The organism is Alteromonas sp. 5E99-2 (assembly GCF_017368475.1).
GTDB lineage: Bacteria > Pseudomonadota > Gammaproteobacteria > Enterobacterales > Alteromonadaceae > Alteromonas_F.
The window spans coordinates 1-57,671 of sequence record NZ_JAFNJE010000012.1 but is presented as its reverse complement, the minus strand read 5'-3'; the positions used below and the strand labels follow the sequence as shown (position 1 = coordinate 57,671).

The 57,671-nt window shown below is 40.4% G+C and carries 58 protein-coding genes and 1 pseudogene (1 of these 59 running past the window's edge); 32 read left to right on the top strand and 27 right to left on the bottom strand.

Going from position 1 to position 57,671, the window contains the following annotated elements:
* The 7 genes from J3L16_RS12685 to J3L16_RS12655 all read right to left on the bottom strand — a co-directional run.
* Positions 1 to 182: the beginning of a glycosyltransferase gene (locus J3L16_RS12685; RefSeq protein ID WP_207613362.1), read on the bottom strand. The gene continues 931 nt to the left of window position 1, outside the view; only the first 182 of its 1,113 coding nucleotides appear in the window; it begins with the start codon at positions 180 to 182; its stop codon lies off the left edge, out of view.
* A 1-nt stretch (position 183) separates the two neighbouring features.
* Complete coding sequence (locus tag J3L16_RS12680; protein WP_207613361.1) at positions 184 to 1,143, bottom strand: glycosyltransferase; 960 nt, start codon at positions 1,141 to 1,143, stop codon at positions 184 to 186.
* Positions 1,143 to 3,455 carry a hypothetical protein gene (locus tag J3L16_RS12675; RefSeq protein WP_207613360.1) on the bottom strand — a complete coding sequence of 771 codons (2,313 nt, stop codon included), beginning with the start codon at positions 3,453 to 3,455 and terminating at the stop codon, positions 1,143 to 1,145. The genes J3L16_RS12680 and J3L16_RS12675 overlap by 1 nt, the downstream gene beginning before the upstream one ends.
* A gap of 326 nt (positions 3,456 to 3,781) precedes the next feature.
* Positions 3,782 to 4,867, bottom strand: coding sequence for a GNAT family N-acetyltransferase (locus J3L16_RS12670; protein WP_207613359.1), 1,086 nt, complete (start codon positions 4,865 to 4,867; stop codon positions 3,782 to 3,784).
* 2 nt (positions 4,868 to 4,869) lie between these two features.
* Positions 4,870 to 7,587 carry an XrtA/PEP-CTERM system TPR-repeat protein PrsT gene (gene prsT, locus J3L16_RS12665; protein WP_207613358.1) on the bottom strand — a complete coding sequence of 906 codons (2,718 nt, stop codon included), beginning with the start codon at positions 7,585 to 7,587 and terminating at the stop codon, positions 4,870 to 4,872.
* A gap of 64 nt (positions 7,588 to 7,651) precedes the next feature.
* The gene (locus tag J3L16_RS12660; protein WP_207613357.1) at positions 7,652 to 9,304 is read right to left on the bottom strand and encodes an FAD-binding protein; all 1,653 of its coding nucleotides are present in this window, start codon (positions 9,302 to 9,304) and stop codon (positions 7,652 to 7,654) included.
* A gap of 46 nt (positions 9,305 to 9,350) precedes the next feature.
* Complete coding sequence (locus J3L16_RS12655) at positions 9,351 to 10,130, bottom strand: PEP-CTERM/exosortase system-associated acyltransferase (protein WP_347564672.1); 780 nt, start codon at positions 10,128 to 10,130, stop codon at positions 9,351 to 9,353.
* Between the two features lie 370 nt (positions 10,131 to 10,500).
* Between J3L16_RS12655 and J3L16_RS12650 the strand changes: the two genes are divergently transcribed.
* Both J3L16_RS12650 and J3L16_RS12645 read left to right on the top strand, forming a co-directional pair.
* Positions 10,501 to 11,295, top strand: a complete 795-nt coding sequence (locus tag J3L16_RS12650; protein WP_347564669.1) for a serine protease — start codon at positions 10,501 to 10,503, stop codon at positions 11,293 to 11,295.
* Positions 11,296 to 11,346: 51 nt separating this feature from the next.
* Positions 11,347 to 12,363 carry an NAD-dependent epimerase gene (locus J3L16_RS12645; protein ID WP_207613355.1) on the top strand — a complete coding sequence of 339 codons (1,017 nt, stop codon included), beginning with the start codon at positions 11,347 to 11,349 and terminating at the stop codon, positions 12,361 to 12,363.
* On the opposite strand, the gene J3L16_RS12640 is transcribed toward J3L16_RS12645, so the two are convergent.
* Positions 12,364 to 13,203: a patatin-like phospholipase family protein gene (locus J3L16_RS12640; RefSeq protein WP_207613354.1), complete on the bottom strand. Its 840-nt coding sequence runs from the start codon at positions 13,201 to 13,203 to the stop codon at positions 12,364 to 12,366.
* 36 nt (positions 13,204 to 13,239) lie between these two features.
* Entirely contained in the window at positions 13,240 to 14,193 is a 954-nt protein-coding gene (locus J3L16_RS12635; RefSeq protein ID WP_207613353.1) for a LysR family transcriptional regulator, read from the bottom strand.
* Between the two features lie 140 nt (positions 14,194 to 14,333).
* Between J3L16_RS12635 and J3L16_RS12630 the strand changes: the two genes are divergently transcribed.
* Entirely contained in the window at positions 14,334 to 15,284 is a 951-nt protein-coding gene (locus J3L16_RS12630) for a chemotaxis protein CheV (protein WP_207613352.1), read from the top strand.
* A 51-nt stretch (positions 15,285 to 15,335) separates the two neighbouring features.
* The gene (locus J3L16_RS12625; RefSeq protein WP_207613351.1) at positions 15,336 to 16,733 is read left to right on the top strand and encodes an alkaline phosphatase; all 1,398 of its coding nucleotides are present in this window, start codon (positions 15,336 to 15,338) and stop codon (positions 16,731 to 16,733) included.
* A gap of 51 nt (positions 16,734 to 16,784) precedes the next feature.
* On the opposite strand, the gene J3L16_RS12620 is transcribed toward J3L16_RS12625, so the two are convergent.
* The 3 genes from J3L16_RS12620 to J3L16_RS12610 form a co-directional block, all read right to left on the bottom strand.
* A complete protein-coding gene (locus J3L16_RS12620) occupies positions 16,785 to 17,480 on the bottom strand; it encodes a VC0807 family protein (RefSeq protein WP_207613350.1) in 696 nt (231 codons plus the stop codon).
* 59 nt (positions 17,481 to 17,539) lie between these two features.
* Positions 17,540 to 18,076 (bottom strand): rhomboid family intramembrane serine protease, encoded by a 537-nt coding sequence (locus J3L16_RS12615; RefSeq protein ID WP_207613349.1) that lies wholly within the window; start codon positions 18,074 to 18,076, stop codon positions 17,540 to 17,542.
* A 73-nt stretch (positions 18,077 to 18,149) separates the two neighbouring features.
* Complete coding sequence (locus J3L16_RS12610; RefSeq protein ID WP_207613348.1) at positions 18,150 to 19,004, bottom strand: PEP-CTERM sorting domain-containing protein; 855 nt, start codon at positions 19,002 to 19,004, stop codon at positions 18,150 to 18,152.
* 318 nt (positions 19,005 to 19,322) lie between these two features.
* On the opposite strand from J3L16_RS12610, the gene J3L16_RS12605 reads away from it, so the two are divergent.
* On the top strand, positions 19,323 to 20,537 hold the full coding sequence (locus tag J3L16_RS12605; RefSeq protein ID WP_207613347.1) for a hypothetical protein: 1,215 nt from the start codon (positions 19,323 to 19,325) through the stop codon (positions 20,535 to 20,537).
* Here the strand turns inward: J3L16_RS12605 and J3L16_RS12600 are convergent.
* The 7 genes from J3L16_RS12600 to J3L16_RS12570 form a co-directional block, all read right to left on the bottom strand.
* Positions 20,527 to 21,693: a glutathionylspermidine synthase family protein gene (locus tag J3L16_RS12600; RefSeq protein ID WP_207613346.1), complete on the bottom strand. Its 1,167-nt coding sequence runs from the start codon at positions 21,691 to 21,693 to the stop codon at positions 20,527 to 20,529. The two genes, J3L16_RS12605 and J3L16_RS12600, sit on opposite strands and share 11 nt — an antisense overlap.
* Complete coding sequence (locus tag J3L16_RS12595) at positions 21,693 to 22,307, bottom strand: DUF1190 domain-containing protein (protein WP_207613345.1); 615 nt, start codon at positions 22,305 to 22,307, stop codon at positions 21,693 to 21,695. Before J3L16_RS12595 ends, J3L16_RS12600 begins: the two co-directional genes overlap by 1 nt.
* Before the next feature lie 12 nt (positions 22,308 to 22,319).
* Complete coding sequence (locus J3L16_RS12590) at positions 22,320 to 22,736, bottom strand: DUF350 domain-containing protein (protein ID WP_207613344.1); 417 nt, start codon at positions 22,734 to 22,736, stop codon at positions 22,320 to 22,322.
* 14 nt (positions 22,737 to 22,750) lie between these two features.
* Entirely contained in the window at positions 22,751 to 23,395 is a 645-nt protein-coding gene (locus J3L16_RS12585) for a YjfK family protein (protein WP_207613343.1), read from the bottom strand.
* Positions 23,396 to 23,612: 217 nt separating this feature from the next.
* Positions 23,613 to 24,638 carry a potassium channel family protein gene (locus J3L16_RS12580; RefSeq protein ID WP_207613342.1) on the bottom strand — a complete coding sequence of 342 codons (1,026 nt, stop codon included), beginning with the start codon at positions 24,636 to 24,638 and terminating at the stop codon, positions 23,613 to 23,615.
* A 114-nt stretch (positions 24,639 to 24,752) separates the two neighbouring features.
* Positions 24,753 to 25,433, bottom strand: a complete 681-nt coding sequence (locus J3L16_RS12575) for a PspA/IM30 family protein (protein WP_207613341.1) — start codon at positions 25,431 to 25,433, stop codon at positions 24,753 to 24,755.
* A 13-nt stretch (positions 25,434 to 25,446) separates the two neighbouring features.
* Entirely contained in the window at positions 25,447 to 25,848 is a 402-nt protein-coding gene (locus J3L16_RS12570; protein ID WP_207613340.1) for a DUF2170 family protein, read from the bottom strand.
* Positions 25,849 to 26,049: 201 nt separating this feature from the next.
* On the opposite strand from J3L16_RS12570, the gene J3L16_RS12565 reads away from it, so the two are divergent.
* From J3L16_RS12565 to secF, 6 genes are all read left to right on the top strand, one after another.
* A complete protein-coding gene (locus tag J3L16_RS12565; RefSeq protein ID WP_207613339.1) occupies positions 26,050 to 26,304 on the top strand; it encodes a DUF6471 domain-containing protein in 255 nt (84 codons plus the stop codon).
* 151 nt (positions 26,305 to 26,455) lie between these two features.
* The gene (gene queA, locus J3L16_RS12560; RefSeq protein ID WP_207613338.1) at positions 26,456 to 27,490 is read left to right on the top strand and encodes a tRNA preQ1(34) S-adenosylmethionine ribosyltransferase-isomerase QueA; all 1,035 of its coding nucleotides are present in this window, start codon (positions 26,456 to 26,458) and stop codon (positions 27,488 to 27,490) included.
* A gap of 50 nt (positions 27,491 to 27,540) precedes the next feature.
* Positions 27,541 to 28,653, top strand: a complete 1,113-nt coding sequence (gene tgt, locus J3L16_RS12555; RefSeq protein WP_207613337.1) for a tRNA guanosine(34) transglycosylase Tgt — start codon at positions 27,541 to 27,543, stop codon at positions 28,651 to 28,653.
* Between the two features lie 27 nt (positions 28,654 to 28,680).
* Positions 28,681 to 29,013 (top strand): preprotein translocase subunit YajC, encoded by a 333-nt coding sequence (yajC, locus tag J3L16_RS12550; protein WP_207613336.1) that lies wholly within the window; start codon positions 28,681 to 28,683, stop codon positions 29,011 to 29,013.
* A gap of 10 nt (positions 29,014 to 29,023) precedes the next feature.
* Positions 29,024 to 30,865, top strand: coding sequence for a protein translocase subunit SecD (secD, locus tag J3L16_RS12545; protein ID WP_207613335.1), 1,842 nt, complete (start codon positions 29,024 to 29,026; stop codon positions 30,863 to 30,865).
* A gap of 10 nt (positions 30,866 to 30,875) precedes the next feature.
* On the top strand, positions 30,876 to 31,817 hold the full coding sequence (gene secF / locus J3L16_RS12540; protein ID WP_207613334.1) for a protein translocase subunit SecF: 942 nt from the start codon (positions 30,876 to 30,878) through the stop codon (positions 31,815 to 31,817).
* Between the two features lie 63 nt (positions 31,818 to 31,880).
* On the opposite strand, the gene suhB is transcribed toward secF, so the two are convergent.
* Both suhB and J3L16_RS12530 read right to left on the bottom strand, forming a co-directional pair.
* Positions 31,881 to 32,657, bottom strand: a complete 777-nt coding sequence (gene suhB / locus J3L16_RS12535) for an inositol-1-monophosphatase (RefSeq protein ID WP_207613333.1) — start codon at positions 32,655 to 32,657, stop codon at positions 31,881 to 31,883.
* A 118-nt stretch (positions 32,658 to 32,775) separates the two neighbouring features.
* A complete protein-coding gene (locus J3L16_RS12530) occupies positions 32,776 to 33,603 on the bottom strand; it encodes a mechanosensitive ion channel domain-containing protein (protein ID WP_207613332.1) in 828 nt (275 codons plus the stop codon).
* A gap of 143 nt (positions 33,604 to 33,746) precedes the next feature.
* On the opposite strand from J3L16_RS12530, the gene trmJ reads away from it, so the two are divergent.
* Positions 33,747 to 34,484 (top strand): tRNA (cytosine(32)/uridine(32)-2'-O)-methyltransferase TrmJ, encoded by a 738-nt coding sequence (trmJ, locus tag J3L16_RS12525; RefSeq protein WP_207613331.1) that lies wholly within the window; start codon positions 33,747 to 33,749, stop codon positions 34,482 to 34,484.
* The gene (gene cysE / locus J3L16_RS12520; RefSeq protein ID WP_207613330.1) at positions 34,481 to 35,305 is read left to right on the top strand and encodes a serine O-acetyltransferase; all 825 of its coding nucleotides are present in this window, start codon (positions 34,481 to 34,483) and stop codon (positions 35,303 to 35,305) included. The genes trmJ and cysE overlap by 4 nt, the downstream gene beginning before the upstream one ends.
* Positions 35,306 to 35,375: 70 nt before the next feature.
* Here cysE and J3L16_RS12515 read toward each other — a convergent pair whose 3' ends face one another.
* Positions 35,376 to 35,558 carry a hypothetical protein gene (locus tag J3L16_RS12515; protein ID WP_207613329.1) on the bottom strand — a complete coding sequence of 61 codons (183 nt, stop codon included), beginning with the start codon at positions 35,556 to 35,558 and terminating at the stop codon, positions 35,376 to 35,378.
* Positions 35,559 to 35,659: 101 nt separating this feature from the next.
* Here J3L16_RS12515 and J3L16_RS12510 point away from each other — a divergent pair, with 101 nt between their 5' ends.
* From J3L16_RS12510 to J3L16_RS12440, 15 genes are all read left to right on the top strand, one after another.
* Positions 35,660 to 36,466 (top strand): hypothetical protein, encoded by an 807-nt coding sequence (locus J3L16_RS12510; protein WP_207613328.1) that lies wholly within the window; start codon positions 35,660 to 35,662, stop codon positions 36,464 to 36,466.
* 158 nt (positions 36,467 to 36,624) lie between these two features.
* Entirely contained in the window at positions 36,625 to 38,109 is a 1,485-nt protein-coding gene (locus J3L16_RS12505) for a methyl-accepting chemotaxis protein (RefSeq protein WP_207613327.1), read from the top strand.
* Between the two features lie 8 nt (positions 38,110 to 38,117).
* Entirely contained in the window at positions 38,118 to 38,645 is a 528-nt protein-coding gene (locus tag J3L16_RS12500; protein WP_207613326.1) for a DUF6436 domain-containing protein, read from the top strand.
* Positions 38,646 to 38,694: 49 nt separating this feature from the next.
* Positions 38,695 to 39,018 carry a hypothetical protein gene (locus tag J3L16_RS12495; protein ID WP_207613325.1) on the top strand — a complete coding sequence of 108 codons (324 nt, stop codon included), beginning with the start codon at positions 38,695 to 38,697 and terminating at the stop codon, positions 39,016 to 39,018.
* Positions 39,019 to 39,153: 135 nt separating this feature from the next.
* Positions 39,154 to 40,200 (top strand): UDP-N-acetylglucosamine 2-epimerase, encoded by a 1,047-nt coding sequence (locus J3L16_RS12490; protein ID WP_207613324.1) that lies wholly within the window; start codon positions 39,154 to 39,156, stop codon positions 40,198 to 40,200.
* Positions 40,201 to 40,289: 89 nt separating this feature from the next.
* Positions 40,290 to 40,763 (top strand): Fe-S cluster assembly transcriptional regulator IscR, encoded by a 474-nt coding sequence (gene iscR, locus J3L16_RS12485; protein WP_207613323.1) that lies wholly within the window; start codon positions 40,290 to 40,292, stop codon positions 40,761 to 40,763.
* A gap of 21 nt (positions 40,764 to 40,784) precedes the next feature.
* Positions 40,785 to 41,951: an aminotransferase class V-fold PLP-dependent enzyme gene (locus J3L16_RS12480; protein WP_207613322.1), complete on the top strand. Its 1,167-nt coding sequence runs from the start codon at positions 40,785 to 40,787 to the stop codon at positions 41,949 to 41,951.
* 99 nt (positions 41,952 to 42,050) lie between these two features.
* Positions 42,051 to 43,487 (top strand): Fe-S cluster assembly protein SufB, encoded by a 1,437-nt coding sequence (sufB, locus tag J3L16_RS12475; protein WP_207613321.1) that lies wholly within the window; start codon positions 42,051 to 42,053, stop codon positions 43,485 to 43,487.
* Between the two features lie 2 nt (positions 43,488 to 43,489).
* Positions 43,490 to 44,251, top strand: coding sequence for a Fe-S cluster assembly ATPase SufC (gene sufC / locus J3L16_RS12470; protein WP_207613320.1), 762 nt, complete (start codon positions 43,490 to 43,492; stop codon positions 44,249 to 44,251).
* Positions 44,248 to 45,507, top strand: a complete 1,260-nt coding sequence (gene sufD, locus J3L16_RS12465) for a Fe-S cluster assembly protein SufD (RefSeq protein ID WP_207613319.1) — start codon at positions 44,248 to 44,250, stop codon at positions 45,505 to 45,507. The genes sufC and sufD overlap by 4 nt, the downstream gene beginning before the upstream one ends.
* The gene (locus tag J3L16_RS12460; protein WP_207613318.1) at positions 45,504 to 46,721 is read left to right on the top strand and encodes a cysteine desulfurase; all 1,218 of its coding nucleotides are present in this window, start codon (positions 45,504 to 45,506) and stop codon (positions 46,719 to 46,721) included. The genes sufD and J3L16_RS12460 overlap by 4 nt, the downstream gene beginning before the upstream one ends.
* 17 nt (positions 46,722 to 46,738) lie before the next feature.
* On the top strand, positions 46,739 to 47,095 hold the full coding sequence (locus J3L16_RS12455; protein ID WP_207613317.1) for an iron-sulfur cluster assembly accessory protein: 357 nt from the start codon (positions 46,739 to 46,741) through the stop codon (positions 47,093 to 47,095).
* A gap of 7 nt (positions 47,096 to 47,102) precedes the next feature.
* Complete coding sequence (gene sufT / locus J3L16_RS12450) at positions 47,103 to 47,633, top strand: putative Fe-S cluster assembly protein SufT (protein ID WP_207613316.1); 531 nt, start codon at positions 47,103 to 47,105, stop codon at positions 47,631 to 47,633.
* A gap of 21 nt (positions 47,634 to 47,654) precedes the next feature.
* Positions 47,655 to 48,065 carry a SufE family protein gene (locus J3L16_RS12445; RefSeq protein ID WP_207613315.1) on the top strand — a complete coding sequence of 137 codons (411 nt, stop codon included), beginning with the start codon at positions 47,655 to 47,657 and terminating at the stop codon, positions 48,063 to 48,065.
* Positions 48,066 to 48,088: 23 nt separating this feature from the next.
* Entirely contained in the window at positions 48,089 to 48,946 is an 858-nt protein-coding gene (locus tag J3L16_RS12440) for a pepsin/retropepsin-like aspartic protease family protein (RefSeq protein WP_207613314.1), read from the top strand.
* On the opposite strand, the gene J3L16_RS12435 is transcribed toward J3L16_RS12440, so the two are convergent.
* Together J3L16_RS12435 and J3L16_RS12430 are read right to left on the bottom strand one after the other, a co-directional pair.
* Positions 48,928 to 50,094, bottom strand: a complete 1,167-nt coding sequence (locus tag J3L16_RS12435; protein ID WP_207613313.1) for an MFS transporter — start codon at positions 50,092 to 50,094, stop codon at positions 48,928 to 48,930. The genes J3L16_RS12440 and J3L16_RS12435 overlap by 19 nt on opposite strands.
* Positions 50,079 to 50,972: a dihydrodipicolinate synthase family protein gene (locus tag J3L16_RS12430; protein WP_207613312.1), complete on the bottom strand. Its 894-nt coding sequence runs from the start codon at positions 50,970 to 50,972 to the stop codon at positions 50,079 to 50,081. The genes J3L16_RS12435 and J3L16_RS12430 overlap by 16 nt, the downstream gene beginning before the upstream one ends.
* Before the next feature lie 80 nt (positions 50,973 to 51,052).
* On the opposite strand from J3L16_RS12430, the gene J3L16_RS12425 reads away from it, so the two are divergent.
* Positions 51,053 to 52,357, top strand: coding sequence for an aminotransferase class I/II-fold pyridoxal phosphate-dependent enzyme (locus tag J3L16_RS12425; protein ID WP_207613311.1), 1,305 nt, complete (start codon positions 51,053 to 51,055; stop codon positions 52,355 to 52,357).
* Here the strand turns inward: J3L16_RS12425 and J3L16_RS12420 are convergent.
* Positions 52,354 to 52,818, bottom strand: a complete 465-nt coding sequence (locus J3L16_RS12420; RefSeq protein WP_207613310.1) for an Lrp/AsnC family transcriptional regulator — start codon at positions 52,816 to 52,818, stop codon at positions 52,354 to 52,356. The two genes, J3L16_RS12425 and J3L16_RS12420, sit on opposite strands and share 4 nt — an antisense overlap.
* 116 nt (positions 52,819 to 52,934) lie before the next feature.
* On the opposite strand from J3L16_RS12420, the gene J3L16_RS12415 reads away from it, so the two are divergent.
* A complete protein-coding gene (locus J3L16_RS12415) occupies positions 52,935 to 54,005 on the top strand; it encodes a PLP-dependent cysteine synthase family protein (protein ID WP_278252864.1) in 1,071 nt (356 codons plus the stop codon).
* A 104-nt stretch (positions 54,006 to 54,109) separates the two neighbouring features.
* On the opposite strand, the gene J3L16_RS12410 is transcribed toward J3L16_RS12415, so the two are convergent.
* Positions 54,110 to 55,534: a hypothetical protein gene (locus J3L16_RS12410; protein WP_207613308.1), complete on the bottom strand. Its 1,425-nt coding sequence runs from the start codon at positions 55,532 to 55,534 to the stop codon at positions 54,110 to 54,112.
* 394 nt (positions 55,535 to 55,928) lie between these two features.
* Here J3L16_RS12410 and J3L16_RS12405 point away from each other — a divergent pair, with 394 nt between their 5' ends.
* Entirely contained in the window at positions 55,929 to 56,174 is a 246-nt protein-coding gene (locus tag J3L16_RS12405) for an RNA-binding protein (RefSeq protein ID WP_207613307.1), read from the top strand.
* A pseudogene (locus J3L16_RS12400) lies at positions 56,167 to 56,385 on the top strand (VF530 family protein); the annotation flags it as partial. The gene J3L16_RS12405 and the pseudogene J3L16_RS12400, both read left to right, overlap by 8 nt.
* 46 nt (positions 56,386 to 56,431) lie before the next feature.
* On the opposite strand, the gene J3L16_RS12395 reads toward J3L16_RS12400, so the two are convergent.
* Entirely contained in the window at positions 56,432 to 57,409 is a 978-nt protein-coding gene (locus J3L16_RS12395) for an integron integrase (protein ID WP_207613305.1), read from the bottom strand.
* Positions 57,410 to 57,671: the final 262 nt, after the last annotated feature.

The following is a 57,671-nucleotide window of genomic DNA, read 5'->3' as shown; positions in this document are numbered from 1 at the left end:
GGTACCGCATGGGTTTTACCTAGCGTGTTAAAATGTTTAACAAGCTCGAGATCTTCTGTTCCTGGTTCTAATGTTACCGCGAGTTCACTGATGATTGTATTAGGTAGATGTTTAGCTAGTGCCAAAACCCATCTTTCTGCGCCGTAAAAGCCGGTGGAACAAATAAACTGCAATACTTTCATATTATTTATGTGAACTCGTTGAAATGCCTGAAAATAATCCAATCACAGTGCCTATCGCTCGTGCAGGGAAATACGCTGCGTAAAATGCCAGGCAATGGATTAAACCAACTTTGTCTTTAACTAATAACTTTAGGCGTAGAGCATACACCACAACAGGTAGGAATGTCATAAGTACACTCGCACCTGCAAGTACAATCCAATTTAGGATAATGAAAGGAAGTATAGTCGCTAAACTCAAAATGGGTATCATTGGTACAACGAATGAGGGCCATTCTGCTAATGGGACTTGTCGGCCTTTAATCGACGCTAAGTTTGATTGGCCACGCCATATTTCTTTTTTGAACATGGGACGAAATGCTTTATCTTCACCAATGTGCACGTAATGGGTTTTACTGGTATAAAACAAACCACCTATCGCAGCTACGCGTTCGGTGAAGTAGTAATCTTCACACGTAATTAGGTGCTCAGGAAAACCACCAACTTGCTCAAACACTGAACGTGTTAAAAACAAATTCCTGCCGGGTAAAAAAGTCACTCTTTCGTCTAGTGTTGCGTTGCTGAGACCAGTGCGGAGACGCTCTAGCGGAGGAGCACCTATACTGTCAACTTGCATAGCACTGGCCAAAACAATGTCTGGTTTTGCCAGTGTACTTAGCATTTCCACTAACCAATTATGTGCTAAGTCGATATCGGCATCTAAAAACGCAAGATAGTCACCTTTAGCTGCTTTTACACCTAAGTTACGACTAGATGAAATTGTTGCACCTGCAACGTTATAGATAACGTTGAGCTGAAGATTTTGCTGATATGCTAGTACAGCATCAGATGCTTTTTCATTTTGGCTTACAAGTACAACGTCGATTTGATGTTCTGCTTTGTCTAGTTGAGCAATACTTTCCAGAGTTTGTAAAAGCATGCTGTCTCTTCCTTTGTGAGGAATGATAAAAGAGATGTTGGCCATTACTTTGGTTCTCCTAGCCATTTGCGTAGCTGAGGAAACCTCAATACCGCAGATTGACGTTCTTTTTCAAAAGAGAATGAACTCATAGTTTGTTTTACTTGGCTGACGACACCGTGTTTTACAATTTTGGTATGGACGGTCTCTTTCAAATCTTGGCCGCTTAACGCCTTGCAGACTGTTTTTCCAGCTTTTTTATAGTGCTTGAAATCACTATTTTGCATAAGTAAACACAACACTCGTGTGGTTTCGCTTTCGTCGTCACCTTCTAATCGTTTTAAGATAACCTGCGTGAATTCGGTTATTTGCTGTTCTATTTTGCTTGTATCTGCCAAAAACGGAAGTATGAACTGCAATATGCAGAGTTTTCTCAAATCTTGCGCTGTCCATGTTTGGTTGGGAAACTCCAATATATCGGGTTTATCAAGATACAAGTATTCGTTACCTATCATCCAGGCCCCATAATGTAATAGGCTTGAGAGTATATGTCGGTTTATTTCGTACAGATTTTTTTCGTTAGACGAAATATACAAATAGCGACAGACGGCTTGTAAAAATACGGTATAAAACCAGGTGTTTTCTACGTTACTAAAGTCTCTATCTGCAATATTATCTTCGTTGGAGATGGTTGAGCAGATAATGTGTTGAACTTTGAACAACAGGGATTGCTTACCTGTTAGTTCATAGCGATCTAGCATGGCTTGAATATAGTTACCGGTTCCTCTGTCTAAAGGATACTGACCGCTGGTTAGTTGTTTGAGATCCGCTCTGTGCCTGTTTTTTATACTCAATGCCAAAGCAACAAAAGTGTTGTCACCTTCATATAAGGTTTCAATCCACTTACTGAGTTTTAAGCTGGCTTGATATGATGGAGTGTACCCTGTTAGTAAATAATGAAGCGTTAGTCCTTGGGTATAACAGTGTTGTCCTCCAGGACCACCACCACCAGCGTGGTCTTCGTAAACATCAGAAGGTTGAAGTTTTGAGTAGGTTCTATGTGTCGCGGTATAAGCTTGAACATAGTGATCAGTGTGCCAAAATAAACCACCGTTATATTCAGGTTTGTCTAAATTTGTGTGGTAAATGTCTATATCGCATACGTGTTTAGCGAGTTGATCAGCTAAATCAAACCATCGTTTATCACTGGTTTTGAACCACTGAAGCAACATGCCGTAAATTGGGTCATATTGGTTGTTATAATGGCTTACGAAAAAACTATCATCTGGGGTTAATGCGGTTTCATGATCTGCATACAGCTCGCCAAAATGCCGCCAACCATAAGAATCACTTTTTACTCTTTTACTTAAAAAATTACTGTTTCCATCTAGACCTTGATGAATTAAGTCATCAAATACGTTGTGATACTTCGAGTCTAAATGAGAAAACACTGCGCCCGTATTCGCTATATAATCAGGATGTAATGACACCTCGATTTCAGCAGCTGTCACGTTTGATGAGTGTGTTATTGACCATTCTCTGGTTTTTTGTTCACCAGGTTGGAGTTCAGTCTCAGGGCTTTGTAATGCACCGAGTAAACTTACATAAATAGCATTGTTTTGCTTACTTAACGATGAAGGGAAGTTTTGCCAAAAATCTTTAATTACAAGGGTTTTTCCGTTTTCCTTGGAACCAAATGAAAGTGTAGGTTCAGCATGTTGTCCTGCTAAGATTAGATCGTCCTCAACAATGACTTGATAACCTTTAAATGGCAAGTCCACTTTGTTATTTTTATTTACGTGAATAGGCGCAGCCCAGTTTCTTTCACCACTAGAAGCTTGATGGACAGTACAGTTTTTCACTGCTGTAATTCGGTGGGCCTTATCAATAAGCGTTACATCTGCGACTGGTTCTGCATCAGTAAGTTCTGCATGCCAATGTAGTGCTTTTAGATATGTACTGGCAATATCACCGAGATCCCATTTCCCATTTTCATGTTGAGAGGCTTTAGGGTTTCGAATGGTACAAGATAAGGTCACGTCACCACTTTCTATACAAATAGATAAGTGTGCAAAGAGGTGTAAATGGTCACCATTAGGATTTTTTAGAATATAGGTTTGAGCGATATCAACAAATAGATGTGAATCTTTACTATAGGTATTTGTGTAATTGAATGAAAAATCCGAACCTATGAAAGGTTCACTTTGGTTACCTATTATTTCTATTCCATGAGACAGCAATGAAGGTACTGAAAATTGTAAAAATTGAGACTTACTAACTTCGACCTTACCTTTTTTAGTCTGAATAACTAAAGCATCAGCCGAATCTGTGATGGGATTAGCAATAATTGGTTCATGACAAGCATCTACTTTTTTCACTAAATAGGATTTAGTTTGTTCTCTTTCTAGAGTGTCGAGCAATCGAACCGAAAGCCACTTTATACTGCTGTCTAGCCAATAAGATTTGGCTTCAAATGAGGCATGCTGAATAACCTTGTCATTATTATCTACGAGTTGAAGTGTGTCTGAAACCCAGAACTTGCTTTTCTCTAACGGTACACCAATATGAATATTGATATCGCTAAAGGGAAGGTTGTCCTTGTTTTTTATTGTAAAAATAATGTTTCTCCATACATCTAACTCGTTAAAACGACGGCATACTTTACTTGAAACTAGTCACAGTGCCAAATAATGAAAGACTTAAATTAAGACACTGAAGCCTTTATTTTTCTCAACGCTTGATAGCAGGAGTTTCTTAAGCTGTCTGGACGTAAAGTGATACAGTGAAGGAAGTAACTGCGATTTGATAAGCTGCGCTTATATTGGCTATCACCTCCCATGAAATCGTAATTTTCATATCCTATTAAGGAATAGTGGGTAATAGCTAAAGCATGCATAACCAAACCAGGTTGGTAGCGATTATTGTCATCACAATAGTTTATAGCCGATAAGTAAAATTTTATATCTGTTACCCCCACCATGTAGTACAGGTATCCAAGCTTTATATTACCCGCGTTAAAAATCAGGGTTTCAATTCTGTAGTTTTCAGTTGGATTCTGCTGTAGGTATTGATGAAAATCGATAAATTGAGGATTAAAAAAGCCGCTTTTTTGACTTTCATCATTCCACCTTTCTTTGTGCCAAACACTAAGTTGCTTCCAATCATCAGAAGATAGGGTGTTTTTTACAGGCTCTATTGTAACGGTACCATATTGCTTTTCTATATAGCGCATTGCTCGCCTGAGTGTACTGCGGGTGTTTTTTGTCAAGCCTGCTAAATAAGTGTCAAATGTGCTCGTATTTTTTCCAAGCGATACGGAATAGGCAGGCACTGCCTCTATGTCAGTTTTAACGTTAGGCAGATTTTGCCAAATATCTTTTTTTAACGTCAATGACAAAACACATTCATCAATGTCTTGCTCTTTCAGCCATTCATTGAATAGTTGGCTGCAAGGCTGCCGATGTTGCTCATCGATCAATATGTCATTAAATTCTATCCAAGGCTGATCAAGCTCGAACAGCCCTGTTTTATTTATGTAACTTTGGCGAATCTGGATACCTGAAACACGTTTAGTGTGAGTACAAAAGAACGCTAAACCAACCACGATATTTTCACGTTTAAACTCGATTAGCTTTGGGCTCAAATGTTGACTTTGGCGTAACCAGTTTCCTATCCAGAACCAGCTTAAAAAAATATTTTCTATATCTATGTCTGACTCAAGTTTTACCCATTTTTTCTCAACAGAACTGAATTCAACATGGTCGATAACCGATATAGAATACTCAGTCATTATTACAGCCGTTGCGTTAGGCGTGTAAAGATCGCTTTTTCTGACTCCGATTTCGGTGTCAACTTGTCGAGTAATGATTTTGCTTCATGATTCTGTTGTTGTTCAATTAGTATTTCGGTTAATTGCAGTAGCATTTCTGTGTTATTGGGCGCTTTTAATAAGGCTCTTTCAATGTACCTTTTACTCTCTTCAAAGCGTTTTTGTTTCATTAGTACAAAGCTAAATGTGCTTAATGAATAAGGTGATTGAGGTTGTAATTGCAAGGTGCGCATAGCCAAATTTTCTGCGTTTTCTAAATCGCCTTTTTTAGCTAATAAATTGGACAAATTATTTAGTACAACAAAGTTGTCTGGATTCTTTTTGTCTAGAATTTCATATTGTTGTATGGCTTCTGCAATTAAGTTATTTTTTGATGCATATTCAGCAATAATAAAACGTTCGTAGTATGCATCGGGGGAATTTACGATTTGATTTTTTAGGAGGTCCAGGCCTTCTTTATTTCTGCCCAATTTAGCATGAGTGAAAGCAAGTATTCTCGCTGTAGAAAATGTTGGTTTAGCAATGTAAGCGCTATTTATAAGTTCGAATGCTTTAGCATATTCGCCTTTGTTATAGGCTATAGTGCCACTAATTTGCGCAAACTCTGGTATAGATTGACTCTTTTTCGGAATATTTCGGAGTACGGCTTCGGCTTTATTCTGTTCCCCTAAATTAACAAGAAAGTGGGCTTTCAGTACGTGTAAGTTATCGTCTAAAGGGAAGTAGGTTAAAGCATCATTTGTGGCCGCAAGAGCCTGACTGTAATCTTTTAAATACTGTAGAGTAATTATATACCTATGCCAAGATCTAGAGTGTGTTGGAAAAGCTTGAGTCCAATTGCGGTAGTTTTCTGAAGCTTCGTCAAAACGTTTCGTTTTGAGAAAGGCTTCACCCAAGGCCATAAATTTGCTGTAGTGAGCAGGTGTTTTACTGCTTTTTAGCAAAGTTACCGCTTCTTGATTTTTACCATCGCGCATTAAAAAATAGGCTTTTGCCGCAATAGGTGTGGGAAGTTCTGGGTGCTCATTAATATAAGAGTCTAAAAATGATAGAGGGTCTTTATTATTTGCGAGAAGTAAGTTTGAATAATCAATGATGACTTCAAAATTGTTAGGGGATGCATCTAAAATTTGTTTTGCAATGTCGAGTGCTTTATCGGTTTTGTCTGCACGCGCGTTAGCAATTAAAACATAGTAGCTAATATCCTCATTGTCAGGAGCCAGTTTGTGGGCCTTTTCAAATGCGGCTTGGGCTTTGTCTTCTTGTTTATCATCTAAATAAAGTAGACCTTCTAGCATTATCCCCGCGAGAGCTTCTTTTTCTTGAAGTCCTTTCGCCACTTGAATCGCACTTTCAATACCATTTTCTTTATATTCAGCTGAGGCTTTCAAAGTCCAGGCATCGACTATATTGGGGTTGATTGAGAGTAATTTACTTAAGGTTTTAATTGCTGCTTCGTTATCGTTATCAAACTCGACTATGCTCTTGCTTAACAACGCTTCGGTACTTTCTGGATTTATAGAAAGGGATTCTTCAATGTACTTTTGTGCTTTTTCAGTGTCATTTAACTGGTAACTTTGGACCGCAGCGAGCGCGTAGATTTGCGCGCTTTCTTCTTTTTCTAAATCAAGGGTTTCTAATGAACCTGCTATTTCTTCAATGTAACCCAATTTAAATCTTACTTTAGCTAACAACCGGTGGGCAATATGGCTATTAGGCAAACGCTGTGCAGCCGCCACCAAATGCCGGTAAGCTGCTTCTATTTTATTTGTATGGTAAGCACTAACCCCGGCAATAAAGTGGGCTTTGGGTCGATCTATCCCCCCTTGAATTGCTAGAGTCGAAGCTTCAAAAGCGCCTTCAAATTCTTCGTTATAAAGTAATACGATTGAGAGTAAGTAATTTGCATAGGCACTTGATGGGTTAAGGTCAATGAGTAATTGTATTTGTTCAGCTGCGGCATCTATTTGCTGAGCGTTTATCATTTGCTCAGCAAGTAAGAATCTCAAAGGATGGTAAGTTTGGTATACTTCAAGAGCTTTATTATAAGATAAAATAGCGTTTTGATGATCTCCCAACATCGAATAAGCGGTAGCGCGGTAAAGTTCGTTTTCGAAGGGTTCGACATTTTCGTTTATTTCATCGTCACTTAGTGTTAATGCCGCTTCTGGGTTGTTGTTTATTAGTGCATCAAATATTTTTGCTAAAGATAAGTAATTCTGATCAGTCAGTTCGGAAGGGATAGGGATACTTTCTTTTCTATCTAATTGAGACTTAATGCTACTTACGTAGTAAAAAAAGGTACTTTGATTACTAAGAGAATTTCCTTCAGCAGTATAGGCGTCTAAGCGATTAACAAGGCGATTGTAGTCACTTTGATAATAAATCGACTTAGCTATGGCGTCGATTAATGGCTCGGCTAATGCGCCGCGCTCAATGGCTTTTTCGAGTTCTTTTTCGGCCTCACTGAATTGGCCCATAAGTAAGTAGATAGAGCCTAATTCTGCCCTGATTTCTGAATTTCCGGGCTGCTGTAATAGAACGTTTTTGTAGCTAATGACTGCAGATTGATATGCTTCAATCTCAACACTCTGCCTTGCTTCAGCTATTTGAGATTCGACGGAAGGCTTAGCACATGCAGAAAGCATAATGACTAAAAATAGAAAAAGAACCTGTTTCATGATCGTCCCTTGTGAAAAAATTTCTTATAATTAACAAGATAATATTACTAATTTAACCTAACAGCTACTTTAATCTTTCATGATACCTGCCTGGGGATAAAATGCCGTTTGGATCTAAGGATTGCTTTATTTTATTTACACATTTCCAGTAAGGTGTGTTTTTACTTAGCTTATGTTGCTCTTCTGTGGGGAGTCTGTAAGGTACAAATCCTTTATCTCTACCTTGCTCAATAAGCGCCGATAAGCATTGCTTTGCTCGTTGAGTTTCTTTTTCATTGGCTAAATTGAAAACAATGGGAACTGTAGAGTCGATGCAGTCGTGGCGTAAGTTTGTAAATGTAATGAATGGGTCAAAATCAAATTTTCTCATGGTAAGACGTACAAAGAGAACAAATTCTGTAAGTACTTCGGGATTCATTCTAATAAGGGGGGCGTACCAAAGTAGTCCACATTTATCGTGTGCAGGATGGAGTTTGTTTTCGTTTGAAGGTTGCGAAGCGCGGTTTCGCCAATACGCTAAAGGCAAAGCAACTTGATTCGGTCGGCCTAACATTATATCGACGCCTTGGTCGAGCTTGTGTAGTTTTGCTCGCACGGCATTCATTAAGGGAAAATGAGTAAAGGGTAAGTTCAATACAAATTTTGCTGCCTTTAAGACAAAGCCGTCAGAGTAGAGGGTTTTACCAAGGTGCTTTGATGCTTTATTGATATGATTCTTTATAGCGCTAACAAAAGCTTTTTCTCCGTAAATTGAGCCTACAATTAACCATTCAGGCGTTTGATTTTCATTTGCTAAGCGCAATAGTTGTTCGTTACTTAAGAATACATTTTCGTCTTTATCTATATTGGGGTTATCTACTGTCATTGACAGTAAACGCGCTCTGTCCATTAAATTGATAGAACCAATAGAGCCTGCATAGGTTTGCAAAATTTTCCGTATAAAAAGAACACTGTCTTCAAATTTGGAAGGGTCGAATATTTGAATATAAAAAGCAGAAAAATGAGAGGGATTTTTTGCTAAACGGAATGTCATTTCGCTGACAATACCTAAATTACTTTGAGTGAATAAGCCGTCAATGAAAGGACCCATCCCCCATTTAAATGATTTATCAATGAAATCGATTCCAGAATTGTCTAGTTCGCTAACTGCAGATGACAACTCTTCGTTACACATATCAGGTGCAGGGACAAATACTTTCATTGCCGTACACGCTGAAAAATGGTCGGTATGAGGCGTGATGCCATAACCACGCTCAACAGCATTGCTCACCACACTCGCGGTTGGGCCAGCGCCCGTAACAGGAACCATACAATCCCATTGGTTGTCATCCAAATAGGTACGCAATTCTTCTTGAGTTACTCCTGGCTCTAGGGTAATCAAGCCTAATTCTTTATCTGTGGGATAAATACCCTTTAAATTACTTAAATCTAAAACAACCATTGGTAAGGTTGGTGCATTTTTAGCTAAGCAACCATAGCCCCAATTTTTATTGCTGCTAACGGGAAGTATGTGGAAATTATTTTGATTCGCGAAAGTTAATGCTTTCGCGATAAATTCTCGTTTTTTTGGCCGTATGATGCCTATGAAATTAGGCGCATTGGCAAACGTAGTTTGCGTATAGTTTGGGTCATCGGATTGGTTAATCCATTCGCACTGATTTTGAGATGTAAATGCTTTACATAATTTGTGTATTAGGTCTTGTTGTTGCTCGCCCATGTCTTACTAAACTCATAATATCGAATTTGCTATGGCTAATAGTAGCCTACTTTGGTTGGATCACACTTAATTGGTCATCAATGACATCTTGAAGGTTATTTAGCATAACTCGAAAACCTGGGGACAAATTTTTGAACAATAAAGGAGCATTGATGTAATAAGGCGCGCGTGTGCCATGGTAATCGATAGCAGGGCCAATTTGTACGAACTTAATGCCAATGAAACCTAAGCTTCTGGCTAAACGAGGCTCCATCATTACAAATGCATGCTTTAAGCCTAAGCCCATTCCAAGAGATGCGGCGCTCATATACAAGCCAATTGCGATAAATGGGAAACAGCGAAGTTCATTTTCTGAATAGCTATTTTCATCAATAACCCCTGTCGCAGCACCTGCGAATTTATCCATTGCTCTTCGTCTGAATTGCGCAGGAACAGCTAGTCTAGAAAATTCACATATTTCCTCCCGTTTCATATTTTTAGGCGAGAGTTTTTCATCTGTGATCGAATGGGAGCAATATTTTTCTATAGGTAAAAGTTCACCTTCTTTTTGAGGAGTCACGAGGCGAATCGTACCAGCATAGTTTTCTGAGTTTAAATGTTTAATTAAACAGTGCTTAGAGAAGGCATCAAATTCATCTGTTTCTATGCCTTGTTCGTGTAAAGGCTCTAGCTTAAGCTCTTTACAATAAACATCATGGCGTATTTTGTATACTTCATCTTTCAAAGATTCACTTAGCGCAATTTGAGGACTTAAATATGATGAGAAGTGCTTAGATATCGCTTTAGCTTCTCTAAGCTTTTGATAATTTCTCCACGCTTTTTTAATGGATTTGGTAGTACTTAATAGTCTATTGTTATTTGAAGCCAATGGTTCAGCCCTTTCTTAATTTAAGTCGTTATAACTAAGTTGCATTTACTAAAAATACACTGAGAACTGCATGACGAAGTATTTGAGCAGATACTTAAGTATAGAACGGTGAGAGGAATGAGCATTAAACGCGGAGCTTTTTTTAACATTATTAACATATACGCTTAATAAATAAGCTAATTTAAATGGCACGTCTAATGTATAAATATGTGATAGGGAATACATGCCCATACGTATAACAAAACAAATGAAAGTTCGATGTAATGGCGATATTATGTATCCTCGAGGATACGATTGCGGTTCTGAGTGCTAATGAGGAATATGAACAGTGACACACTTAATGGGTAAAATGGGTTCGACACTTCTATTTCTGCTAAGTATAACGATAGTTGCTTTATCCAATGCTGTGGCAGCTGACTCTAATGCTATTGGCGTTATTAAGAGAGTGACACCTGCTGTTGTTGCTGTGGGTAAAAAAACACCTATTGAATATCGGGGGAGTCGAATAATCGGCACCGGTTTTGTTATTGGTAATGGTAAATATGCAGTAACAAATTATCATGTTGTTTCTGAGCCATTGTCAGTAGACGTAGTGCAAAATTATGTTGTGTTATCAGGTGAAGGACGGGACGTATCTGAGTTTATAGCAAAGGTTGTTGCAATCGACCCGGTACATGATTTAGCGATATTAGAAATTAATTCTAACTTGCCAGGTTTAACTTTAGGTGAAGACAAAATGCTTGATATAGGGACTGATATCGCATTTACCGGATTTCCAATAGGGGCCATTTTAGGTTTATATCCGGCAACTCATAAGGGAAGTTTGGCAGCAATAACGCCAGATGCAATACCTGCTAATAATGCCGATGTACTCACTCTTAGTTTGCTGAAACGTTTAAAGAAACCTTCGTTGATTTATCAATTAGATGCAACTGCTTATCCCGGAAATTCAGGCAGTGCTGTTTATAAACAGTCTTCTGGGGAAGTTGTGGGAATTATAAATAAAGTCATTGTTAAAGATACGAAAGAAAGTGCGCTGTCGAGCCCTTCTGGTATTTCCTATGCCGTTCCAGTTCGTCATATTAGGGCTTTGACAGAGAAACATAAATTAATCTGGCAGTGATTTTTCGTAGTGTTTACGGGTGGTTCTGCGAGCTAAAAAAAGCGAAATAACATGAAAATATTAGTTACTGGTGCTGCTGGGTTTATTGGTGCAGCAACAGCAAAAAAACTTATCGCTCGAGGAAATGAGGTCGTCGGCATTGATAACCTTAATGATTATTATGACCCGTCGCTGAAACTAGCAAGGTTGGATGACATAAGGTCTCAGACACAATCAGCTAATTTTTCATTTGAAAAGCTGGCAGTTGAAGACCGAGATGGGATGACTGCGCTGTTTGAAGAGCACAAATTTGATCGCGTAATACATTTGGCTGCGCAAGCTGGCGTGCGCTACTCTATAGAAAATCCTCATGCATATGTCGACTCAAATATAGTCGGATTTATGAATATTCTCGAAGGGTGCAGGCACTTTAAAGTAGGGCACCTTGTATATGCATCATCGAGTTCCGTTTACGGTATGAGTAAGGTGATGCCGTTCAGTGAAGAACATAATGTTGATCACCCTGTGAGCTTGTACGCAGCCAGCAAAAAAGCAAACGAATTGATGGCTCATACTTATAGTCATCTTTATAACTTACCTACCACAGGATTGCGTTTTTTTACTGTGTATGGCCCTTGGGGCAGGCCTGATATGGCGCCTTTTAAATTCACAAAATCTATTTTGAATGGCGACCCCATTGATGTTTACAATTTTGGTAACCACAGACGTGATTTTACTTATATTGATGATATTGTTGAAGGCGTAGTTCGTTCTTTAGATGTTACAGCAACGCCTGATGATAACTGGAACGCTGAATCGCCGAAACCGAACACCAGCTCGTCACCTTTTAGGGTATATAACATTGGCGCTCAGACGCCAGTTAACCTGATGGATTTCATAGAGGCGATTGAAGGTGAACTTGGCATTACTGCAGAAAAAAACTTGTTACCCATGCAACCGGGCGATGTGCCAGACACTTATGCTGATGTGTCTACACTGGTTTCTGCTACTGGCTACCGTCCTCAAACTCAGTTAAATGAGGGGATTGCTAAGTTCGTAAATTGGTATAAAGCTTACTATAAAGTGTAATTAAGCTGCACCTTTTGAAAAGTACTTATCTAGTTTTATGGGTAAGTACTTTTTAACGGTATCAAAGCCAGCATGATAGAGATCTAATTTTTGCTTAGCAGTCATTTCAAAATCTACTGCCGACGTAGTACCGGAATCAATAACTATGGTCTGGTGCCAAAAATTGGCGTTTACATATTCTCTTGACAGCGCATTCATGAACGTTCGTATAAGCATATGAATGTGCTGCGGCAATACAAAAAAAGTTCTTTTTTTCTGTTTGTTGGGGGCGGGCTTACTTTTTAGCCGAAAACAAATGTTAGGCGTTCCATCTCCTCTCCAGTCGTTAAATAACGCATCCTCAGCCAGAATTGCACCGTCTACAAGTAAGTAATCGTCAAAAACTTTTGAGCTGAATATGAGCGGAATCGACATTGAACACCTTACTGCGTAAGAGACTTTAATATTAGGTGTTGTTTCCTTGTTAAATACAACGGGGCCACCTCCGTTTAGATCTGTGGCGATGACATGAAAGTTATACGCTAAATCTGCAAAGGTCTTACCTTGTAGCTGATGGTCGAGCCAGTCTTCAAACTTTTTACCAGAAGACAGGCCGCCACTACGAAGTAGTCGTACAAGGGAAAAATCTTTAAAGTCTTTGAAATTTGTTTCCTGAGCCAATGTAAGCATTTGTTGTATAGACATGCCATTGGCATAGAGAGATGCAACAATAGCGCCTCCAGATATGCCTACGAGGGTATCAAATGACACGGGCAGGCGTTCTAGCGCAGCCAATATTCCAACGTGGGCGGAAAACCGAGTTCCACCACCTGAAAAAATAGGAACAATATTTCGATTCATTAAAAGAGCAATTAACCAATGTAATTTATTTTGAGTTTAGCATGTTTTTTTTACGCTATACGTGTCGGCTAACTCACTAATGAGTCTACGTAGCCAAATATGGCCGGGGTCATGATGCAATAGGGCGCTCCATGCCATTTTTAGTGCAATTGGAGGGATATCGAAAGGAGGGGGGGTTATTATAACATTGGGGTCATCAGTTATGGTTAATGCAGCTTTGGTTGGAAGTGTTGCGATAAGATGCTGGCTTTTGGCAAGTTGTAACGCGGCGTAGTAATGTCTGGTAAACACTCGAATGTTTCGTTGTCGCCCCAGTTTAATAAGTTCTGCGTCAACCCAGCCTAACTTTTGGACCTCAGAAGGATCTATTCCTACACCGACACCATAGCCGGTTTTACTTACCCATATGTGCTGAGCTGATAAATAGGAATCTAAGTCAAACTTGTTCACCAGCGGATGAGTTTTACTTAACACGCAAGAAAAAGAGTCATTCCAAAGCAGTTTTTGATGAAACGAGAGTGGTAGTTCGTCAAATTGGTTAATTGCCATATCAACGCGACCGTGTTCTACGTCATGGAATGTCACGTCGCTTGGGGTGATTAAATCTAATGTGATATTGGGTGCAAGGGTGGATAATTTTCCGATTAGCTCAATGATTAATGTTGATTCAGCGTAATCGCTAGTCATGATACGAAATGTACGAGAGCTGTGTTCAGGTTCAAATGCAAGAGTTGGCTGTACTGCACTTTCTAATTTACGCAAAACATCACGAATAATAGGTTGTAGCTCTAATGCACGGGAGGTAGGAGTCATACCTTCCGAGGTACGGACTAGTATAGGGTCACTAAACAAATCGCGTAAACGTTTTAGTCCATTACTCATAGCGGGTTGAGTGATCCCAAGCTGATTGGCTGCTTTAGTTACGCTACCTTCCCTAAGTAGCACATCTAAGTATACCAATAGATTCAAGTCTACTTTTGCTATATTCATATCGAAATACCTTTGTCACAATGATGCAATTGTAACATTTTTAAAGTATAGATTTTAAATTTAGAGGTTAGGTGAGCTTTTTTTAAATGTTTGCCTATAATAAAAACTGGGTTAATCAGGTTGATAAATATAGGTAAGCGATGAGTGGGATTCTTGACTCCGTAGATCAACGCACAAAGTTGGTAGGAGAAAATAGGCTAGAATTATTAATGTTTAAACTTGGAACAAGGCATGTGTTTGCAATTAATGTCTTTAAAGTTAAAGAAGTCATTAATGTGCCTCATATGAATGAAATGCCCGGTTCTCACTCTCATTTACATGGTGTCACTATATACCGTGGTACATCTATTCCTATTATTGATTTACGCGATGCAATTAAATTAAAACCGTCTCAAGATGTTGATCCTACAAAAGGGAACGTCATTATTACTGAATACAATCGTTCTGTTCAGGGTTTTTTGATCGCTGAAGTATTAAGTATCGCCAACACTTCATGGAAAGACATTCAACCTCCGCCTTCGAGTATTGGTAAAGCGAATTATCTGACAGCCATTACGCAGATGGAATTAAATGGTAAAAATGAAATTGTCGAAATTATTGATGTAGAAAAAGTGCTTGCCGAAATTGTCGAATACGACACAAGTATTTCTGAGGAAGTATTAGAACAAAGTTTAGCTGAACATATTAATGGGCAGACCATTCTTGTTGTTGATGATTCTCCCACAGCCCGTAAACAGATTAAAGACACCCTAGAACAATTGGGGATCAATATCATTGAATGTTCAGACGGACTTCAAGCTCTCAATCTTCTTCGTTCTTGGGCCGATGAAGGAATGGATGTATTAGAAACTATTCTTATGATGTTTACTGATGCTGAGATGCCAGAGATGGACGGTTATCGTTTAACATCAGAAGTGCGGGCTGACCCAAGGATCAGTGATTTATTTATAGCATTAAATACATCTCTAAGCGGAAGCTTTAACGAAGCCATGGTTGAGAAAGTAGGTTGTAATGCTTTTATCTCAAAATTCCAGCCTGATGGATTGGTTACCGTTGTGCAGCAACGAATGAGAGAAAAGCTTCAATCGTAGTTTGAACCAAGCTACAATTAATGTTCTTTTAATAGTGCCAAGGAATAATTCATGGCGTTCAGAACATTGACTGCTGCTTTCGCTGTTAGTGCTACATTTTTTTCTGTAGCTTCTTTTGCCAAACCTCAAGTAAGTCACACCCCAAAAAATATTATAATGGTTGTTGGTGATGGTATGGGCCCCGCTTATACATCCGCCTATCGGTATTATAAAGACCTAGACTTATCAAATGGCGTTGATCGAACAGTTCTAGACAACATCTATGTAGGCAGTGCCTCGACTTACCCTGCTGAAGAATCAGGCATAGTCACAGATTCAGCTGCAGGTGCTACTGCGTTAGCTACAGGATTTAAATCTTATAATGGTGCTATATCAGTAGATACTGATAGAAAGCCCCTTAATACAGTATTACGGCAAGCAAAGCGCAATGGTATGAGAACGGGCATAGCAGTGACGTCTCAAATTGTTCATGCAACGCCTGCGGCGTATGTCACTCACAATGAAAGCCGTAAAAACTATAATGAAATAGCGGACCATTTTTTTGATGACAGAATCAATGGTGAGTTTGTTGTCGATGTTATGCTAGGCGGTGGGTTGTCTTACTTTGAACGTGATGACCGAGACCTTGTCGCTGAGTTTATTGATGCAGGCTATCAATATACAGATTCCTATAACAAACTAGCAACCTATTCAGAAGGCCAAAGTTTGTTAGGTCTATTCGCACCTATTGGGCTGCCATGGGCATTAGATGACAAAAGGCCCCACCGTCTGTCTTATATGGCGGAACATGCAATTAAACACCTTGAAAACGAGAATGGCTTTTTCTTGCTAATAGAAGCAAGTCAAGTTGACTGGGCGGGTCACGCCAATGATATAGCAAGTGCAATGGCAGAAATGGATGACTTAGCGAAAACCATTGAGTTTCTTACAGGTTATGTTGAAAAAAATCCAGATACTTTAGTCGTTCTAACGGCTGATCACAGTACAGGAGGATTAACCATTGGAGCTAATAGCGACTATAAATGGGAGCCCGAGTGGATTCGAAATCTACAGTCTTCGGTAACTCAAATAGCCGAGAAGTTAGTAGATGAAACAATGCCCGCTGAATTTGTATCTGAACAATTAGGTTTTGAATTAAATAGCGATGAAAAATTGCAGATGACTCGTTTAGCCAAGATAGAAGAGTTAAGAGATAGGGAAGCTGGAATTAAGAAAATTATAGATATAAAAACGAATACCGGTTGGACAACAGGTGGCCATACTGGAGTGGATGTGCCTGTTTTTTCCATGGGCCAAGGTTCGCATTTGTTTGCTGGAAGCATCGATAATACAGAGATAGCAAAAACGATTTTCTCTTTCTTAAATAGCAAACCTAATGATCGTAAAAAGATAAAATCTAACAAGGATAAAGAGGAAGCTTGTAACTTTAAAACGTCTTGGGTTTGTTAGTTATATTCAGTTTATCAATGTAGAATTAAAAAAGGAGGCTAGCCTCCTTTTTTATTGGTTGATGAATTTGTCCATTTCTTCACCGGTTAATGTTTGTATTCTGGAGAACACAAACCATAGCGTCCCTAATAATAAAATCATACTTGGAATAACGATAACAGGGTAGCTAAGGGCAGTCATTCTGCCTAACTCTTCCGTATAGGCAGTTGTACCTGGCTGACTGACTAATATGGCTTTAGCTAATACATAATTCAAAACTGAAGACAAAAAGAACGAACTAGCAACAACGTAAGAGCTTATGGCTAGTACTTGTTTGAAAGCGACCTCGTTATTCGAGCGCGCAAGAGCCGCATTTAAGCTTTCCCAGTTAACGAGTTGATCGTTAAGTATGAGTACCTTAACTAATGGCTTTTGAGAAAACTGAGTAATTAACACGGCAATGCCAATCGCTGCAGGAATAGCCGCTTCTTTTATGGCTATATATTCAGCGGGCAATTTGAATAAGCTAAAGCCCCCTGTTAACAACACACTGATAATACCTAATATGGAAAAAGCGTTAACCTTACCCGACGCTTTTAAATCCCACAGTCCATAGCCAATAGGGAACACCAAGGCTACAGCAATAGACCACAGAGGGCCCAAATAATCTTCTGAACTTGCGTAGGTCATTACAAGGACAGGTATTGCGATATTAAATATTAAATTACCTAAAAAACCAGGTTTTTGTTTCGGTTCTGATTCGACCATAGATTTTTGCTTTGATGATATTGAAATTAGAGTATACGAAAATTAATCAGTACGTGCCATCACACTCTAGGAGCCGCGAACAATTTAGCTGCAAAAATACCACTAATAAACCCAGCTAAGTGATATTCGAAAGAAGTATTTGGTTGTGAAGGCAATACGCCCCAAATCATTGAACCATAGAAAATGGCAACTGCAATTGATATTAGTGTGAAGTAAACTTTTTTGCTGATCCAACCTGCTATTATTGAAAAGCCGAAGTAACCATATACTAGGCCACTTGCTCCAATGTGTAATGAAGGTCGGCCAAATATCCAAACTAATACTCCGCTTAATATTATGATTAAGCTCGTTGTCTTCCAGAACGTGTTATTTCCCCACTGCTTGCATAAAAACGCTAAAACAATGAGTGCACTAAAGTTTGCTAGAAGATGACTTAAATTTCCATGAAGCCATACAGACGAAAATATACCTGTTAAATGTTCAAGGTTTCGTGGAATAAGGCCGTATTGGTTTAACTGCCTGTGAGACAGTATGTTTATACAATCGGCTAGCGGAAAGCTAAAAAGAAAGAATAGAAAATATTTGGTGTTTTTCATTCTGTGATTATACAAAAAAATCCCGTGAATATAATTCACGGGATTTCAATTCTATAACTAATTTACAGTTAACTTATTTCTTGCTGCGAGAGCGAAGGCTAAGTAACAGTAATCCACCAGCTAGTAGTGCTAGACCTGCTGGAGCTGGAGTTTCAATAATTGGACGTTGGCTAAGACCGATAACGATGTTATCGAATTCTGCAGCAACACCTCTTGTGCTGAATACTAACGTATCAAACTGGTCTTCAAAATCAAATTCAATTTCTACATAAACATTTGAATTATCGTCTAGCTGGTCTCCACTTGTACCGTCAAGTTGTGCTAGTAATTCAACACCCGTTAAAGTAGCAACTTCTACACCGTTAGAGAAAAACGTAAAGTCGTTAAATGTATCAACTGAACCCCAGTAAAAACCTAAGTAAGTAATACCAGTATCGCCATTTTCACTTAAAAGCTGTGAGTAATCAAACGTTACTGACGCTTCTTCATTCGTACCTAAATCGGCATTTGTTACATAACCGAAGCAAGTTTCATCATTTGCAGGAGCTGCGCCAACACCTACGTTAGTACCAGAACGTACATTTAGAACATTGTCTGTATCATCTGCAGCTGAAGGAGTAACAGAAACACCAGAGATACCACCACCAAGTGAATTTACAGCACACTCGCTATCGAAATTTTCAGTATCGCTGTTTGCGTTAAATCCTGTTTCACCTAAAAGTTCATCAGGTGTACCTGGAATTTGGTCAAACGTTTCAATGAAGAAACCATTAGTACCTTGAGGGTCTAAAGGATCGATGAATTGACTAGTTAGGCCTGAAGAGTCAGTAGCAGTAACACCACTAGTGAAGTTAATTTCTACAGCAGAAGCTGTAAGTGATGACGCGCTGATTAGAGCGGCTAATGCTAGTTTATTAAATTTGCTCATTACTGTTTTCCTAGAATATTGCATTTTATAAAGTCTAACCAGAATAAGCATTTACTGTGCCATTTTTGTTTTTTCTTTTTGATTCAATAGTTTAGTCTTTTTCGCTTGTGATGTTTCAGGAATGATGTAAAAAAATCTGACAAGGCCTCATGCTATTTACAATCGAATCCTCAAAAGCCTTTTTATGACGTGGCAAGTCAAAGTGATGTGTGATTTCTTCAGCTATAGTCTACCTTTAGTAAAAAGAAACATATATATGAAATAAAGCGCAGTTGTCTCACTTTCTCCTGCCTTTACATTGAAGAAGTGGTATCCAAAATGCGCAAAGTACTTTTTTTCTGTGAATCGGTGACCCTTGCTCACGTAGCTCGGTGTCGACTACTCGCCGATCATTTAGTTAGAGATGGGTGTTGCGAAATCGTTTTTTACTGTGATGACCATTATGATCACCTTTTCTCTGCGCCTGGTTATGAAATAAAGCCCTTATTAAGCACAGCGCCTGCCACCTTTATTGAATGGAACTTAAAATCTTTACCAATATGGCCAAAGCATCGGGTCTTATCATACCTAAACAGAGACAAAGAAATATTGGAGGCAGAAAAGCCTGCGCTTGTGATGGGAGATATGCGACACACTTTACAAATCAGCGCTAAACAACTGGGGATCCCCTATTTAAATGTCATAAACGGTTATTGGTGTTCATCCAGAAATCATGAACTTCCTATACCTAATGTACCAATTCGAGAAGTGTTAGGGACAGCATTGTCACAGCGGATATTTAATTTTATTAAGCCATTACTAATGGGGGCACACACATCGCCGTTTAAGCAAAGCCGCATTGATAACGGCTTGGTGCCGGTGAAGAGCCGTTCCTTACCCCATATTTTTTGTGAAAGTGATTACACTGCCTATTTGGATTTACCCGAAATTGTTGATATGGATCTCGTCAACGATCACAAAAGGGCTATTGGTCCCGTCAATTGGTCACCAAATATGGAAGTGCCAAGTTGGTGGAGTGAAATACCCACCAATAAGCCCATCATTTATATTAACTTGGGAAGTTCAGGTGACAGCCAATTACTACCTGAATTAGTAGATATGTTGGCTAAGCACAAGGTGACGCTAATTGTTGGAACAGCCAGTGATTCCATAGTCTTGCCTGATGAATACGACAATGTGTACTGGGAGAAATTTATTCCTGGCGATAAAGCCTGTGAAATTGCCGATGTGTCTATTTCAAATGGAGGCTCTCCAACGACTATGCAGGCATTAGCCTCAGGTATATTCAGTATTGGGATCTGCTTTAACATCGATCAGCTCGTTAATATGCAAACCCTTAAAGAAAAAGGGCTTGGTGATTATTTTTATCCTACACAAAGAGACCTTGCTCGAATAGAAAAGGCATGTCTCAGGGCCATTAACGATAAGCCTGATTTATCTCAATATGTTGATATTTTGGAACAGAACGATCCCTATAAAAAGTTTAACCAGTTTGTGGCTGATATCTTGTTAAAACATGATATTACAGAATAATATGAGGTAAAAATCGGCTGGTATCTTGGGTAATTGCCGTTAAGTCTTCACGTACAGTAATTCCGGCCGGTTGATCGTCAACGAGCCAGCTTCCTATTAGCGTGTGATTCTCGCCAAATTGAGGTACGGGGCAGTATGCCTGTATGACAAAGCCTTCATCGCCATAGGGGCCAGTAGACAGCTGGGTTTCTTTGCCTGATGATTGAACCATGGATATATTTGCACCTTCTCGTGAAAACAGTGGTTTTTTTATCCACTTCTCTGCGGATGACAAAGGTGCATTTTGGGCGAAGTAAGTGGGTAATAAGTTCGGGTGATTGGAGAACATGTCCCACAGTACTGCAAGCAAGCCTTTATTACTGAGTAATGTTTTCCATAAGGGCTCTATCCAATTGGTATGATTGCTGATGGCATCATTGCCAAATTCTTCGTCTAGCATGAATTCCCAAGGGTATAACTTGAAGCAATCTTGAATAATCATGTTATCTAAATCAGTAAAACGCCCTTTGTCGTCAATACCAATGTCTTCAATGAAGGTAAATTTGTCATTAATTCCCGCCTCTTTAGCACAATCTTGTAAATACTGAACTGTGCCTCTATCTTCATCGGTATCTTTACAACAGGAAAAATGTAGAGTGTTTATTTGATTGATAACAGCGATTTCTTGGAAGCGAGCAACTAGCTTTTCTTGTAGAGAGTTGAATTGATCAGCCTGTCTATTTATCTTCTGTGAATCAACATTGTCTTCTAACCACAGCCATTGCCAAAAACCGGCTTCATAAAGTGAAGTGGGGGTATCGGCATTGTTTTCCAATAATTTTACAGGATTAACGCCGTCGTAAACAAAGTCTAGGCGAGAGTATAAGCTAGGGCTTCTTGCTAACCATGAATCTCTGATGGCTTGCCATGACCATTCTGGTACTCGCATTTTCAGCAAAAGCTCTTCATTTTGAGAAATATGATCTACGGCGGCTAAACACATTTGGTGAATTTCTGCGGTAGGTGCTTCTATATGGTTTTCAATTTGCTCTAGTGAAAACTGATAATAAGCGGTTTCGTCCCAATAAGCTGCGCCATCAATAGTATGAAAGTTAAAGCCGTAGTCTCTTGCCAGTGCTTTCCAGTTTTTTCTTTCATTATGGGCTATGCGTAGCATTACCCGCCCCAGCCTCCAGAGCGGGAGGAACTACCCCAGCTCGACTTTGCCCTAACACTTGAACCAAACCCGCCTCGTTTTATTGTTCTTGAAACCGTTGGTTTAGGTTTGTAAACCTCTTTGTTTACTCTATGACTTCGCTTTCGAATATCACCGTCAAACACATAACCATCAGCCATCATCCAGCGGGAACGATAAGGTGAGTATCGAGAATAAGACGTGTACATAGGTTGAGTGTAGTAACGGCTAGGCGAAAGTAAGTTACTTACCATGTAACCCGCCATAAACGGAAAGAAAAAGCCGCCACTACTTGATTGACGACATTGGTTCGGGCCGAAATCGTATTCGCAGTCGTATTCAGAACCAAAGCGGGGGGCCGTTCTAGCGGCTTCCTCAAGAGCGTCTTCATAGGCCGCTTTACACTGACTTTCGCCGCCCGGGTTTTCTAAAGTACACTCTTCTATAGAGGTGTAAATTTCCGCTGGAGTGTCGTTATCGCCACAGGCCGTTAAAAAAGTGGCTGACATACCAATAATGAGGGGTTTTAACGCAAAATGCTTACGCATTTTTTTGCGATTAATGGTCGATGAACGTTTTGTTGATAAGGTGTCCATAACAGCGATTCCTTAATAACTCATGCATGCAGCATTCAGTAAACCAATTGCCACAGAAGTCGCCGCCAAAATAATTCCTGCGGAGACTTCGTTGTTATTAATGCGCTCAGAAATTTTAGGCATAAAAGTGAAACGAAGCAGCGCGAAAGCGAGACTTTGTGCAAAAACCGCAACAAATCCCCAGACGGCAAAGTCGACTAAATCCACAGAGTTAGTAGCTGCACTAGAAAGAGCTAAGGAAAAGCCAATAAATGCGCCGCCAAAACCAATGGCTGCTGCCGTGTTTTGTTCTTCTTTGACGAGTTTCCATTCATTGTGTGGAGTAACAAGAGAATAAACGACTTTAAACACATATAAAAAAACCACTGATATTGCGAAATACAGTGCAAAATCACCTAATCCTGAAATTGAATCTATTAATCTGTCCATTTGTAACTCCAATTTTAACCGTTAATTTTTATATCTGAAGGTTGAAGATCAAACCCAGTGCTTGTGACTAAACAGCGGTCTGCATTATTGCCTACAATCTTTTCTTCACCTACCACTAAAAGAGATTCAGTACGATCGTTTTCTAATGGGCGCTCGTATAACATCATAAATTGATCGGTTTCGCTGACGTCTCCATCTTCTTCATAGGTTTTTTCTGTGACCGCAACGGGGGGAGAAATGTCGCCTACTGACTCCCAAACGCGATGAAAGTCTTCTTCATCTACACAATATGAAGGTTGAGAAATGGTATTGTTCAAGCACTCATTCCATTGCGATGTAGTGCCTATGGTTTTAGTGTCATAGAAATACCACAATTTTACATCACTGATATGGGATTCAGTGTCTCCACCATCTAAAATAACTTGTAAAAATGCATTGTCGTCAGTGTAGTAACGTAATATTTTTCCACCTGAGTCTAAATGAGCTTCTCCTACGGCTTGAATTAAGTGCCGAGACACTGGGTTTTCAATACATAACTCTGGCGTTAAGAGCTTAAGTTTGAGTTCATCCAATTCAAATGAACCACCCAAATATAGGCCCATTATTTGCGGCGCTTTCGGCGCTGATTTTTCGTCTTTCTTAAACCATTTGGAAAACACTGTCATGTCCTTAAGCGTGTAGCGCTAAAAATTCGTGAGCGAATTGTTTTTTATGTAAAAAGCACACTTTTTATATCGAATAATCATACCATTTAAACGTTACAAGGCAATTTGATATCCATGTGAATTAGTTACTAAGTGTTGCAAAAATAAGAGTGAAAACTTGCAAGCTAAATTGTTTTAATTTTCTAAGGTAGTACTAATGGTTAGCGGTGTCTTAGCTCTGACTAACCGCTGACCAATCAATGTTATGAATACGCTCTGCTGCAATATAGAAGATCTTATCTCCGGCTTCTATACTTGTTTCAAGACTTGGGTTCACCACCATATTTTGAGAAATACCCTTTGACGCAACGCTGATTAATGTTGCGTTGTAACGTCGCTTAAAGTGTAAGAATGCAGTTTCAAACGATAATGCTGAGATAGTGTGAGGCACAGACATCGAATATTGGGTATGTCCATCTTCAACATTCAGTAAATCATGGTGCAAAATACTCGAACCTGGGTCAAATGCGGATTTCGCTAACATTTCCACAGCAACACTTGGCGTACATTCTACTTTAGGGCAATGGGTTTTAAGTAAATCAACCAAGCTGTCGTCAGTGAAATAAGCGACTTTATGGGCCTCAGGATTTCTATTCGAACAATACAGTGCCGTAGTTAAGGTAACATCGTCTTCTGGGTTATCGATAAGGATGGTTTGGGCACAGGCTATACACGCTCTGTCCATATCGTGGTCGTGGTTAAACGATTTCACTCGCACGAATTTAATTTGATCTGGGAAAGGGTTTTCGATTTCTGCTTTTACGCACAGCATTATCTCTGGGTGCTTTTCGCTATTATCTCGTTCTCGGATGAGTAATTTTAAAAGCTGAAGAGTACGAGTACCGTTCCAGCCAATAACGATAATATGACCTTTAATATGTATTGGCTTCAAACCTTTTGCTCCTTTTTTTAATTGTTGGCTCAAACCCGCAGCGAAACGCCCAACTATCCACGCAAATAATGATAGTCCAACGGGAATAACATAAATGGAAACTATCCATTTACCGAGTTCTGTTTCTGGGGAAAAGTCGCCATAGCCGACTGTAGATGCAGTAGTGACTAACCAATATACGAAGTTTGCATCTTCAACAAGGGCCGATTCGCCAGCATAGTTTAGCAATGCATAAGCGATACATCCGTATAAGAAGGTGAGAAAGAGTATTGAGTACCAACGCCATTCAGAGAAGTAACGCAGCATAACTCTCTTGACCGATGTGATAAATGTCATTGTTCAGTTGTAGGGACCCGTGATTGTAAAAACAGGGTTATCTTGGCAGATAACCCTGTTGTATTTCAAGCATCAAACTGACTATTATTTACCTAGAATACGGCTAAGTTCGTCATCAGCTGAAGATTGTCCACCTTTGATGCCGGCTGCCGCTAGGCGAGATTCCAAATCAGTACTGGATTCGCTTTGTGCTAGTTCTTCAGCAGCTTCAAGCTCGGCACCTTTTAATTTTTGGCGCTCTTGAATACGAGACAAGGATTCAGTAGCGGTTTTCATTTTTGAGTTTGCACCCATATGTCGTGAAGACACAGCTACTTGCGCCTTTTGCACTGTTTCAGTGGCTTTTACCATATCAACTTGTTGCTCAAGTCTGCGTAAATTGGCTTTGGCTTGATCAATGTTCACTGCAAGTTGTTTCTCTGAAGAGCGAAACTGGTCAAGGTAAGTTTGTTCAGTTTCAGCTTGAGCTCGTAAATCAGACACTTTTTGTGCGCAATCTAAGGCTAAGTCTCTGTCAGTATCTATCGCTTTACGGGCATGAGCTTCAAATTCAGCAATCGAGCTTTCTAAACCCGATACTTTTTGCTGAGAAAGCTTACATTTCGCAAGAATTTGAGTACGTGCATGATCCGACTTTCTCAATTCTTCTTTTGCTTCTCTTATTTCCTGCTCAAGAATACGAATGGCTTGGCCATCAGCTACAGATTGAGCTGCTTCAGTTGCGCCACCTTTAACTGCTGTAATAAGTTTTTTCCAAACAGACATAGTCGTCTCCTAATTATTCGCCTAATGAATTTAAATGCGCTTCGTACGCATCTAAGAAACCTGCAACGTTTTGAAATAAGGTTGCGATTTCAATTTCGATACTTTCTTGTTTCGATTGAGAACTTAGCGCACCAAAAGCAACGTAATATTCGTCACCTTCAATAACGGAAATTCCTACTGTAGTTAATGGAAATAACATGTGCGTAGACAAAATTTCACGGTCAAGTGCTGTGCGATCTTTTACTTGTTGAGCTGAAAAAAGAACACTTTCAACAATAATTTGTTCGCCACTTATTGCTAACCAAGCATCTAAGCCATCACTATTGGCAATAAGCAAACAATCTTGCTCTTGCGTTACTACATAGTCGTCTTGGTCCTTCAATACCGATAAAAGTTGGGTAATGTCCCACGTCATGATTATCTCCTTAGCTGTTTATGTGTTTGTTGCACTGAATTCAGTACCATACAAACCTTGATCCAAAGAGGCAAGTTTCCTCACCTAGACAATGAATTGGTATTTAGACTAGACGTGAGAGAGGAAAAGGTCAATAATAAAAGCATCTAAAAGTGTAAATAAATATTTATTTGTGAATTATTGTTCACGTTTGGTGGTTTTATGTGGCGAGACTCTGTATCGAGATTAATTAAGTCTGAAATGTCTGCAAAGGGCGTAAAGTACCAAGATCTTAGCACCCGCTTGGCTGCGTTAGGAGTCAATCAAAGTGCTGACAACTTGCGCAATAAAATAAACAAAGGCATTCTTGGCGCCGATTTATTGATTCAAATATTGGTAGGACTTGAGGTAACAAGCCTGCAAATAGAAAAAGTAAATGAAATTTTGGAAGACATAAAAAAACGCGCCACCAAATAAGTAGCGCGCTGAATAACACAATTGATAGAATAGGAGAGCTATCGCTGACAAGAATAGTGATGGCCTCGAAAGTTTTCTACTGTTTTGAGGTATACCCTCGCCATGTTAGGTATGCCGACTTATACATTTTTAGCATTGCACTGAGTGATAAATGAATTTATCTGATTTTTATTTTGAGTTACCCGAAACGCTGATCGCAAAACACCCCACTGAAAGTAGAACAGCAAGTAGGCTGCTAACGTTAAACGGAAAAAATGGCGAGGTTGCGCATAAGCAGTTTACTGACGCGATTGATTTATTAGACTCAGGAGATTTATTGGTTTTCAACAATACTAAAGTGATCCCTGCGCGTTTACTCGGGAAAAAAGAAACCGGTGGGCAAGTGGAAGTCTTAGTTGAACGAATTACCGCAGAAAAGACCTGTTTAGCTCACGTTCGCGCCAGTAAATCCCCTAAACCAAACACCCGTTTATTGCTTGAAGACAAAATAGAGGTGCTGGTTACTGGCCGCAAAGAGGCGCTATTTGAATTGGAATTTATCACTGATGAAAATGTACTTAATACGTTAGAAAGCTATGGACATATGCCGCTTCCTCCTTACATTGACCGCCCAGATGAAGATGCTGACAAAGAGCGTTATCAAACTGTGTATAGTGAAAAACCAGGGGCAGTTGCAGCGCCTACAGCAGGGCTACATTTTGATGAAACCATTCTAAAAAAACTGGAAGAAAAAGGCGTTAATACTGCATTTATTACGCTTCATGTTGGCGCAGGGACATTTCAACCTGTGCGTGTCGACGATATTACAACCCATAAAATGCATTCCGAATTCGCAGATGTACCTCAAGAGGTTGTTGACCAAGTTATTGCAACTAAAAAGGCTGGAAAACGAGTGATAGCTGTGGGTACAACTTCGGTCAGATCGTTGGAAACAGCCGCTAAAAATTGCGAAGGTGGTTTAATAAGCCACTATTGCGATGATACGGATATTTTTATTTACCCCGGTTTCAAATTTGAAATAGTCGATGCCATGTTCACCAATTTTCATTTGCCAGAAAGCACGCTCATGATGTTGATTAGTGCTTTAGGGGGCTATGAAAATGTGATGAATGCCTATGAGCAAGCCATCGAACAAAAATATCGCTTTTTTAGTTATGGCGATAGCATGTTTATTAGCCGTCGCTAGTGGTATACTCGCGACCCATTACGTTTTAGCAAAATTACCTAATCCAAAGTATGCAATTTGAACTAGATAATACCGACGGCAAAGCTCGTCGTGGAAGATTAATATTTGATCGCGGTGTAGTTGAAACTCCCGCATTTATGCCAGTAGGCACCTACGGTACTGTGAAAGGTATGACACCGGAAGAATTAGAAAAATCCGGTGCTCACATCTGCCTTGGCAATACGTTTCACCTGATGTTGCGCCCGGGAACGGGGATCATTAAACAACATGGTGATCTTCATGATTTTATGAATTGGCAAAAACCTATTCTTACTGACTCTGGCGGTTTTCAGGTGTTCAGTTTAGGTGATTTGCGCAAAATCACGGAAGAAGGTGTAACATTCCGCTCACCTATCAATGGTGAAAAAATCCTACTTACTCCTGAAAAATCCATGGATGTACAACGGGATTTAGGCTCAGATATCGTCATGATCTTTGACGAATGTACGCCATACCCTGCAACTGAGCAGGAAGCGCGTTTATCTATGGAGTTATCTTTACGCTGGGCAAAGCGCAGTAAAGTACACCACGATGATAACCCATCGGCACTGTTTGGTATTATTCAAGGAGGTATGTATGAATCGCTTAGAGATGTTTCTCTAGCGGGCCTTGAAGAAATTGGGTTTGACGGATACGCCATAGGTGGTTTGTCTGTGGGTGAGCCTAAAGAAGACATGATCCGCATCATCGAACATACCGCGCCTAAAATTCCTGAAAATAAACCTCGTTATTTGATGGGCGTGGGAAAACCAGAAGATATCGTGGAAGCAGTAAGGCGAGGTATCGACATGTTCGATTGTGTAATGCCTACCCGAAATGCTCGTAACGGTCACCTGTTCGTAACCGACGGTGTAGTTAAAATTCGCAACGCGAAACACAAAACTGATACGGGTCCTTTGGACGAAAAATGTGACTGTTACACTTGTAAAAATTATTCTCGGTCATATCTACATCATCTTGATAAGTGTAATGAGATTTTAGGTGCTCAGTTGAACACTATTCATAATTTGCGTTACTACCAGCGAGTAATGGAAGGGCTGAGAAACGCCATCGAAAACAACGAGCTTGATGAGTTTGTTGCTGAATTTTATAAACAAAAAAATATGCCGGTACCGGCGTTATAACAACATAAGACGTATTTGGGGATAATCATGGATTTTTTTATATCTAACGCATATGCACAAACAGCTGGCGGCAGCGGTGGTGGCTTTGAAATGTTAATCATGCTTGCCGTGTTCGGTGGTATTTTCTATTTCTTACTTTATCGTCCACAAGCAAAACGTGCAAAAGAACACAAAGCATTATTAGCGGGTTTAACTAAAGGCGATGAAGTGCTCACGTCAGGCGGATTAGTGGGTAAAGTCACTAAAGTCAGCGAAGAAAAAGACTTTATTGAAATTGCGCTAAACGAATCAAATCAAATTGTTGTTCAAAAATCAGCTATTTCTGCAGTGCTACCGAAAGGCACCATGAAGTCACTCTAAGGACCTTACTGTGTTAAACAAATCTTCCATTTGGAAAGTGCTCACAGCCATTGTCGTTGTTGGTGTGTGTGCATTATACGCATTGCCTAATCTATATGGTGAAGACCATGCGATTCAAATCTCGGCAGGGCAAGATGCTGAACTTACTCAGGCATTGGTGTCTGAGGTTGAGCAAACCCTTAAATCTGCAAATGTAGCAATAAAGCGTATTGAGTTCGAAAACGAACGTGCGCTAATTCGAGTACTGAACTCAGATGCCCAGCTAAAAGCGAGAGAGCTGGTTGACGAATTCTTAGGTGATGACTTTGTTGTTGCCATGAATTTAGCACCAGACACTCCTGCATGGCTTGAAAGCATAGGCGGAACGCCTATGAAATTAGGCCTAGATTTGCGAGGCGGTGTCCACTTTTTAATGGAAGTGGATATGAATGCAGCAACCAGCAAAGCATTAGAAGATGCGGTTGGTGGTTTTAGAACCTCATTACGGGAAGAAAAATTACGCTATCGCAGTGTAAAGCAAGGTGATGGCTATGTTGATATTACCTTCAGAGATGAAGACACATTAGATTCTGCTAAGTTTTTCTTACGCAATAGAAATAATGACCTCACTTTTACTGAGCGCAGTGGTTTAGTACTACGTGCTAACTTTTCTGAAGCCAAGCTGACTGAAATTCGCGACTATGCAGTAAAGCAAAATATTACCATTATTCGTAACCGCGTAAATCAAATCGGTGTAGCCGAGCCTGTTGTACAAAAGCAAGGTGCTGATCGCATTGTGGTGCAGTTACCGGGTATTCAAGACACAGCCAAAGCAAAAGAAATACTGAATGCTACGGCCACGTTAGAATACCGTGAAGTCGATACGAAAAACGACCCTCAAGACGCAGTGCGTGGCAGAGTGCCTGGCACTAGCGAGCTCTTTATGTATGAAGGTCGCCCGACCTTACTTAAAAAGCGTGCCATTGTGGGTGGTAATCATATTATCGACGCAAATGCAGGTGTGGACCAAAACGGGCTACCGAAAGTGTCTATTTCATTAGATTCTGAAGGCGGCGCTAAAATGTCTCGCTTTACTAAACGAGCGGTTGGTAACCCAATGGCAGTGCTGTTTATTGAATATAAATCTACCAATGAACGAGGCCCAGACGGTAAACTGATTTTTGAGGCAGAGCGCAAGGTTATTAGTGTAGCTAATATCGCAGGTGTATTTGGATCTAAATTTGAAACAACAGGTTTAGACTCGCCCCAAGAAGCGCAAAACTTAGCCTTACTGCTAAGAGCTGGTGCCTTAATTGCGCCTATTCAAATTGTAGAAGAGCGCACTGTTGGCCCAAGTTTAGGTGCTGAAAACGTTAAATTAGGCATGAACGCTATTATTTATGGTCTCGTTGCCGTACTTATTTTCATGATTATTTACTACAAAGGCTTTGGCATTGTGGCCAATGTCGCCCTGGTTGCTAACTTAGTGATGATTGTAGGCGTTATGTCTATGATCCCCGGCGCCGCATTGTCTTTACCTGGTATGGCTGGGATTGTATTAACTGTGGGTATGGCGGTAGATGCCAACGTACTTATTTTTGAACGTATTCGTGAAGAACTTGCGGATGGACGAAGTCCACAACAAGCCATTCACCAAGGATACGACAGCGCCTTTAGTACAATTTTAGATGCCAATATCACCACCTTCATTGCAGGACTTATTTTATTCGCTGTGGGTACGGGACCAATTAAAGGTTTCTCAATCACGCTTATGATAGGTATTGCTACCTCTATGTTCACCGCTATTCTGTTAACACGGGTTATTGTTAATGGTGTTTGGGGTGGTCGTCGTATTTCAACTTTGCCAATATAAGGGGTCGTAAATGCGATTTTTAAATTTTAAATCTGCAATTAACTTTATGAAGTTGCGGATACCTATGATGGTCATATCTGGCATTTTAATGTTGGGCTCTTTAACCTCTTTGGCTGTCAATCAGTTGAACTGGGGATTGGATTTCACTGGCGGTACCTTAATTGAGGTTGGCTATGTGGAATCTGCGAATTTAGAAAATATTCGTACACAATTGAGCAACAGTAACTTCGCTGATGCTGTGGTGCAAAACTTTGGCTCTAGCCAAGATGTACTTATTCGCATTGCGCCTAGAGATGGCGTTAAAGCTGTGGATATTGGCGATCAAGTGCTTGCCGCATTACGTGCCGATGGCACTGAAGTGGATATGCGTCGTATTGAATTTGTCGGTCCAAACGTAGGTGAAGAATTGACTGAGCAAGGTGGTTTGGCCATGCTAGTCGCGCTGATATGCATACTGATTTACGTTGCAATGCGTTTTGAATGGCGTTTTGCACTGGGATCTGTGTCTGCGTTAATACACGATGTTATTTTAACGCTAGGGTTATTTTCAATATTCAACATCGAATTTGATCTTACTGTTTTAGCTGCTGTGCTGGCGGTTATTGGGTATTCGTTGAATGACACCATTGTTGTGTGCGATCGTATTCGCGAGAATTTCAGAAAAATACGCAAAGGCGAACCTGTTGAGATTATTAATGAATCTTTAACTCAAACCTTGAGCCGTACAGTGATTACCTCAATCACTACGATTTTAGTGTTGTTGTCACTGTTTTTCGTTGGTGGTGCGTTAATACACGGTTTTGCTACTGCATTGCTGTTTGGTGTGTTTGTGGGAACCTATTCTTCCATTTACGTAGCAAGCTCAGTTGCATTGGCTTTAGGTATTAGTAAAGAAGACCTCATGCCACAAGAAGTGGAAAAAGAAGGCGAAGATTTAGAGCCACTGCTTTAAGCTCAGGTTAGATATTAAAAAACCCAGCTAGATGCTGGGTTTTTTGTTATTGAAAAGTATCAATTATAGATTTTTCAAATGACTCACTAAGCCGCGGATCACTTTAGGGCTACCGGCTACAATTTCGCCCTTATTGAGTGGGTCATTATTGCCTTTAAAGTCAGTGACAATACCGCCAGACTCTCTTACTAATAACTCACCTGCAGCTACGTCCCATGGCTTAATACCACGTTCGTAATATCCATCGTAACGGCCTGCTGCAACATAAGCTAAATCCAACGCAGCACTGCCGCTTCTGCGTACATCACCTGATGCTGCAAATATTTTGCAGAACGTTTGGTTATACGCAGGGAAGGTGCTTTTATCTTTAAACGGGAATGCTGTAGCAAGTACAGTGTTGCTAAGATCTTTAGGTTGAGTACCGCGAATTCTATAGCCATTTAACTGTGCGCCTGTTCCGCGACCCGCAGTAAATAACTCGCTTCTAAGTGGGTCAAATACCAAGGCTTGTTCTAAACGACCTTTGTGTAAAAGCGCAATAGAAACACAGAAATGAGGAATACCTTTAATAAAGTTTGTTGTGCCGTCGAGTGGGTCGATAATCCAAGTGTATTCATTTTCACCTGTAGTACCTGATTCTTCACCAATGAAGGCATGGTCTGGGTAAGACTGTTGAATTTTTTCAATAATAGCTTGCTCGGCATCTTTGTCGATTTGTGTAACAAAATCATGAGCGCCTTTTTGTTCAAGCGTCAATTCGTCACGAGTTTCGTAACCGCGCATTATTATTGTTCCTGCCACGCGTGCAGCGCGCACAGCAATGTTTAGCATTGGATGCATAGTCTTACCCCAGTTGTAAAAGATCGAAGGTTTATCGTTTGCTCAAATAATGCTCAAGCGATAATTTTGAACGCGGATGGTACCAGACTGATACGCACCCGCCAAGTGAAATACTGAACTAATCTTCTTTCGACAAAATTACTTTAGTATGAGGGAAAGGAATTTCTATGTTTGCAGCGTCTAATGCCTTTTTAATTTGTTCAGGAACTGAATACAACACATCAAAATAATGTTCGCCTTTAACGAAAGGGCGTACTAAAAAGTCAACAGAGCTATTGTTTAATGTTTCCACTTCAACGAAGGGCGCCGGGTCTTTTAAAATATGCGGATGAGCCTCTAATACGGCGTCGATAACACGTCTTGCGTCGTCAGTATTTTCTTTATATGCAACACCAAAGTGCATGTCGACACCGCGAATAGGGTGATGAGAGTGATTGACAATTTGGCTACCCCAAATTTGGCTGTTGGGTATAATAATTTGTTGTCTATCGAAGGTGTCTAAAATGGTTGTAAATAAATCAATTTCGACTACGTTACCGAAGCGGCCTGCAGCATCAATGAAGTCACCTACTTTGTATGGGCGGAATATTAATAACATTACGCCAGCAGCTAAGTTTGATAAAGCGCCTTGAAGCGCTAAGCCTACCGCTAAACCTGCTGCACCGAGTAATGCAACAATAGAAGCGGTTTGTACACCAAAGCGGTTTAGTACGGCAATAAATACAAATGCCAATACAACATAGCGGGCTAAACTGCCTAAAAAGCGAAATAAGGTATCGTCGAGCTTGTCGTAACGCTTACCAATATTACACACTAGATTGTTTACTTTTCTCGCAATGAACATACCGACCAGCAATATAACAATGGCTAATAAAACGTTTGTTGCGACGTCAGTGATCAAAGGCAAGTATTCATCTAGCTTTGATTGACTAAAATATTCTTCCATATATATGTCCTTAAATTTTTGTTAAAACTTCATTTGTTCGCTGTAATGATACCGAAACGAAGAGAAAAATTCATATTTCTCTTCGAAAACGAAGGATTATGTTAAACTCGCCTTATTGTTGTTATTAATTCATATTAGTATTTATGCTAGATAAAATTCGCATCGTTTTGGTGAATACCTCTCACACTGGAAATATTGGCTCTGCTGCAAGAGCGATGAAAACTATGGGACTGAGTTCGCTGTATTTAGTTGACCCAATATCTGAGCCTGATGGTAAGTCTAGCGCTCTAGCCGCGGGGGCAGGTGATGTATTGGCCAATGCAAAAATTGTTAGCACGTTACAAGAAGCGGTAGCTGACTGTGGTTTAGTTGTTGGCACCACAATGCGTACTCGCGGAAATGCTTGGTCCACCTTAGAGCCAAGAGAATGTGGTCAAAAGTTAGTGAAAGAAGTGGCTAATTACCCTGTTGCGCTTGTTTTTGGACGAGAAAATAACGGCTTGAATAACGAAGAGCTACACCAATGCCACTTTAACGTAGCCATTCCTGCGAACCCCGAATACAGTAGTTTGAATTTAGCAGCGGCAGTGCAGACCTTTTGTTATGAAATTCGCGTAGCCTTTCTTCAACAAGATGGCTATCAACCAGAAAACTCTCAAAATGATGACAGTGAGTACCCACTTACTGGTGATCTAGAGCGATTTTATGTGCACCTAGAAGAAACTTTGAACAATACCGGATTTATTGTACCTAACCACCCTGGAATGGTAATGCAAAAGCTACGTCGGTTGTTTAATCGGGCACGACCCGAATCCCTAGAGTTGAATATTTTAAGAGGAATTTTGTCCTCTATAGATAAGAAAATGTTAGATAAAAAATGATTGAACGAATAAAAGAAGATATTAAAAGTGTATTTCATCGCGACCCTGCGGCGCGAAATACCTTTGAAGTGCTGACGAATTATCCGGGACTTCACGCTATTTGGCTTCATCGTATTGCTCATAAATTGTGGAATCGAAATTGGAAGTGGTTAGCCAGAACGCTATCGACATTTAATCGCTGGCTGACGGGAATTGAAATACATCCTGGTGCTAAATTCGGCCGCCGTGTGTTTATTGATCATGGCATGGGAGTCGTAATAGGCGAAACAGCTGAACTTGGCGACGATGTCACTTTATACCATGGTGTCACATTAGGCGGTACCAGTTGGAAAGCAGGGAAACGCCATCCAACTTTAGCTAATAATGCGGTAGTTGGTGCTGGAGCGAAAGTATTGGGACCTATTACCATAGGTGAAAGTGCTAAAGTTGGCTCTAACTCCGTAGTGGTGAAAGATGTACCCGCTGGTGCCACTGCGGTAGGTATTCCCGGTCGCATTATCTTGGCAAATAAAGCGAATGACGACGATGAACGCAAAGAAGCCAGAGGGCAAATTGCGAAAAAGTACGGTTTTGATGCGTATGCCGTTGCTGTGGATAATCCAGATCCTGTGGCAAATGCCATGGGAGTCATGCTCGAGCACATGCACCTTATGGACAATAAAGTCGAGGAAATGTGTCAAGTGATTCAAAGCTTAGGTGGTGATGTGTGCACCAAAGACATGACCGCAATTTCCGTTGCAGACTTTTCAGATACTGGGCTTTCTCCTGTAGTGCCGTTGTCAAAGCAACAGCAACAAGAAGCGTTCGACCCGCATATTTAATACAAACGACTACGGAATAGTAAGGTTTGAAAAGTACATTTATTGCAAACCTTACTTTTAGACTATTACATCATGCCGTTGTATTAATACTATTCAACGAATTATTACTTGCTTCCGTTGTTACCGTTTCAGTTGTAGCAACCGCTTCTTGCTCTGCTTGAATTTCTGTTTCAACTTGTTGAGTTTGACTCGATGATGCTTGCTGAAGCGCCGCGAATGCTTCAGCTGCTCCACCTACTGGACCAATTGACATAAAGACCTCTTTAAAAATACCATGCACTATTGCACCTTTGTTATCGACAAGCATAAACGTAAAATTAATAACAAAAGTATAACGTTAGCAAAAGGATTACCGTGGCGACTTTACACTTTCATCAAATCTACCCTTATCAAGCATTACCTAAATTAGCCAGAGAGACCGACTATTCCATACCTAAACGGGCAAAGTCGTTTTGTTACCCTTTTAAAACAGCAGCAAATAAAGGGGTATATGCCTTTCCCCCCATTAATTTTTCCATATTCATGTCCGATGAGTATTTAGACATTAGAGCAGAAAAAAAAGAGGGAGGTACGTTTTATAAAAGAATACCTAAAAAACAAGGTGGGGCTAATTTTGTTCTTTTGTCTGATGTCGATAAAAAAGGTAGTGATACCTGCCTATCTGCGTATAGAAAAAAAATTAAAACTTCAGGTGTAGGGGTTCCTGAATCTATTGATGTCGATACTTTTGGCTTTTACGAAATTATGTTGAATGTCATTGTTGAAGAGGATCCTTTTGATTTTTACTTACAAGTTTGGCTGGGCGGGGTGGTTGACTATGAAAGCGCTGGCGGAATTTCCGTGAAACACCCGACAAATGTTGACCACAATAGTGGATTCATTTGTCTTGATGCCGATATAAATACAGAGGTGTGGAAAGGGTGGTTCGCCGTAGTGTTGAAACCAACACGTAAAGAGGAATGGATTGAATTTAATCAAGACAAGCCTATTTGTCAGATAATAGGGGCTCAGGTTCCTATTGAAGCTCTCTGTACTCATGAGTTTGAAAATTTAAGTGACAGGCTTTTTTTTGCACCATTAGAATGGCATATTTTCGAAGGAGATTATGGTCTCAAACCGGGTAAATATCAGCGTGAAGTTCGCTCTTCTTCGGGGAAATAAGAAGTATTAAAATTTATGGTTTGTATTTCATCGACAGATTTCAAAACTTGAACTAACCTTGTTGTGATAGTTGTTATTTTTGAGGTTTATCTATGCTACTTAAACTTCATCGGTATGGATAAACGTAGAATTTAAATTGGTAAAAAAGAGATAAGTATATGCTTCTACCTTGGACGTTACAGGGACACAAATTATTTAGAGCGATCTTAGTTATCCAATGGGTCGTTACAATCGTTATTGGGGTTGTTACTGGGAATGTAGTTTCCCCTGCAATTCTAGGTGCATTTATTGTTGGCCTACCTTTGTTTTTAAGTTTTACTTATACAGAAAATGCACTTAGTTCTCATGCTGTCGCAATTGCTGTACAAATGATGACTGCGCTGCATATCCACCAAAGCTTCGGTTTGGTAGAAATCCATTTTGAAATCTTTATGTCATTGGCGTTACTCGCGGTGTTTAGAGATTGGAAAGTAATACTTTCGGCTACGGCAGTGATAGGTATTCATCATATATCATTTTACGTATTGCAACTGAATGATGCCGGTGTGCATATTTATGCTCCCGATAATATTAATATTGGTATTTTATTGTTACATGCTTTCTTTGCGGTGGCTGAAGGTGCTGTGTTGATGTATATGACCAAGCAAGCCCATGAAGAAGGTGTTGGAGCTGTGGCATTGTCTAATGTAATTAAGAAGGTAGTAGCAGACCCTAGCAAGTTAGATTTAACCGTATCTATTAGCAACGATTACGCAATACTTAAGCCGTTTGCAGAGTTGGTTTCTAAATTGAAGCAATTAATCGCTATTTCTAGTGAGACAGCGGCAGAAGTCAGTAATGCCAGCGAGCAAATTTTGATTGCAACTCAAGAACTTTCTCGTTCGATCACAGCACGCAGTGAAGAGATTACTGATATTTCTAATGCGTCGAATGATATTTCTGGACGAATACAAGAAACCTCTAAACTTGCTGACGAGGTCAGTGCTAAGTCTATTGATACTAAAGCGCGTTCTGAAAATGCTCATGGTAGTGTAAATAATACAAATAAATTGATTTCCTCTTTACGAGGAAAGTTAAATGATGCTGCTGAAAACAGTAAAGAGCTAAGTGAATGGAGCGCAAGTATTGCAAATGCGATGAATACTATCACGTCTATTTCAGAGCAAACTAACCTATTGGCATTGAATGCGGCTATTGAGTCAGCAAGAGCCGGGGAACATGGCCGAGGTTTTGCTGTTGTTGCAGATGAGGTAAGAAACCTTGCAATTAATTCAAAACAAAACGCAGAAAATATTAGCGGTATTACGAGTAAATTAGTTGAAAACACCAATTCCACACTAGTGAGTATGGAACATTGTGTGGGCTTGGTTGATGAAGCAGTAAGTGCTGCGGATACGGCTGCAAATGATATGCTAAACATTATTGACTCAGTCACTCAAGTTTCCACCAACATGACCACAATATCTGAAGCTGCTGATTCTCAAGGTGCCACATCTAGTACTATATCTGCGCGTACTGGCGATGCACAAAAAGGAGCGGAAAACGAAGTTGTTATTTCTCAAGAATTAGAAGCACAAGTTAGTGCTCTATCTTCTCTGAGCGAGCAAATGAAATTGGCGACGCTGCGCTTTAAAGTGGACTAAATTCACACTTGTATAAGCATAAGCAAAACATCGTTATACTGAGTTTGATTTTATGGTTTGCCGCTACTTTAGCGGCATTGTATTATTTAAAAGCAGACCGAATAAAGCAATTTGATCCCGAGGGTGCATTAACAGCAAAATCATCAACAATGGCATTTGATGACGAGTTAGTAAATTTGCTCAAAAAAAGAGGTATCAAAGCGAACACGCTTGTTCACTTTTCTGAACAACCAAGTTGTTACTGCAATAACTTAAGTCAGCGCTTTTCGAAACCTCTTCATCAACAGCTGGGTTCGGAGTACACATTTGAAAATGTTGAATTAGATGAGTCATTGCTTGAATTTATACCTAGTTATCCTGCAATTGCAGTTATCGATGATCAATTTCGCCTCAGATATTTAGGTCCATATGCTTCTGGTATTGGCTGCTGGGTAGGAAAAGGTAATACCGAAAAAATCGTAAATATTGCTAAATCATCAGACTACTTTGGCGCTGTGATTAATAGTGAAGTGAAAGGCTGTTATTGCAATACGTGAAATCAAAAAACTAGCCTAGGATTTAGGCAAAATAATAAAGGGTTTATTTATGAATGTTATTACAAGGATAAAAAGAAAATGCGTAGAAAAGCGCTTTCGTCAAAATGACTTGAATATTATTCAAAATATACCAAAAGAAAAATTTCACCACATTATTGAAGCGTTAGTCACCGAGGGCTGGGAAGTGTCAATAGATTACAGAGGGCCTGACGGGTGGAAAGATAAAGGGCACTGTAAGTTGCGCAAAGGAATAAGTGTTTTAGGGTGTAAGTGGAATTCTAATGAACAGGGCTCTATAGATGGTTTAGCTCTCATAATTAAAGGCATTGCAACTCAGTTCGAATTAGTCAGCCTTGACGCTCCACGTTGGTAAAGTAATTAGTTAGTCAAAAAGGTTGGTTGTATGGCCAAGTGATAAGGTTTATTCTTGGCTTTTTGGGATGTCCTGTTAATAGTGATTATTTTTGATGGGTACTTTCATAATTTAATATCTTAACTTACTCCCTCTATGATCAAGCGTTATTTGTTTTATATTTCAGAAAACTATTCTTTTCAGATACTCCGTCCGTTGCAAAATGTGATTTGGGCTAATGGGGATACTGTGGCGTGGTTTGTGGAAGGTAACAACGTTGATAAAAGCTATTTCAAACCTGAAGAAAGACAACTAACATCGGTACATGATGTTATTGAGTTTAATCCAAGAGCAGTGTTTGTTCCGGGGAACCTAGTACCCTCGTTTATCCCAGGCTTAAAAGTGTGTGTACGCCATGGTTTTATGGGGTTTAAATTTAGAAAAAAAGACGGCTTAAATTACTCTTTTATTATTCGAGATTGCTTTGATTTATATTGCAGTTTAGGGCCGTCAATGACAGGTACGCTGAAAAGCCTAGAACAAAAGCACGGTAACTTTAAAGTGGTAGAAACGGGTTTTTGTAAAATGGACCCCTTTTTTACTGGCGCTAAAAAAGAAATACATAAAAGTAAAAAACCAACCATTTTATTTTCCTCTACGTTTTCTCCTCGAATGTCTCAAGCTGAAGCACTATTGCCGCTCATTTCTGAATTATCAAAAAACACAAAGTGGCGCTGGCTAGTGACTTTTCACCCTAAAATGGCACAAGACACGGTGAATAAATACAAAGCTGCGCAACACGAGAATTTAACATTTGTAGAGACTGATGATGCCAGTCAGTTAATGGTAGAAGCCGATGTAATGCTAGGTGATAATTCATCTATGCTTATCGAGTTTATGATGTTAGGTAAGCCCGTGGTTACCATGAAAAGCGAAAACCCTAAATCCTACATGTTGAATGTAACTAGGGCCGAGGATGTAGAAGGTGCAATTGAAAAGGCGTTAACATACCCCGTTGAATTAATGGATGAAATACGGGAATTTAATGATTTCACACATCCTTATAGTGATGGTGGTTCTAGCCAACGTATTTTAGATGCGACTGAGGATATGTTAGCAGAACCTCCTAAGCTTAAGCCAAGACCATTTAACTTGATACGTAATATTAAAATGCGCAGAATTTTAGGTTACTGGCGATTTTAAGAAAGTGAACTGTAAGTTCGAATACTTGACTAATTTAGTCGGGTATGTAGACTGTGCGCAACTCATCTTGGTTTTAGGTATTGTCACAAATGAAACTCACTTCAAAAGGTCGTTATGCGGTAACGGCAATGCTAGATGTGGCTTTACATGGTCAGCAAAACCCTGTGTCTTTGGCCGATATATCTGACCGACAAGAAATTTCTTTGTCCTACTTAGAACAGCTTTTTTCTCGTTTACGTAAAGAAAAATTGGTGCACAGCATTCGCGGTCCAGGTGGAGGATATCGCCTTGGAAGAGCTGCGTCAGATATTGCCGTTGGTGAAGTGATTAGAGCCGTAGATGAATCTGTTGACGCAACGCGATGCCAAGGGCAAGCCGATTGCCAAAATGGTGAGCGCTGTTTAACTCACTCTTTGTGGCAACAGTTAAGCAACCGCATTACCGAATTTTTAAATAGTATTACTCTTGGTGAGCTCATGGAGCAATACGACGTTAAAAATGTGGCTAAACGGCAAGACAAATCAAATCATAAGCTAGACATCGAAGTTAGCTTACAGTTATAGCGTATTGGATTTAAAGTCATTATGAATACGTCCATCTTTTTAGATTATGCGTCTACTACACCTGTTGATCCTGCAGTAGCAAAAGCCATGATGGGATGCCTTACATTAGACGGTAATTTTGCTAATCCTGCATCCCGTACTCATGGACCAGGTTGGTTAGCGGAAGAGGCTGTCGACATTGCGCGACATCAAGTTGCAGATTTGGTTAATGCCGATGCGCGAGAAATTATTTTCACCTCTGGTGCCACTGAATCGAACAACCTTGCCATTAAAGGCGCACTTACAGCGAACAGCGACAAAGGCCGCCATATAGTCACCTTGGCAACAGAGCACAAAGCCGTGCTTGATGTGTTCACTGCAATGGAATCGCAGGGCTATGAGGTAACTCAGTTAAATACACAAGCTAATGGCCGTGTTGATATTGAGCAATTACGCAGTGCTATTCGCGAAGACACAGCACTGGTGAGTGTGATGTATGTGAATAACGAAACGGGTGTTATCCAAGATATTGCCGAAATTGGAAATTTATGCCGTCAACGAGAGGTCATATTCCACACTGATGCTGCTCAAGCTACAGGCAAAATTGCCATTGATTTACAGACATTGCCCGTAGATTTGATGTCATTTTCAGCCCATAAAACCTATGGACCCAAAGGCATTGGTGCATTGTTTATCCGTAGGCGACCACGGGTACTTGTAGATGCACAAATGCACGGTGGAGCTCACGAGCGTGGTTTTCGTTCAGGAACCTTACCGACTCACCAAATTGTTGGCATGGGTAAGGCCTTTGAACTGGCTGGAGAACATTTAGCAAAGGCATCTGAAGCAATTGCTAATCACAGAAATACGCTTTGGCAAGGAATACAAGATTTACCCGATATACAGTTAAATAGTGATAGTGAATACAGCGTACCTCATATAATGAATATCAGTTTAGGTACCTTAGACAGTCAGCGGTTTTTACCCGCGCTGGCGCCATTAGCCTTATCTTCTGGCTCAGCTTGTACATCGGCAACGATGACGCCCAGTCATGTGCTAACGGCAATGGGAATAAACCATGACTATGCACACAGTGCTATTAGGATATCCTTTGGACGTTTTACAAAAGCCAGTGATATCACTACTGCTATTGAAAAAATACGGGAAGTGACATTGGCCTTTACTCAGGCTGATCTGCAAAGACAGTAGGGTAGTATGAATACTTGAGTAAATTACTCAAGAAATATATAATGCGCGCCACTTTTTAGGGTGGGCACACCGATTTTTAATTTTAAGTAGGCGTTTATCATGACTGAACAAATCGATCAGGCTTTATCAAAACAGTATGAAGCGGGATTCGTGTCAGACATAGAGTCAGAAACATTTGAAAGTGGCTTAAACGAAGACATTATTCGTCGTATCTCTGCGATGAAAGAAGAGCCTGAGTGGATGCTAGAATGGCGTTTAAAAGCCTATCAAACGTTCTTAGAAATGGATGATCCTGATTGGGCTCACGTTAACTTCCCTAAAATAGATTTTCAAAAAATATCTTATTACTCAGCGCCTAAGAGCATGAAAGATAAGCCTAAGTCTCTTGATGAGGTTGATCCTGAATTACTGCGCACCTATGAAAAACTAGGGATTCCATTGTATGAGCAGGAAATGCTAGCAGGGGTTGCAGTTGATGCAGTTTTTGATTCAGTTTCTGTGGTAACAACCTTTCGCGAAAAGTTAGAAGAAGCGGGCGTTATTTTCTGCCCTATTTCAGAAGCGGTTCATAAATATCCAGACTTGATTAAAAAGTACATAGGGTCTGTTGTTCCTCGTTCTGATAACTACTTTGCAGCGCTAAATAGTGCAGTATTTACCGATGGCTCCTTTGTGTTTATTCCAAAAGGGGTACGCTGCCCAATGGAATTGTCTACGTATTTTAGAATTAATGAACAAAATACGGGGCAGTTTGAACGAACCCTTATTATTGCAGAAGAAGGGAGTCACGTAAGCTACCTTGAAGGCTGTACAGCGCCGCAACGAGATGAAAATCAATTGCACGCAGCAGTGGTAGAACTGGTTGCAATGGACAACGCTAAAATAAAATATTCAACGGTACAAAACTGGTATCCCGGCGATGAACAAGGTCGCGGAGGGATATACAACTTTGTAACCAAACGAGGTATTTGTCATACCAATGCGCACATTTCTTGGACGCAAGTAGAAACAGGCTCTTCGATTACGTGGAAATACCCAAGTTGTGTTCTGAAAGGTGATAACTCTGTTGGTGAGTTTTATTCTGTTGCATTAACTCGTGGCGCTCAGCAAGCGGATACGGGTACCAAAATGATTCACCTAGGCAAGAACACCCGTTCGACAATTATCGCTAAAGGTATTTCTGCCAAAAACAGTAACAACGCGTATCGCGGCTTGGTTCAAATGGGACCAAAAGCCGATAATGCACGAAATTTTACTCAGTGTGATTCTCTTCTTATTGGAGATAAATGTGGAGCACATACGTTCCCGTACATTGAAAGTCGTAACCCAAGTGCCATTGTAGAGCACGAGGCGACAACATCTAAAGTGAGTGATGAACAACTATTTTTGTGCCAACAACGAGGATTAGACCCAGAAAAAGCGGTGTCTATGATTGTTAATGGGTTTTGCAAAGAAGTGTTTAAAGAACTACCAATGGAATTTGCTGTAGAAGCCGGCAAATTACTAGAAATCAGCCTTGAAGGTTCAGTGGGGTAATCATGCTTTCAATTAATAATTTAACGGCAAAAGTCGAAGACAAAACCATAATCAAAGGGTTAAACCTAGAAGTTAAACCCGGTGAAGTTCATGCGATTATGGGGCCAAATGGCGCAGGTAAAAGTACACTTGGATACGTATTATCTGGCCGCGAAGGTTATGAAGTAGAAGGCGGATCTGCAACGCTGAATAACAATGACTTACTCGACATGGATATTGAAGAAAGAGCCCGTGAAGGTTTGTTTCTAGCATTTCAATACCCGGTAGAAATTCCTGGCGTTAGCAACATGGAATTTATGAAAGAATCTGTGAACGCTATTCGTGAGCAAAGAGGCGAAGATGCCTTGTCTGCGGCTGAATTTTTAAAGATTGCGAAAGATGCCTGTAAGCAAGTTCAATTGCCACTCGACTTTTTAAAGCGCGGCGTGAACGAAGGTTTTTCTGGTGGAGAGAAAAAACGCAACGAAATCATGCAAATGATTTTGCTCAAGCCCACTTTGTGTATTCTAGATGAATCAGATTCAGGGCTTGATGTAGACGCACTACAAGTTGTTGCAAATGGTGTAAATAGCCAGCGCGATGCTAACCGCAGCTTTATTGTTGTTACCCATTATCAACGCCTTCTCGACTATATCAAGCCGGATTTTGTGCATATTTTGGCAGACGGAAAAATTGTGAAAAGTGGTGATGCATCACTGGCACTTGAAGTTGAAAAAGAAGGCTACGCATTCTTAGGTAAGGGGTATGAGGAGGCTAACGCATGAGCCAATGGCTAGAGCAAGTCATTGCCCAAGCTGAGCGCCAAGGCGCGCCAGTAAGTTGGCGAGAAGCTGACTATGCGTCTTCGTTAGACGCCCTTAAAAATACGCCGTGGCCAACACGTAAAACAGAAGCGTGGCGCAATACATCGCTAACACCTATCGAAGCTAAAAAACTGCTATCTGATGGTGTTTCAACAGCGTCAACGCAAATTCCTGTGATTGCGCAGCTAGACAGCATTGATATTGAATTTGTTAACAGCACATTGGTGACAGATTTAGCTCAATTCAATTTGCCAGCGGGTGTAGATATAGTTGCGCTTGAAAACATCAGCGAGCAACAAGCATCATCCTTTAATACCATTAAACCGGAGAAACACTTATTTGGTTTGGTTAACGACGCACTAGCTACAGCGGGTGTATGGGTGAATGTTGCCGATGATGTTGAATTCCATACGCCAATTCGTTTTATTCACCATGTTCAAGACGGCAGTGAAAACCATACACGTATATTGGTCAACATTGGTCGTAACGCAAAAGCGACAATTATCGAACAAGGCGAAGGCCATGTTGATTCGGTAAACACCTCTTTTTCTGAGTACGACGTAAAAGCAAAGGGCGAACTGCATCATTACCGTTTTGCTATGTTCACTGACAAAACCCTTCACGCAGGTGGTTGCCATTTTAAATTGGCTGAGTCTTCGTACCTGAACAGTACACTTGTTGGGTTTGGGTCTGCGTTGTCTCGTTTAGACACTGACCTTATTTATACCGGCGAACATGCCAATGCCGACATTAACGCTTTGTATTTGTTGGCTGAAGGTGAAAATTTTGACTTGCAAACTACCATTGAACACGCGGTACCCAATTGCACGACGACAGAAAATGTAAGAGGCATTGTTGGCGACAAAGCAAAAGCGAATTTTAATGGTCGCATTCACATTCATCGCGATGCACAAAAAACCTTGGCGGAACTTAACAACCGTAACTTGTTGTTATCTCGTCGCGGGCAAATTAACACTAAGCCTGAATTAGAAATTTACGCTGACGATGTTAAATGTGCCCATGGTGCGACCATTGCAGAAATTGACGAACAAGCACTTTATTACCTTTTGAGTCGCGGTATTTCTCGCTCTCAAGCGTTAATTTTGCTTAACTTTGGTTTCATTCAAGAATTGATCAATGACATTCCACTCACGCCGGTCCGCGAATGGTTAACAGAACTACTCAGCGGTCGCTTTGCTAAAATGGAAGTGAAATGAGTTTAAACGTTCAGGCATTGCGAAAGCAGTTTCCTATTCTATCTAGAGAGGTAGACGGGAAACCTTTGGTGTATTTAGACAACGGGGCGACCACTCAAAAGCCACAGGCGGTTATTGACGCAATTACCGGTTTTTATACTGAATGCAATGCCAACGTTCATCGCGGGGCTCATGCCTTGTCCGATGAATCTACACGTCGATACGAAGCTGCAAGAGACTCAGTGAAGCGGTTTATTAATGCTGCTAAGCGCGAAGAAGTGATTTGGACTGCGGGTACAACGGAATCAATAAACCTTGTAGCCAATGGGCTGATTCAGCGAATGGACAAAGACGACGAAGTCATTGTTACTGAATTAGAGCACCACGCAAACTTGGTTACTTGGCAGCAGGCATGCAAAAAAGCGGGCGCTAAACTGAAAATAGCTCCCATCACTGAAACTGGCGAATTGGATATCGAAGGGTTTAAAGACCAGTTATCTGAACGTACTCGGTTAGTGGCTTTTCCTCATGTTTCCAATGCATTAGGCACGGTTAATCCCATTGTTGAGCTAACTCGAATTGCGAAAACAACCGGCGCTTGGGTGTTGATAGACGGCGCACAGGGTATTGCTCACGGTGACGTAGATGTGCAAGCCATCGGATGTGATTTCTATGCATTTTCTGGTCACAAAGTGTTTGCTCCAACTGGCGTTGGCGTATTGTGGGGACGTTTCGATGTGCTAAACGCTTGGCCTGTGTGGTTAGTTGGCGGCGAAATGATCAGTGATGTTGAATATCAGTCAGCAACATGGGGTGAATTACCCAATCGTTTGGAAGCCGGGACTCCTAATATTGCGGGAGCCATTGGTTTGGGCGCAGCCCTAGAATGGCTAATGGAACAAGACTTAGACGCGCTAAAAGCCCATGAGCAAGCCATTATTGATTACGCAATGCAAAAAGGCGCTGAGTTTGATGGCCTTACATTAATCGGCACTGCAAAAAACAAAATTGGCGTAATGAGCTTTTTACTTGATGGCGCCCATCCCGGCGACGTTGGTTTTATACTCGACCGCCAAGGTGTTGCAATTCGCACTGGTGATAATTGCGCTCAGCCGTTAATGAAACGCCTAGGTATATCTGGCACAGCCAGAGCATCATTTTCTATTTACACGACGTTTGATGAAGTGGACGCATTGTTTGCGGCACTTAAAAAAGCGCAAACCATGCTTGCATAAGTGAATCAGAGGTTATTATGGCAGTCGAAACATTTGTTCCTAGTCAAACGTTAATCACTCTTACCGACAGTGCTGTTAAGCATTTTGAAGCTAAACTAAAGAACAACCCAAGTGACATTATTCGCCTTTCCACTAAAGTGAGCGGTTGCACAGGTTATGCTTATGTACTTGAACGTTTACCTGCGCCTAAAGACGGTGACCAAGTGATCAGCTTTTCTGAAAAACTGTCGGTAGCCGTAGCAAAAGACGCTCAAACACTTTTGAAAAATACCGAGATAGACTACGTGCTTGAAGGTGTGAATGGTGTGATTAAATACCGCAATCCAAACGTAGTTGACGAATGTGGTTGTGGCGAGAGCTTTAACGTAGGCTAAATTTACTATGCAAAAAATGGTTACCATGCAGCGAGACTGCCTTGCTCGCCGCGTACCTACGGGTGAAAAACACATTCTTCCTGAAGGCGAATTCGTTACTCTTACTCAAGATTTAGGTGGCAATTATACCGTAACATGGCAAGGCAACATGCTGCGTATTGATGGCACAGATGCTGATGCCATTGGCCGTGAAGCCTTAACGTTATCTTTCACCGAACCCAGTGATGGGCAAATAGACGAAGCCCAAGTGTGGGAAGCGTTAGAAACAGTATACGACCCAGAAATACCGATAAATTTGGTGTCGCTGGGTTTGATTTATGCTGTTGCAGTGGACCAAAACTCTGGTACTGTTGCCATCGACATGACATTAACCGCACCGGGTTGTGGAATGGGGCCGGTATTAGTCGGTGACGTGGAGTATCGAGTCGGTTTAGTGCCGAATGTGAAAAACGTTGCGGTTGAACTGGTTTTCGATCCTCCCTGGTCTCGAGACAAAATGAGCGAAGAAGCTCAACTCGAAGCGGGTCTTTTCTTTTAATTCTTGTAGGCAAATAGTTGTATGGCACTTCCCACTAATGATGAAATTGTTGATGATCTGAGTTTTTTTGATGATTGGGAACAACGATACGAATACATTATCGATTTAGGTAAACAAATTCCGGGTCTGCCTGACAGCAAGAAAACACCAGATCGCCTAGTTAAAGGCTGCCAAAGTAGCGTATGGCTAGACGTTGATGACAGTAAAGGGCCATTGCATTTTAATGTAGACAGCGATGCTGTGATTGTTCAAGGTTTATTGGCCTTGGTGTTATCAGCCTATCAAGACAAAACCGCGCAAGAAATTGTCGATTTCGATATCGATGATTACTTTACACAATTAGACCTAGAGCGCCATATTACACCTACTCGTGGAAATGGTTTACGAGCTATTGTGGGTAGAATACGCAATACGGCTCAAGCCCTTTTGTAATAAGTTAAATAAGGCGGGTTAACGTGAAGTTGGTTACGCTTTTTGTTGGTATTTTTTGTTGTCAGCTCGCTTTAGCCGATAGCGATTGGGTTCGTTTTGAACTCAATCAAGGCCATATCCTTCTGCCTGTATCGGTAAAAGGTATTCCCACCAAAGCCGTATTGGATTCCGGCGCTCAAGTGAATGGTATTAATAGCGGGTTTATGGAAAAGCATAAGCTGCGTTTTCCATCAGACGGTAAACTCACTATTCAGGGGTTATTCGAGCGAAAAGAAGTACAAACCCTAACTGCTATTCCTACCCATATATTGGGCAAATCCAGAAACCTCAATAACGTCGCTAAAATTGACCTTCCTACCCATAATATTGGGTTGGTATTAGGGGTTAGTTTTTTTAAAAATCATATTGTACAAATTGATTACCCTCGCCAGCGATTGAGGCTGGTGAGTCGTACCCCATCGAATATCCGCAAGGTTAAAAACCTAAAAGCTAAATCGCTGTCAGGCTCTGGCGAATTGATTGTGAATGTAGAAGTGGCTGCAAACAAGCGTTTATGGCTACTATTGGACACAGGCAGTCAAGGTGGTTTACTACTAGAGCGTAACGTCGCTTCAGATTTAGGCTGGCTGACGAAGTATAAACAAAATAAAACCGTATCGACGGGAGTCAATGAATCGATACCGTCAGATTATTTCTGGGTTGACTCTATGACATTAGGTAAAACTAAGCTCGATCAAGTGTTAGTGCATGTTCCGGCTAAAAATAGCGGGTTTTCAACTCAGAATGACCAAGTATCTGGAATTTTAGGCAACGATGTATTGCAGCACTTTATTCTTACGCTAGATTACAAAAGCGGCAAGGCTCATGTGGATTTTCCCTGACGAGCACCGATAATGATGGCCATGCCAATTACCCCAATCGAAACAAATAACGGTAAATTTGTACTTGTTTCTACGGTAAATCCGGCAATTAAAGTCCCTAGAGATGCAAAGGCCATTTTTATGGTCGACACCCACATGTAAACTTGGGATGCGCCTCGCTCTGGTGCGTATTCAGTTCTGGCGGCCAATGTAGATGTGAAAAACAGCGCATTCACCATACCCGCTAGCAGAAAACCGAACAGTGCAATTGAATAACTGTTGCTCAGTGCGATACCCAGTAAACACAAAGCAATTCCCATTGCGAAGTTGCGCATTAGGGTTAACGCATTTTTTTGCAGTGGCTTGAGTATTGAGTAAAGTGCACTGATTAAATTTCCGGCGCCATAACTTGCTACCAAATACGCGCCGCTTTGTTTATCGTTCACCATATGCTCACCTAAATACACGGCGATGACAGGTAAAGTGGATAACGCAAATGACGTACTTGCTGTGGTTATTAGCGTTTTCTTCAGTGGCGCTGATTTCAGAATTGTATGAATGATGTCACTCATAGTGGGCGGAGCGCTTGTATTTGAATAACTCTGCTTAGACTGACTGGGCGATAGTGTGGCAATAAATACACTGGCTAAAAGTGGAAAACACATTAACCCCAAAGACGCAATAGTGGGTGAGTAACTGGCAGCAATGGCTGATATGAGTAATGGGCCTAAGGTCATACCAATAGCATAGGAAATAGCGTCGAACCCAAAGGCTTTTCGCCGTGCTGGTGGTTCTTGGCTCACTAGGTGTTTTAATTGGGTACTTAAGCCACCCATTAAAAATGCGTTACTACTTCCACAAACCAATAAAAATAATCCACACAGATACATACTGTTATAGCTAATAGCAATAACGCTGAAAGTGAAAAACAGGGCTAGTACCCAGGCCATACACGCAATGAGCCTGCAAGGAGCCTTACTGTGTTCTAGCCATTTGCCGTAAAAGGGGCCAAACAAGTGGGGCAGGGTTAAACATGCTGTGAGTAAACCCAAAGTGTGGCCACTGGCGTCATAATAGCGGGCCATCAAAATGACTGCGAGAGGGCTACCGCCTGTGGCTACTCTTGCTAATGTTGCGGCAGCGACATAGCGGGTTATTTGAGATCCCATTGCGACAATAGTTGTTCCAGTTGAGCTGTGTCTTTTTTGTTTAAAGGAAGCAGCGGTTGGGGTAAACAAGGGGGTTCTGCATAACCTAATATAGCCGCGGCGGTGGCCATGACTCGCATGCCTCCCTTGTTGTTTTCAAACAATGTCCACAGAGGCGTTAAGTTTTCCGCTTCGTGTAGCCCTTGGCTAACATTGCCATTGGCAATGGCTTGCATAATAGATTGTGCAGTTTGAGGGAATAAGCCACCAATCACTGACAACCAAACATCACACCCAGCAGCCATTCCAGCAGGCGCAAATTTATCAGCACTAACACCAATAGCAACAGAGTCGGGAATGCACTTACGCAGTGACGATAAACGCGCTTTTCCCAAGGAACTTCCAAAAGGTGTGCCGGGTATTTTTATAGCGCCGACATTGGGTAAACGAGTAACTGCCGAATATAGTTCATCGCTAAACGTAAACTGAGTAACCCTTGGATTTTCATAAATACACAAGGGCACTGAAATGGCATTACACACGGTTTCATAAAGCGAAAATACTTCATTGTCGGTTAACGGATGATACGACACAGGCGCAAGTAATAATGCACTGGCACCGGCACGTTGGGCAGCCTCGGCATGTAAGAGTACATCTTTTGTGCGTAAGGCTCCAATACCTGACATCACGGGTATACCGCCTGAAATCGATACGCATTGTTTGACTATTTCGGCCCGCTCGCTGAGGTTCAAATAAGGATAAAGGCCCGTTGAACCCATGGCACAAATTGAATCGACCTTAGCGTTGGCTAATCGTGAAACAATGCGTTCAAAACTATGGAAATCAATGCTTTCTTGTTTGAATGGGGTAATTGGAAATGCGCTTAAACCAGTAAACATTTGAACTCCGTTTTGTTTAACGTAGGATAATAGATAGCATTGCATAGAACATATTTTAGTTATTATTGTCATAGGACAAAATGAAAAGCAAGATTTTTGGTCATTCAGCACAAACAATTTTCGATTCAATTCGAGACTTGGTTATTAAAAATGAATTAATGGATGGCGATAAGTTACCCACCGTTAGGGATTTAGCCACCCAGTTAAACGTGAACCGAAATACGGTGGCGTTGGCGTATCAGCGCTTGGTTACTGCGGGTATTGCAGTGTCGAAAGGGCGTTTAGGTACTCATATCAATAACCAAAACGACGCAGGTGAGCAGGAAGGGGGATCGGACACGCAATTATTTGATCTTGCCGATGGCAGTCCAAGATTGGATTGGTTGCCTTGCTTAAACAAGGTTGCTCGAGATACAGACTTACATCAATATGCCTACGGTGAAGACACGCAGCTTCGCAACCTGAATCAATATGGCGTAAATTGGTTTACGGGTGATTGCCCTCAGAATTTTTCGGTTGTGTTGAGCAATGGTGCTATTGATGCCATTGAGCGCTTGCTTGCTGTGCATCTTGTTCAAGGTGATACAGTGATAGTAGAAGACCCTTGTTACATTAGTGCTGCGAATGCGGTGAGGTTATCTGGGTTTCAGCCTCAAGGGGCTAGTATTGATAATGAGGGAATGTGCCCAGTTGTATTAAGAAAATGCCTTGAGAAAGGTGCAAAGGCGGTCATTATTACACCCAGAGCACATAATCCTACGGGGGTGAGCCTAACCAAACAACGGTCCAGTGAAATACAGAGGGTTCTAGCTGATTTTCCTAATGTTCTTGTATTACTCGATGACCATTTTTCTTTGTTGTCCACATCAGATTACTACAATGTGATCCCTCCTACATCCCTATATTGGGCGGTTTTTCGTTCTGTATCTAAGGGACTGGGGCCAGATTTAAGGCTCGCATTTATCGCCACAGATAGTGAAACCGCTCGCCGTTTTTCTGCTCGCTTGGCGCCAGGCATGTCTTGGGTAAGTCGAGTGTTGCAGTCTTTGGTATTAACCTGCTTAACATCACAATGGGTGTTAAAGGGGTTAGAAGAAACAAAACAAGATTGCATCCGTCGGCAACAATTACTTATCAACGCCTTAGTGGAACAAGGTTTATCGCAGCCAATTTCTAAAGAAGGATTGAATGTATGGATTCAGGTTTATCGCGATAGCAATGAGGTTGCTGATGCACTAGCCAAAAAAGGGTGGTTAGTTAGGCCAAGCTCTGCATTTGATATAGCCCAAGATTCGCAAGGATTAAGAGTCAGCATTCAAAAAATAGACAAGGCAATCGCAGAGCGTTTTGCTGCGGATTTAGCCTGTGTATTGATGCATCATTAGTTATCGATGGGGAGTGCCGTTGTGTATTTTAGCGGCTCCATGGCAAAGGTTGAGGTGACATTGGAAATACCACCAACGGATGTGACCAGTTTTTTGTAAAATAGGTCGAAGCGTTTCATGTCTTTTACCAACACTTTAATCATATAGTCGTATTCTCCTGCCATGCGATAAAACTCCATGACTTCGGAAAAGCTGGTAGTTGTCGACACAAATTCCTTGTACCACTTTGATGAGTGGTCGCTGGTTTTTACCAACACAAAAGCGGTAAAAAGTAGTCCTAACTTTTCTGGGTTTAATAATGCAACCCGCTTTTCAATGACACCAGTTTCTTCGAGTTTCTTTAATCGTTTCCAGCATGGGGTCGTAGTCAAATTAACGGCTTCTGCTAAATCAGCTAGAGATAATGATCCATCATTTTGCAACAAGTTAAGTATCTTTCGATCAACACTGTCTATATTCATCTTAATCCCCGTGTAGAAAAATTTTCTGTTTTATTCTGTTTTTATAGAAAATATAGCAAATAAATTTCCTGGTTAAACAGATATATTTCATTCCTTACCTTAATTTGAGGAAAATGATGAATAAGTCTCGTGATTGGACAAGCGATGCAATACAAAAAATAGAAGCAGATTTTCAACGCAGCGCCGACACACATTTAGTGAAACTTGATTTGCCAGTTATGAAAGGTATAGATATTTATCTTAAAGACGAAAGTACTCACCCAACAGGTTCTCTTAAACATCGCTTGGCTCGTTCACTATTTTTATATGGGCTTTGTAATGGCTGGATAAAAGAAAATACGACTATTATCGAGTCTTCATCGGGTAATACGGCTGTTTCAGAAGCCTATTTTGCTCGTCTATTAGGTTTGCCTTTTGTTGCCGTTGTTCCTCATCACACCGCTAAAAAAAAGATAGAACAAATTCAGTTGTATGGAGGAGAGGTTTATTTTGTAGAAAGGGCAGATCAAATTCATGAAGAATCACGCCGATTAGCTAAGGAGTTGAAAGGCCACTATATGGATCAGTTTACCTATGCTGAACGAGCCACAGATTGGCGAGGCAATAACAACATTGCCAACTCAATTTATACTCAAATGGAAAGAGAAACTTATCCTATCCCAACGTGGATTGTGATGAGTGCCGGAACCGGAGGAACCTCTGCGACCATCGGCCGCTATTTGCGATATCAGCAACATGTAACCAAACTGTGTGTGGTTGACCCTGAAAATTCGGTGTTTCATTCGTATTTTAAAACCGGAGATAGCAGTGCGGTGAGCACATTAGGCAGTAAAATAGAAGGCATTGGTCGACCACAAGTAGAGTCTAGTTTTATTCCTAGCGTTATCGATATCATGCAAACAATACCTGATAAAGCATCAGTGGCGACGGCCCATTGGCTAGAAACTTTATTAGGGCGAAAAGTAGGTGCTTCAACCGGAGCTAATGTGTATGGTGTGTTGCAATTAGCTAATAAAATGAAAATGAATCACCAAAAAGGATCCATTGTGACCTTGTTGTGCGACAGCGGAGAGCGTTACTTTGATACTTATTATAACGCTGCTTGGGTAGCTAAAAATATTGGCGATACTCAGCTCATATTTAACGAGTTAAAACAGTTTGAGGTGAGTGGTCAGTGGAAATTGTAAAGGGTCCTCTATGTTCATTAGGGTAAAGGAAACATGAGGTATAGAAATTTCAGTAACTGAATTGTTTTAATTCAATTAGAAAACAACGTCTTGGCATAGCGCAGTTAATAAAAAAGTACTTCTGCTTTATAAATCACATCATTATCGACATATAAGTTATACGTATATGTAGGTGTTTCGATTTCAATGATATCACCAAATTGTTGGATGTTTTTATCTTGATTTTGAATAATGTTTTTTACGTCATCTCCTATACCCAGACCTAATAATTTGTATTCAGACGAGCTTGAAAAACCAATACTTGATGGGAAAATACTGCCATAGAGCTCTATTTTATTCACTCTATCGGCATAAGTTTTGACAATTAAATTGTTGTTGAATATATAAAGTTTAGATTTGTTTTTTAAGCGAATTATTCCAATAGGCGAATATGGGATATGCGAAATAAGCAATTCATCATCCTTTTGGTGCTCCTTAATTAAGGTATCTAAATTAACCCTACTGTCAAAACTGGGGGCATTCAATTTATTTAATTGAAGTGCAGCATCCTTCTGGTAATAAGAAAAAGAGGTTATCTGAGCCTCTCTCTCATCGGCGTGTAATGTTAAATATTGAGTAACGTGGAATTCGTATGCATCGTCGACTGTGTTAAATTCAATATTGAACTCTACTTCATCTTTATTGTTTGCATCTATTAAGGAGTCTGGCAGTTTCATTTTTTGAGATAAAGTATTACCGTTTGGAGTGGTAAATATCCATTTATTCTCTTCAAGCTTATTGCTGAAAGGAACTAGGTTACTTAGCTCTTGATTAAGAAAAGGAACATTATTAGTAATTTTGATTAGTTTTTTATTCAAAAAAACCAGCCAAACGGTATTGCCATAATTCATTAATGAAATGTCATTTTGCAACCAAAGTTCAACAGCCGGGATTCCTAATTTTTTAACTACTGAACTTTGTGAGTCTTCTATTTTTATACCATAAGCTCCATTTTCGAAAGAGAGTATATTGGTAATGGGCGAAAAATTATTGCCCTTTTCATTAAAAGACAGATTATCAAATGTAAGCTCTGACTCAGAGCGAATAGGGATTACTGTAGATTTTTTTGTAAGGGAAATTTGGCCGTCAGGGGTTATTGGACTTGGCACTCGAACCTGACCAGGGATATCTTCACATTGTTTTAATATCTCACCTTCCAACGTGTAGAGCATCATTTTACCAGAGTGACTTATGTCTCGATTAGCAGTTCCTTTTACCGATGCTTTAATCGTTCTTTTAGTCAAAACAATTGCGTCGCCATTTGTAGATTGACTGGCTTTTAATATTTGTTTCTTCGCTTTTTGGAAAGCTTTCTCTAGATCTCCGGTTTCAGCATATTGCGAGTCATACCTTAATCTAGCCTTGGTTTTAATCTTTTTAATAACTTGGTAGTCACATGATGGATAGTATTCAAGTACAGGAATCGTTTGGGCAGCTATTGATAGGTTGATAGACAATAGACTAAGCAAGATAACAATTAATTTTTTCATAACGATCACATTCCATTGTTACATAAGATATGGGAGCTTTTATAAGACATGAAGTTAATCGCTTTTTATAGCTACAACTAAATTGCACCCGAGAAAAATCTTAAAACGACATTACATTGATTGTAATGAGTAGTCAAAAGGATGTTTTTTACTCGTTTGCGATAAGCTCACAATAGCTAAACCAAAAGTTATTGAGTTGTTTAAAGTACTAAATGTATGGGATTGTTCAGTGTTTTCACAAACTATCGTTTACGGGCAGCGATAATTGAAATATTGTGCTTCACAATAGGGCCTGTGATTTTTATAATGGGCTTTATTGTCTGAAATCGGAATGTCCGTTTCAGATCCTCAATGATTAATGGGTTTGGCGCACTCATCAACCGGACTCATATTCATGAAACTTCTTATACGTAATTTATCTCGTTCTACTACACAAGAATCGCTATTAACTTTGTTTAGCGAATTTGGGGCTGTGCAATCCTGCTCTTTGGTATTAGACAAAGATACCGGAAAATCGAAAGGCTTTGGGTTTGTTGAAATGCCTAAAATTGGCGATGCTAAAGTGGCCATTGCAAAGCTTAACAATAGTGAATTTGAAGGCGCTAAACTTCGGGTTAAAAAGGCGCAAACTGATGAGTGAATCTAATCCAACTAAAAATAAAGATCCATTACATGGTATTACATTGAAGACCATTGTGGAGTATTTGGTTGATAAGTATGGGTTTGACACACTTGGGCAGGAAATTAATATTCGATGCTTTACCCATGACCCCTCAATAAAATCGAGCTTAACTTTTTTGCGCAAAACACCTTGGGCAAGAACAAAGGTTGAACAGTTTTATTTAAAATCGAAAGGCTGATTTTTTTAGGTTTTACTGCTTTGGTTTGAGCATTAACTTATTTTATCATTTGGAATACATGCTCTAGCGGACTCACTACTGCGTTTCCGCCTTTCTGTAAAACGTGTGTGTATATTTGTGTAGTACGCAAATCGGAATGGCCTAATTGTTCTTGTACTGTGCGAATATCAGCGCCAGCTTCTAGCAAATGAGTAGCGAACGAATGTCTTAGCGTGTGAGCGGTGATCTCTTTTTCTATTTTACTTTCAATTGCGATAGTTTTGATCACTCTTTGAAGTGTTTTAGGGTTCATGTGGTGTCGTCTGAGATTATTGTTTTCTGGGTCTAGAGAGGTTTTGGTCGAAGGAAATAAATAGTGCCATTTAAGATCATATACGGCATTGGGATATTTTTCTCGAAGACGGTGGGGTAAATACACACCGGCATAATTGCTATCTCTCATATCCAATTCAAAATAAGATTTTGCTAAATCAATTTGTGATCGTATTAAGGGAAACAATTGTTCTGAAAGAGTCACTACTCGGTGTTTTCCACCTTTACCATTCCAAACCCTTATGGCTTTATAGTCAAAATCAATATCTTGGCATCTCAGTCTCATACATTCCATTAGTCGTAAGCCACTGCCATAAAGTAAACTGATAGGGAGTTCATATTTAACAGGTACACTGGTCATAAAGCTTACCATCTCTTGGCGTGTTAGTACCACGGGGAGCTTAGGTGCGCGGCTACTTCTAATATAGTTCAGTTGTATGTTTAATGGTTTTTTAACGTGATGCTTATACAAATACACTAGTGCATTCAGCGCGGTGGTTTGTGTGCTCATTGATACATTTTTAACGTTTACGATATAGCTTAGAAATGCCTCCACTTCTAAATCATGCAGCGCTTGAGGATGCTGATAGTTGTGGAAACGAATGTAGTCTTTAATGTATTTTGTATAAATTCTAATCGTATTTTTTGAATAGCGTTTTAAATACATTTCATCGGTTAGTTGTCTAATAAACTCTGAACTCATATAAAAAAATCCTTTTAAAGTTATCCTTGACGCATAACAACAGTTTTCAGACATTTGCCGTATTTCATACAGGGGATAAATACGGCATACGAATGAAGCCCTTGCTATACGTACGATGAAGCAATATATTAAATCTATTAAAAAATTTATACCGACCTAAATGACAGAATTGTTATCCACAGGTAGGTGTATAATAAATTGTTATACGGTACGAGCGTTAAGACCTAGAGAAATATACTCGTAGCGAACCCAATAAACAGTC

Excerpts from the sequence above, each read along its gene's own strand:
- J3L16_RS12680 (WP_207613361.1), bottom strand. The coding sequence starts at position 1,143 with ATGGCCAACATCTCTTTTATCATTCCTCACAAAGGAAGAGACAGCATG.
- J3L16_RS12670 (WP_207613359.1), bottom strand. The coding sequence starts at position 4,867 with ATGACTGAGTATTCTATATCGGTTATCGACCATGTTGAATTCAGTTCT.
- prsT (WP_207613358.1), bottom strand. The coding sequence starts at position 7,587 with ATGAAACAGGTTCTTTTTCTATTTTTAGTCATTATGCTTTCTGCATGT.
- J3L16_RS12660 (WP_207613357.1), bottom strand. The coding sequence starts at position 9,304 with ATGGGCGAGCAACAACAAGACCTAATACACAAATTATGTAAAGCATTT.
- J3L16_RS12645 (WP_207613355.1), top strand. The coding sequence starts at position 11,347 with ATGAAAATATTAGTTACTGGTGCTGCTGGGTTTATTGGTGCAGCAACA.
- J3L16_RS12640 (WP_207613354.1), bottom strand. The coding sequence starts at position 13,203 with ATGAATCGAAATATTGTTCCTATTTTTTCAGGTGGTGGAACTCGGTTT.
- J3L16_RS12635 (WP_207613353.1), bottom strand. The coding sequence starts at position 14,193 with ATGAATATAGCAAAAGTAGACTTGAATCTATTGGTATACTTAGATGTG.
- J3L16_RS12630 (WP_207613352.1), top strand. The coding sequence starts at position 14,334 with ATGAGTGGGATTCTTGACTCCGTAGATCAACGCACAAAGTTGGTAGGA.
- J3L16_RS12625 (WP_207613351.1), top strand. The coding sequence starts at position 15,336 with ATGGCGTTCAGAACATTGACTGCTGCTTTCGCTGTTAGTGCTACATTT.
- J3L16_RS12620 (WP_207613350.1), bottom strand. The coding sequence starts at position 17,480 with ATGGTCGAATCAGAACCGAAACAAAAACCTGGTTTTTTAGGTAATTTA.
- J3L16_RS12615 (WP_207613349.1), bottom strand. The coding sequence starts at position 18,076 with ATGAAAAACACCAAATATTTTCTATTCTTTCTTTTTAGCTTTCCGCTA.
- J3L16_RS12610 (WP_207613348.1), bottom strand. The coding sequence starts at position 19,004 with ATGAGCAAATTTAATAAACTAGCATTAGCCGCTCTAATCAGCGCGTCA.
- J3L16_RS12605 (WP_207613347.1), top strand. The coding sequence starts at position 19,323 with ATGCGCAAAGTACTTTTTTTCTGTGAATCGGTGACCCTTGCTCACGTA.
- J3L16_RS12600 (WP_207613346.1), bottom strand. The coding sequence starts at position 21,693 with ATGCTACGCATAGCCCATAATGAAAGAAAAAACTGGAAAGCACTGGCA.
- J3L16_RS12595 (WP_207613345.1), bottom strand. The coding sequence starts at position 22,307 with ATGGACACCTTATCAACAAAACGTTCATCGACCATTAATCGCAAAAAA.
- J3L16_RS12590 (WP_207613344.1), bottom strand. The coding sequence starts at position 22,736 with ATGGACAGATTAATAGATTCAATTTCAGGATTAGGTGATTTTGCACTG.
- J3L16_RS12580 (WP_207613342.1), bottom strand. The coding sequence starts at position 24,638 with ATGCTGCGTTACTTCTCTGAATGGCGTTGGTACTCAATACTCTTTCTC.
- J3L16_RS12575 (WP_207613341.1), bottom strand. The coding sequence starts at position 25,433 with ATGTCTGTTTGGAAAAAACTTATTACAGCAGTTAAAGGTGGCGCAACT.
- J3L16_RS12570 (WP_207613340.1), bottom strand. The coding sequence starts at position 25,848 with ATGACGTGGGACATTACCCAACTTTTATCGGTATTGAAGGACCAAGAC.
- J3L16_RS12565 (WP_207613339.1), top strand. The coding sequence starts at position 26,050 with ATGTGGCGAGACTCTGTATCGAGATTAATTAAGTCTGAAATGTCTGCA.
- queA (WP_207613338.1), top strand. The coding sequence starts at position 26,456 with ATGAATTTATCTGATTTTTATTTTGAGTTACCCGAAACGCTGATCGCA.
- tgt (WP_207613337.1), top strand. The coding sequence starts at position 27,541 with ATGCAATTTGAACTAGATAATACCGACGGCAAAGCTCGTCGTGGAAGA.
- yajC (WP_207613336.1), top strand. The coding sequence starts at position 28,681 with ATGGATTTTTTTATATCTAACGCATATGCACAAACAGCTGGCGGCAGC.
- secF (WP_207613334.1), top strand. The coding sequence starts at position 30,876 with ATGCGATTTTTAAATTTTAAATCTGCAATTAACTTTATGAAGTTGCGG.
- suhB (WP_207613333.1), bottom strand. The coding sequence starts at position 32,657 with ATGCATCCAATGCTAAACATTGCTGTGCGCGCTGCACGCGTGGCAGGA.
- J3L16_RS12530 (WP_207613332.1), bottom strand. The coding sequence starts at position 33,603 with ATGGAAGAATATTTTAGTCAATCAAAGCTAGATGAATACTTGCCTTTG.
- trmJ (WP_207613331.1), top strand. The coding sequence starts at position 33,747 with ATGCTAGATAAAATTCGCATCGTTTTGGTGAATACCTCTCACACTGGA.
- cysE (WP_207613330.1), top strand. The coding sequence starts at position 34,481 with ATGATTGAACGAATAAAAGAAGATATTAAAAGTGTATTTCATCGCGAC.
- J3L16_RS12515 (WP_207613329.1), bottom strand. The coding sequence starts at position 35,558 with ATGTCAATTGGTCCAGTAGGTGGAGCAGCTGAAGCATTCGCGGCGCTT.
- J3L16_RS12505 (WP_207613327.1), top strand. The coding sequence starts at position 36,625 with ATGCTTCTACCTTGGACGTTACAGGGACACAAATTATTTAGAGCGATC.
- J3L16_RS12495 (WP_207613325.1), top strand. The coding sequence starts at position 38,695 with ATGAATGTTATTACAAGGATAAAAAGAAAATGCGTAGAAAAGCGCTTT.
- J3L16_RS12490 (WP_207613324.1), top strand. The coding sequence starts at position 39,154 with ATGATCAAGCGTTATTTGTTTTATATTTCAGAAAACTATTCTTTTCAG.
- iscR (WP_207613323.1), top strand. The coding sequence starts at position 40,290 with ATGAAACTCACTTCAAAAGGTCGTTATGCGGTAACGGCAATGCTAGAT.
- J3L16_RS12480 (WP_207613322.1), top strand. The coding sequence starts at position 40,785 with ATGAATACGTCCATCTTTTTAGATTATGCGTCTACTACACCTGTTGAT.
- sufB (WP_207613321.1), top strand. The coding sequence starts at position 42,051 with ATGACTGAACAAATCGATCAGGCTTTATCAAAACAGTATGAAGCGGGA.
- sufC (WP_207613320.1), top strand. The coding sequence starts at position 43,490 with ATGCTTTCAATTAATAATTTAACGGCAAAAGTCGAAGACAAAACCATA.
- sufD (WP_207613319.1), top strand. The coding sequence starts at position 44,248 with ATGAGCCAATGGCTAGAGCAAGTCATTGCCCAAGCTGAGCGCCAAGGC.
- J3L16_RS12460 (WP_207613318.1), top strand. The coding sequence starts at position 45,504 with ATGAGTTTAAACGTTCAGGCATTGCGAAAGCAGTTTCCTATTCTATCT.
- J3L16_RS12455 (WP_207613317.1), top strand. The coding sequence starts at position 46,739 with ATGGCAGTCGAAACATTTGTTCCTAGTCAAACGTTAATCACTCTTACC.
- sufT (WP_207613316.1), top strand. The coding sequence starts at position 47,103 with ATGCAAAAAATGGTTACCATGCAGCGAGACTGCCTTGCTCGCCGCGTA.
- J3L16_RS12445 (WP_207613315.1), top strand. The coding sequence starts at position 47,655 with ATGGCACTTCCCACTAATGATGAAATTGTTGATGATCTGAGTTTTTTT.
- J3L16_RS12435 (WP_207613313.1), bottom strand. The coding sequence starts at position 50,094 with ATGGGATCTCAAATAACCCGCTATGTCGCTGCCGCAACATTAGCAAGA.
- J3L16_RS12430 (WP_207613312.1), bottom strand. The coding sequence starts at position 50,972 with ATGTTTACTGGTTTAAGCGCATTTCCAATTACCCCATTCAAACAAGAA.
- J3L16_RS12425 (WP_207613311.1), top strand. The coding sequence starts at position 51,053 with ATGAAAAGCAAGATTTTTGGTCATTCAGCACAAACAATTTTCGATTCA.
- J3L16_RS12420 (WP_207613310.1), bottom strand. The coding sequence starts at position 52,818 with ATGAATATAGACAGTGTTGATCGAAAGATACTTAACTTGTTGCAAAAT.
- J3L16_RS12415 (WP_278252864.1), top strand. The coding sequence starts at position 52,935 with ATGAATAAGTCTCGTGATTGGACAAGCGATGCAATACAAAAAATAGAA.
- J3L16_RS12410 (WP_207613308.1), bottom strand. The coding sequence starts at position 55,534 with ATGAAAAAATTAATTGTTATCTTGCTTAGTCTATTGTCTATCAACCTA.
- J3L16_RS12405 (WP_207613307.1), top strand. The coding sequence starts at position 55,929 with ATGAAACTTCTTATACGTAATTTATCTCGTTCTACTACACAAGAATCG.
- J3L16_RS12395 (WP_207613305.1), bottom strand. The coding sequence starts at position 57,409 with ATGAGTTCAGAGTTTATTAGACAACTAACCGATGAAATGTATTTAAAA.